Origin of the sequence: uncultured Methanobrevibacter sp., assembly GCF_902769175.1 — an archaeon.
GTDB lineage: Archaea > Methanobacteriota > Methanobacteria > Methanobacteriales > Methanobacteriaceae > Methanobrevibacter.
The window spans coordinates 1-57,671 of the sequence record NZ_CACXNW010000010.1 but is presented as its reverse complement, the minus strand read 5'-3'; the positions used below and the strand labels follow the sequence as shown (position 1 = coordinate 57,671).

Below are 57,671 nucleotides of genomic sequence, written 5' to 3'. Positions count from 1 at the left end.
GTCAAAGTCTCCTTCCACCTTAAGGATTCTTCCATCCCAGTGGGATAATGAAAGTTCTCCGTTTCTTCCTTCTCTAACTTGTTCATTAAGAATCTTGACAACATCCCCTTCCTTTAAGTCCAATGATTTAATCAATATCACATCACTGTTCCATAAGGTGTAGGATATTTTGCCTGTGCTGTCTTGAATTTCAAGAGAAGTGACTTTTCCCTTTTTGCCGTTGCTTTCATATGAATGTGGAGCAGGGACTCTAACCAATCTACCAAAAATGCTTGCTGTTTGATTAGCTTCAACATCGGAAATTGGAATGATGTTCTCTTCATAAACAGGGAAAGCATCTATGTTAGCAGGATAGTTTTCACTTCCTGGCTCAATTGGTCTGAGTAATGATCTTGGGCGTAATGAAAACTCTTTGCCGCCTCTAAATCCTTCCTTACAATCAATATCGCTTATCTCAACGATGTCTCCTTCAGATATGTTTTTGAGATGCTTAATGTTTTCAGTCCAAAGAACAAGTCTTACGCTACCTGTATTGTCAGCAATTTGCAAATTGCAAAGCTTACCGTCATCTCCTTTTCTTGTAGTGAATATTTTAGAATTGGAAATAGCCATAACTCTTGCAACAACAGAAAATCCATTGCGGCCAGGTTCAACTTCACCGATTGTTTTTGGAGTTTCAGTGTCAAAAACAGGAATAGGCTCATCCTCTCCAGATTTTCCAGTGAAAGGATTTACCACTAGATCTACAAAATATTTGTCATCAAAAAATGAGATATCCTTATTTTCTTCTTTAATTTCATTAAATTTATTTATGAATTCTTCTAAAGATAAGTCGTCTTTGACTTTTTCCCAACTTTCTGTAATGTATTGGAAATTTTCTTCACTTATATCTTCATCCAAATTCATTCCATTGAAAAATTCTTTATCCATACCAAACCCTCGTTTATTTTAAATTATAAATTTAGTAAAAATAATCTAATAAAATAATTCAAAAAAACAAGTGTAATTTTAATTTATTTACACAGCTTTCAATAATTTTATTAACAATTTTTTCAAGTAAATTATAATTTAATTTTATCTATATATAAAAATTAAGACAGAGCATTTGAAAACTAATAGCATCATTTCAAGTGTAAAAAATATTAGCTTTCAAAGCCATTATTTTAAAAATATTAACCATATAAGACATTTTTAATAATGAAATGATAATGAAATAACAATGAAAAAATTATAAATTCCTATGATTTCATAATTTCAAAAATTCATAAAATTGAATATGAGTTCATCACAAATTCATTATAATTATATATTTATAATCTATATTATTTAACATTTTTAATGAATGATTCCTCTCTAAAAATTTTTTACTTTTTTACAATCTTTGCAGGGATCATTTTCTACAATACATTAAACATTGCTGCTTATAAAACTTTAGATTATGAAATTTTTATCTTAAAAAATGGCTAATATTTTTAAAAATTAAGTCTGTAATAATCAATTATACCACTAAATATATAAATATATGCTTTTTTTCATTATAATAATCAAATAATACGAATTTGTTAATTTAAAGATAATTTTACAAGTTAATTGAAAAATAACAAGATTATATTAATTTTCTAATTAGAGTAAAAAATTAAATCAAACCGAAAAATTTCCATCCGTGGAAAACTCATTTGAAAATAAGAAAAAATGAATTGAACAATAAAAAAAAAATAGAATGTATTAGAATTTAATTAATTATTAAAAAATAAAAATTATTGAAAAAAGGTAAAACAAAAATAAAAAAAAGAAACTATTTTAGAGAATAATCTCATAAGCAGTGAAAAAGTTTTTGGTCAAGGTTTTGCGCCCCGAAGGGGCGGAAAAGCTTGGGAGGTAAAACTTGGGGGTTGAAGCTTGGAAAAGCTTGGATTAGTATGCATTATTCCCTCTTCTGAAAGCAGTTCTGAACATGATATTTATGTCTAATGCTAAGCTCCAGTTTTCTACATAGCGAATATCGTATTCAATACGCTTATCAATTGAAGTGTTTCCCCTATAACCATTTACTTGAGCAAGCCCTGTAAGACCTGGCCTTACCTGATGCTTTACCATATATTTAGGAATTTCCTTCTTGAATTGCTCTACGAAATATGGCCTTTCAGGACGAGGTCCAACAACACTCATCTCCCTTTTTAAGACATTGAAGAACTGAGGCAGTTCATCTATGCTCCTTCTTCTGATGAATGAACCTACTTTTGTCTTTCTTGGATCATCCTCAGTGGTCCATTGGGACTTTTCCTCCTCTTCATCCTGAACCCTCATGCTTCTAAACTTATACATCATAAATGGCTTTCCATTATACCCTATCCTTTCCTGCTTAAAAATAATAGGTCCTGGAGATTCCAGCTTAATGGCAATAGCTGTTATCAGCATGATTGGAGAAGTTATGACAATAGCAACAATAGCTACAAAGTAATCTTCAATGACCTTTTTGAACTTATTGAATGCATCATCCAAAGGAACATAACGAATATTGATGATTGGAATATCATCAAGCATATCAACAGAAGGCTTTGCTGGAAGGTACTTATAATAATCCGGAACAATTTCCGCCTTGATTCCCTCTTCCTCACAAGCGTCTACAATTTCATTCAAGTGATAATAATACTTTAATGGAATGGCAATGACAACCCTATCAAACTTATGGGTTTTCAGAACTTGAGGCAAATCATCAAAGGAACCTATGAATGGAGTTCCCTCATAAGTCATCCCCACATGCTCCTTCCTTCCTAAAAATCCTGCAATATTGTATCCTAAATAGGTTTTTGATTTGATCTTATGTGCAAAGCTTAAGGCCAACTCATTGTCTCCGATAATTAGCATATGCTTTAGATTGCGATTGTTGACCCTCATGAATCTTAAAACCAATACTACAAGAGCTCTTTCAAGAACTGCAAAAAGCATTCCAAATATGCTTAAGAGGAACAGCATGATTCTTGAAAAGTTAGGCTGGTAAATTATGAATAATATAGCTACCAAAATGATGAAAGCCATTATATCAGCCTTAACAATATCCTCTGCACCAGAAAAAATGGAGCGTTTATTCCTGAAGGGCTTATACAATCCAAAGAAGTAGTATAGGAGAATATATGTTGGCACGATGCACAGTATTGTAAATATAAAATAATGCATAAATGGCAAAGATCCTCCTAAAGGACCAAACAAAGTGGTTTTAAATCTAACAAAATAAGCAAGACCTAATGAAAATAGAATTACAAGAACATCTAATATGACAAGTATTGCATTCAAAATTCTTTGATTTTCCTTAATCATCTAAACCACTCTACACAGAACTTAATAAAATTCATCAACAACTGATTTAACTAAAAAATGCCAAATGGCATGAATAATATTATTTATACTATATATAGATTTATAGACTATTATTAATAAAATTACCTATTATTATTTATGTTTTTTAAAAAAACCAATAGCAACAATAATAAAAAAAGAAATAAGGAAAAATTGATAAAAAATGAAAAAATAAAAAAAATATTTGAAAAAAAAAAATAAAAAAAGTTAATTTTCTTAAATAAAATTAAAATCTTAATGATTATTCAAGAAAAAGGCATATACCTTCCAGGATTAAACATACACCAGCAAGAATTGCAATGTATGTTGGGTTTGCAATTGCATAAACCGCAAGGAAAACAGTTATTATACCCATGATTAAAATTAATGCAGAAGCTATCTTTGATACTTTTGTTCCATTTACAAGACCTAAAATACCAATGAAGATAAATACAAATGCAATCAAATATAATTGGAATGATGCGAGGAAAGACAATGGTCCTAAATCATTGAAGAACAATAAACCACATAAGATTGCTAAAATACCTAATAGGAATCTGATTCCTGAAATATGGGCCATTACACTCCATAAATTAAATGCATTGAATATTTCAGCACAACCGAGTACAATTAAAGATACACCTACGAAAATTGAAATCGCTCCAAGACTTAACATTGGGTAAGCGATAAATATAATACCTAATATTATAAATAAAATTCCTAGTATTTTTTCTAAATCCATATTAACACCAGTTAATAATATATAATTTTATATATATAAAATTTTCAAAATTAATTTATTAAAAAGGATTTAGAAATGAAGATAATACAACAATAAGAAAATAGGAATAATTTAAAAAAGTCAAAGAATGAAACAAAAAAGGAATATTTAAATGAATTAATCGTGAAAAAAATATCAAAAGGATAAAATAAAAAAATGACTTTTGAAAAAACATTACAAAAAATAGAAAAGAAAAAATTAAAAAATTATCATTTGAAAAACATTACAAAAAATAGAAAAGAAAAAATTAAAAAATTATCATTTGAAAAAACATTACAAAAAATAGAAAAGTAAAAATTAAATTAATGTCTAAAAACGTTTTTCACTAAATTGACAACTAGCAAAAGGGCTATTCCTATATAAACTGCAATGTTTACAAATATATTGTATTTTTTAGTGTAATGCTTTTTATAGAAAATGTACATTGCCCTATAGAATTCATAAATTATCTTTGGATTTCTCTTTTTGGTCTCTTGATTTTCACTGCTTGCTCCCTTATAATGGATGATTTCAGCTTCACCAAAGTAAACGATTCTCCAGCCAGCCTGCTTGATTCTATAGCACCAGTCAATATCCTCACCATACATGAAGAAAGTGTCATCCAAAAGGCCGATATCATCAATTGTAGTTCTTCTTACAAGCATAAATGCTCCAACTAAACAGTCGATTTCATAAACTCCATTGTCATCTAAGTCATCAAGGTTATAATCATCCTTACCACTGCTTGTCTTGACATTAAACAACTTATAAAAAGAGTTAGCAGGATTTGGAAAACTGCGTTTGCATGCCTTATCAAGAGATCCATCTGCTAAACTGACTTTGCATCCTAAGGCACCGATATCTGCATTGGTTGCCTTTGTCATATAGTCCATGCATTTGTCAATTGTTCCTTCCTTAATAAGTGTATCTGAATTTAAAAGGAGAACATATTCTGCTTTAGATTTTTCAATAGCTAAGTTATTTGCCTTAGCAAAACCATCATTGTGGGAATTGGCTATAACCTTGATTATTCCTCGTGAAATCTCCTTTTCAAAGTATTTCTCTAATTTTTCCAAGCTGTCATCAGTTGATTGATTGTCTACAAGGAATATTTCATATGTATAATGAGTTGGTTCAGCCAAACAGGAATCGATTGTTTCCTTTGTTAATTTGAAGGTATTGTAATTAACAATGATGATTGACAAATCTAAATTTTCTCTCATTTTGACACCTATTAAAACTTGAAATTAATCTCTAATACAATTAAACTAAATGATTTCATTAATATAAATAAATTGAAATGATTTTTCATTCTCTGCTTTCAACTGGCTACAACTTGTAACCAATTCATTTAACAAATCAACAACTATTTTTTAAGATAAGCAAATGTATTTTTAATAAGCTTCCATTCTATTTTAAAGTAATTTTTCCAATTCTTTCCTAAAAATGGAGTTTTTGCTAATTTCTTTCTATTTTTTAATCCTTCCTTTACTCCTTCCAAGTATAAGGAACCAAATCCTTTCCTTAGGAAGAAGAGATATTTTATTAAAAATCCAATGAATAAAAATATGAAATTGATTATCTTTTGAATAAGAGGGAAGTTTTTATAAATCAGAAATACATTATTTCGAGCAGCTAATTTGATTTTAAACTCATTGTACCTGCTTCCACTAGTTGCACTGCCATAATGGTAAACAATTGAATTTGGACAATAATAATTCCTATATCCATATATCTGAGCCCTGTAAGCAAGATCCACATCTTCAACATAGGCAAAGAAATTCTCATCAAATGGTCCTATTTCCTCTAATACAGACTTTCTATACAATGCTGCACCTGCACAGGAAGAGAAGATTTCCCTTTTTTCATTGTATTTCTCTATAGGCTGGCCATCTCCTGTCTTCTTTGTCCAAGAAAGTATAGTGTATTCATCTCCTGCATCATCAATCAAAGCCCTATTGTAATGTTGAATCATCTTTGACTGTATTGAAAATGGATTTTCACCTAAATCGATAGAGTCCTCCATTGCATTTATAATTTCATCCAATGCATTCCATTCCAATTCAACATCATTGTTGAGGGAATAGATATATTCGCACTTTGCCAAAGCAATTCCCTGATTGACTGCTGGAGCAAATCCTAAATTTTCCTCATTTTTTATGAGCCTTATGTCAATCGGATAGTTAGGGCTTTTAATGAATTCCTCTATGAACTCTATGCTGCCATCAGTAGAAGCATTATCAATTATAATGATTTCTTCAATAAACCTGCTTTGAATCAATAAGGTTTCAAAATAGTTATTCAAGAATTTAATCCCATTATAATTTGGTGTTACTACTGATACTTTCATATGATCACATTCCTATGAAAATAAATACTGATAAAAATTAATTATTTGATTATTAAATTATGGTTTTATAATTAAATTATGGCTTTATTATTAAATTAGGGTTTTAAAATTAATTATAAAATTACTAAATTTAAAATAATAAAAATATAAAATTACTTTTTAGAATACATCTTTTCATAATACTCTTGGTATTCTCCTGATTTTACCTTTTCCATCCAATCTTGATTATCCAAATACCAATTAATGGTTTCTATAATACCTGTTTCAAAGGTATATTTTGGTTTCCAACCTAATTCTTCAGTGATTTTAGTGGAATCAATTGCATATCTTCTATCATGACCTAATCTGTCTTTAACAAATTTAATCAATGATTCTGGCTTATTAAGTTCCTTTAATATGAGCTTTACGATTTCAATGTTTTCCTTCTCGTTATGTCCGCCGATATTATAGACCTCACCTAATTTTCCCTTATGGAGAACAAGATCAATAGCTGTACAATGGTCATAGACATGAAGCCAGTCCCTAACATTCTTTCCATCACCATAAATAGGCAATTCCTTATCATCCAAAGCATTTGAAATCATCAATGGAATCAATTTTTCTGGGAATTGATAAGGGCCGTAATTGTTTGAACATCGAGTTATGTTAATAGGAAGGTCGAATGTCTCTCCATAAGCTCTTACCATCAAATCAGCACCTGCTTTTGAAGCTGAATATGGACTGTTTGCTTGAATAGGAGTTTCTTCTGTGAAATATCCTTCCTTGCCAAGGCTTCCATAAACCTCATCAGTAGAGACCTGCAAATACTTCTTAATGTTGTGCTTTTTAGCTGCATCCAATAAGACTTGAGTTCCAATAATGTTTGTTTTAATGAATATCTGAGGATTTTCTATGCTTCTGTCCACATGGCTTTCAGCAGCAAAATGAACAATGTAATCAACATCCGCAACAATGGAATCCACTAATTCCTCATCTCGAATATCCCCTTTTACAAAGGTATAATTAGGATTATCTTCAATATCCTCTAAGTTTTCAAGATTTCCACAATATGTAAGGGCATCCAAATTAACTATTTCATAATCAGGATATTCTTCAAGCATATACTTTACAAAATTGCTGCCAATGAATCCTGCTCCACCTGTAATTAAAACTTTAGTCATAAAAATCACTTATAATACTAAATTCAGTTAAACAATATCAATCAATCATCTAATTTCTAAAATAATAATAACTTATAATTCAATTAAAAATTATAATTTAATTAAAAATTATAATTCAATTAAAAAATATATAATCCAATGAAAAATTTATAATTCCATTAAAACAATTAAAAGTCTGTTTCAGTTTCCTTCAACGGTTTCCATAATTGGTCCTTTTCAGACAATAGAATATTCTCTTCACCAATACCATCCAATGGCCAATCAATGGCTATTTCCGGATCATTCCAAATGATTCCACCTTCATCGTCTCCATTGTAAAAGTCTGTGCACTTATAAACAAATTCAGCTTCATCAGACAATACTAAAAATCCATGTGCAAATCCTTTTGGAACAAAAAGCTGTTTCTTGTTTTCTTCAGAGAGTATCTCTCCAACCCATTTGCCGTAAGTGGCTGATTTTTTTCTAAGGTCTACAGCTACATCAAAAACTTCTCCTTTGATGACACGGACTAATTTACCTTGAGGTTGAGTGTATTGGAAATGGAGACCTCTTAAAACTCCCTTTGATGATTTTGACTGATTGTCCTGAACAAAAGTCAAATCAATTCCTTCTTCCTTAAAATCATTTTCATTGTAAGTTTCCATGAAATATCCTCTTTCATCACCAAAAACAGTTGGTTCTACAGTGAATACACCTTCAATTTCACTTTTAATAATTTTAAATTTACCCATTTTTACACCAAAATTAAAGTTTTCTTTCAGCGAGTCCAATCAAATATTGACCATACTCGGTTTTCTTAAGTGGCTCAGCCAATCTCAATAAATCCTCTTTAGTTATGTATCCTTTTAAATAAGCTATCTCCTCTAAACAGGCAATGTATAAGCTTTGCCTTTTTTGAACAGTTTCAATAAAGTTACTTGCTTCAAGCAAACCGTCATGAGTACCAGTGTCTAGCCAAGCCATACCTCTACCAAGCAATTCTACCTTAAGCTTGCCACGATTAAGATACTCTTCATTAACAGAAGTTATTTCCAGTTCGCCCCTATCGGAAGGCTTTACATTTTTAGCAATTTCAATAACATCATTATCATAGAAGTAAAGACCTGGAACAACATAATTTGATTTAGGATGTTCTGGCTTTTCCTCAATGGATAAAACATTCCACTCATTATCAAACTCTACAACACCGAAATCTTCTGGTCGGTTTGTATAGTAACCGAAGATGATTGCACCTTCTTCAAGGTCATATGCCCTTTCCAATATTTCTGTGAATCTGTGTCCATGAAATACATTGTCTCCTAAAATGAGAGCAACATTATCATCCCCGATGAATTCCTCCCCTACAATGAAAGCCTCTGCCAATCCATTAGGATTTTCCTGTTCGGCATAAGAAAAGGAGATTCCCAAATCAGAGCCATCCCCTAACAATTCCTTATAAACAGGCAAATCACGAGGAGTTGAAATAATTAGAATATCTTTAATGTTCGCCAACATCAAAACAGATATGGGATAATAAATCATTGGTTTATCATATAAAGGCAATAACTGTTTAGATAGAGCTTTAGTGATTGGATACAATCTAGTTCCAGAGCCACCAGCTAATACGATTCCTTTCATATTATCACGACTTAATAAAAATTTAATTGCATTTTCAAATAATATAATTTTAAAATATGATTAATTCTCAAATAAACATCAAAATCATTAATGTATACTATTTAAAATAATGATTGATTCTCAAATAAACAAAATTCATTAATCTAAACTTTTTAAAAATTATATTTTTTTCATTGTCTTAAAAAAGTTATATAATGATAAAAATCCACCTAAAGCCTCTTTATAATCTTTCATAGGAACAAATCCTGATGCATTCCATTTTTTATTGTCTAAAACAGAATAGTGAGGCCTTGGAGCAGGTCTTGGAAACTCTTCAGTGCTGACTGGAATGACTTTTACATCAATATTGGAAAATTCAAATATCAATTTTGCAAATTCATACCATGAGCATTCACCTTCATTAGTTACATGATAAATTCCATATTTATCGCTGTTTAAAAGATTGGTGATTGCTACAGCCAAATCCAATGAATATGTTGGAGAGCCGATCTGGTCATTGACTACAGTAATCTCATCATGGCTTTCTGCAAGCTCAAGCATTGTTTTCACAAAATTGCCTCCATGAAGACCATAAAGCCATGCAGTACGAAGAATGAAATACTTTTCAGCATTCTCTTGTATGAACTGCTCACCTGCAAGCTTAGTCTTTCCATAAGCACTTTGAGGACCTAATTTATCAGTTTCAACAAGAGGAGTTTTTTTGCTTCCATCGAAAACATAATCTGTGCTGATATGGACTAAAGGAACATCAATCTTTTTGCATGCAATGGCTAAATTTTTAGGACCTATTGCATTTACTGCATATGCCTCATCATAATGGGTTTCGCAATCATCAACAGCAGTATAGGCTGCAGCATTAATGACAAAATCAGGCATTTTTTCACTGATGAAATCAATTACAGCATCTTCATCAGTTATATCCAAATCCTTAGAGCCAGTACAAATCAATTCATAATTCTTAAGAACTTCCCTTAAGTCAGATCCTAACATTCCATAAGCACCAGTGATTAATATTTTCATGTTAAACTCCTTAATTAATAAATTATTATAATATAATTTTTCATTTTATAAAATATAAATATATTTAATCAAACTTTAAAAAATTTTAAAAAAAAATAGAGGATGAAACAAAAGACTGAAAAAAATGAAAAAATAAGAATTATCTATCATATGGTTTTAATAAATATTTATAATATATTAATAATAAATATATATATAAAATATTTATGATAATTTAGAATAGTTATTGATACTATGGAATAATTATTGATAATTTAAAATAGTTATTGAAAATATGAACTAATTATTGATAATTTAGAATAAATATTGATAATTTAGAATAAATATTGATAATTTAAAATATTTATTGAAAATCTAAAATAATTATTGAAAAATTAGAATATTTATTGAAAATATGGAAAAATTATTGATGATATAAGATAATTTTTATTATTCAAAATTTAATTATCATAAAATGAGGAAATCTAAAATTAATTAATGTCAGGGCGATAATCATGAAAATTTGTATTGTAGGTCAAGGTTACATTGGATTGCCAACTGCAGCATTGTTTGCTAAAAAAGGATGTGAAGTTCTTGGAGTTGATGTGAATAAGGAAATTGTAAAAAAATTAAATCAAGGAATAGCTCATATAGAAGAACCGGGCATCTCAGATGCCATAAAAAATGCTGTTGAAGAAGGACACTATAGCGCATCAGAACCCCCAGAAGAGGCAGATACCTTTATCATCACAGTTCCTACACCTTATGTAAAGGAAGACCTAAGCTGTGACTTAAGCTATGTAATTTCTGCATGCAATTCAATTTTGCCTGTTTTAAGGAAAGGAAATGTTGTAATCATCGAATCAACAATAGCTCCTATGTCAACTGATGAAGTCATAAAGCCAATATTTGAAAATGCAGGCTTTGTCGTTGGAGAAGATTTGTTCCTTGCTCATTGCCCTGAAAGAGTTCTACCTGGACAGATCATGAATGAATTGGTTAACAACAACAGAATCGTTGGTGGAATAACTGAAGAGTGCAGCAGAAAAGCTGCAGATGTTTACAGAACCTTTGTGAAAGGGGAAATAATTGAAACTGAAGCTAAAACAGCAGAATTATCCAAATGTATGGAAAACACCTTTAGAGATGTAAACATTGCACTTGCAAATGAACTTGCAAAAATAGGTGCTGAAATTGGCGTTAACGCCCTTGATGTAATTGAAATGGCAAACAAGCACCCAAGAGTAAACATACATAGCCCAGGTCCTGGAGTTGGAGGACATTGCTTGGCAATTGACCCATACTTCATTTATGCAAAGGCTCCTGAAACTGCCAAAATAATTAAATTGGCAAGGGATACAAACAACAGCATGCCAGGATTTGTAATAGAGAATACAGGAAAGATACTTTCCAATCTCGATAAGGATGCTGAAAAGATCAGCGTTTTAGGTGTGGCATATAAGGGAAATACTGATGATGCAAGAGAAAGCCCAGCATTTGAAATAATCAGTGGATTAAAGGCAGCAGGATATGAAATAGTTATCCATGACCCTCATTTCGATAATCCAGATTATTTTGATTTAGATGAGGCTACAAAAGATTCATCAATGGTTTTAATATTGACTGACCATAATGAATTCAAGGAATTGGACTATGATTTGCTATCCAAAAACATGAAATCAAAAATTATCTTTGACACTAAAAACATCATTAAGGAAACTCCAGAGGATATTGTGTTGATAAACTTTGGAAACCTATACAAATACAATAAATAATCATGAATGATTAAAAAATTAAAGGATTAGTATACAAATACAATAAATAATCATAAATGATGTGAAAATTAAAGGATTGGAATTTAGAATCAAGTAATAAAGAAAATAAAAAAATAAGAATAGAAAAATTACCTAAGATCCAGATTAGAAGATATATTGATTCAAAATATTTTGAATTGAAATCTATTGAAAATAATACAGAAAAAATCAAAATGAACAAAATTTAAAATGATACAAATATTTAATAGATATTTATACAAATATATAAAACTGGTTAATTAAATAATACAAACGAATAATTATCAACTTATTAATAAATACTTAACTCTTTTTGAGGTGAAAATATGTCTACAATGGCTGAAAAAATATTCGCTAGAGCTCCCGGTAAAGGGGAAGTTGTAGCAGGTGATATTGTCATGGCAGATATTGATATAGCTATGATGCATGATTTGACTGGCCCTTTGGCAGTTGAATCCTTTAATAAAATAGGAACTGAAAAGGTTTGGGATCCTTCAAGGATTGTAATCCCATTTGACCACCAAGTACCAGCAGACTCACTTGACTCTGCAAATAATCATATACTAATGAGAAAATTTGTTGAAGAGCAACAAATAGAAAACTTTTATGACGTTAAGGAAGGTGTTTGTCACCAAGTCTTGCCTGAAAAGGGCCATGTGATTCCAGGAACTGTTATAGTAGGTGCAGATTCACATACATGTACCTATGGCGCTCTTGGAGCATTTGCAACTGGAATAGGCTCAACAGATATGGCAATGGTATTGTCAACTGGACAATTATGGTTTAAGGTTCCTGAAACAATAAGATTTAACATTGATGGAAAATTAAAGGAAAACACTTCTGCAAAGGATATCATCCTAAATATCATAGGACAGGTTGGAGCTGATGGAGCAACCTACAAATCCTGTGAATTTGCTGGTGAAACCATTTCCCAAATGAATATTTCAGATAGAATGGTATTGTCAAATATGGCTATTGAAATGGGTGGAAAGACAGGATTGATTGAGGCAGATGCAAAAACATACGATTACCTCAAGGATAGAGTTAGCGGAGAAAATAGGAACAGATTAAAGGCATTTATAGAAAAATCCAATCTTAATACTGACCTTGACTCTGAAGGTCTTGAAATGATTGACATTGATGTAAGCGACCTTGAACCCCAAATAGCATGTCCACATAATGTGGATAATGTAAAGCCTGCAAGCGAATGCAGTGACATTGAAATAGACCAGGTTTTCATAGGTTCCTGTACAAATGGAAGAATTGAAGACTTGAGAGATGCCGCTAAAATATTAAAGGGCAATGAAATAGCAAATGACCTAAGACTGTTGGTTATTCCAGCATCTAAAGAGACTTACCTTAAGGCATTAGATGAAGGTCTTATCAAAATATTCGTTGAAGCAGGGGCTCTTGTATCTGCTCCATGTTGCGGTCCATGTCTTGGAGGGCATACTGGCCTTATCGGTCCTGGAGAGGTAAGCCTTTCAACATCTAACAGAAACTTTAAGGGAAGACAAGGAAGTCCTGAAGGACAAGTGTATTTATCTTCTGCAAAGGTAGCTGCAGCATCAGCGATTGAAGGAAGAATTGCAGTGCCAAAATAAGGGATTTTATCGATGGAGTGATTATATGAAAGGAAAAGTTTGGAAATTCGGTAATGACATTGATACTGACATCATTCTTCCAGGAAGATATTTGATTTATACTGATGAAGAAAGATTATCAGAGCATTGTATGGAAGGATTGGTTCCTGATTTTAAGTCAAAGGCAAATGAAGGAGACTTCATTCTTGGAGGAACTAATTTTGGCTGCGGATCAAGCAGAGAGCATGCTCCAATAGCTATCAAAGGATGTGGAATATCTGCTGTAATAGCTGAATCATTTGCAAGAATCTTTTATAGAAATGCTACAAATGTAGGAGTTCTCCTTTTAGAGGCACCTGTAATCTCTAAGGTCATTGAAGATGGTGAAGAGATTGAAGTGGATATGGAAAAGGGAATCATCATATCTGAAAGCGGAAAGGAATATGAATTTAAGAAATTGCCCCCATTCATGTTGGAAATACTTGAAGCCGGCGGTTTAATCAATTATCTTAGGGAAAAGAATGAATAGAATTAAAATTTTAAAAAAAAACAATATTATAATTTTCATTAATTAAATTAGGAGACATCTTATGTACAATATTGCAGTAATTCCAGGAGATGGAATCGGTAAGGAAGTAATGGAAGCAACCATAAATGTTTTAGAATCATTGGATATTGACTTTAATTTCACCTATGGTGAAGCAGGTGACGAATGCAAGGAAAACAATGGAGAAGCTTTACCTGATGAAACCATAGAGCTTGCAAAAAATTCTGATGCATGTCTCTTTGGTGCTGCTGGAGAAACTGCTGCAGATGTTATAGTAAGGCTAAGACAAGAGCTAAAGCTGTTTACAAATCTAAGACCTGTTAAAACTTACCCAAATACAAATGCTCTCTTTGAAGATATTGACTTTATGATTGTAAGGGAAAATACAGAAGGAATGTATATTGCAAAAGAGGAAGAGTATACAGAAGAGGGAGCAATAGCTAGAAGAATCATAACTGATAAGGCAGAAAGACGGATTATAGATTATGCTTTCCAATATGCAAAAAACAACAATAAGTCAAAAGTCACTGGAGTCCATAAGGCAAATGTATTGAAAATCACTGATGGGTTGTTTAAGGAAATCTTTTATGAAGTGGCTGAAGAGTATAAGGATGAGATAGATGCTGAAGACTTCTATGTAGATGCAACTGCAATTTACCTCATTACAAGACCAAAAAGCTTTGAAGTCATTGTAACTACAAATCTCTTTGGAGACATTTTATCTGATGAAGGAGCAGGGCTTGTAGGAGGATTAGGAATGATTCCATCTGGAAACATTGGAGAAGACAATGCATTGTTTGAGCCTGTTCACGGATCAGCCCCAGACATTGCAGGGCAAGGAATAGCTAATCCATTTGCAATGATGCTTTCAGCATGTATGATGTTGAATTATTTAGGGGAATATGAAGCGGAAGAAAGATTAAACTCTGCAATATTGAATGTTTTGAATGAGGCAAAAACATTGACACCTGATTTAGGTGGAAGTTCCTCTACAATGGAAGTTACAGAAGCTGTTAAAAAGGCTTTATAAGTAATTTTCAACTAAATTAATTAAAAAAAAAGTTTACAAACAATTTTAAACTAAATTGTTAAAAAAATAAAAATTAACTCTATTTAAAGGAATTATAATGATCTCCTTTTAAAAAATTCAATTCTGTTAAAACCTAAAAATGATGATTTAAATGAATGATAAAGAATTTGATAAAAATGAAGTGTTTACATTATGGATTAGCGAAGAGGATGGAGCCATTCCACCATTGGTATACCTATCCCTAAAATCCATGGTTTTAGCAGGACATGAAGTTATAATCTACACATACACCAATTTAAGCAATATTCCTGATGGCGTAAAGGTAATAGATGCCAATACCATCATGGACAAATCAAAAATATTCAGATATAAGGATACACAGTCATTTTCAGGATTTGCAAATCTATTCAGATTGAAAAGGCTCTACGAGCTTGGAGGAACTTGGCTAGACTTGGATATCCTTCTTATCAAAAACATTTCAAGATTGGATGACATCATCATATGCTCTGAACCTCAAAAGGAATTCTATTTGCATACAAACAATGCATTCATTAGATTCCCAAAAGAGGATCCTTGCGTTAAGGCAATGCTTGATTATGCAGAAATGAGAGGTTCCGATGTAAGCCATGGTGAAACTGGACCTAAATTAGTTTCCAAAATGCTAAAAAATGATTTTAAGGATTACAATAAATACCTAAAAAGCTTTTCATTAAATAATCTATTAAGATGGCAAGACTTGGAAGACTATGACAAAATCCCAGATGAGCTTTTAAACAAAGTAAACAGGGAAGAAGTCTATGGATTCCACTTTGTCAACACATTTTTCAATCAGATTTCAATGGACAATCCTAAAGGATTGTTTAAACTGCTTGAAAAAGCCATATTGAATTCAGAAACTCCAGAAGAATATGAATTCAGCTTAAGGAAATATGGAATTCTTAAAGATAATCACAATGACAATCCAATTAAGGAATTGGATTTGAAATACGTTTCAACCTTCAAGGACAATGAAGAGATAAGGGACAGCAAGGAATTGACTCCTTTTACAATACTCATTGATGTCAAAAACCTTAGAAAGGTTGAAATCTATAATCTAATATTTTCAATTGGCTATAATCCAACTGAAGAGAACCAATACATACTATTTGGAAAAACAGACATCAGCACAGATAAGATAAAGCTTAGAAACAAATTAAGCATATTGAATTCAAGCTTTGAGGATATCTTAAATGAATTGGAAGACTTCATTTTAGGTGAAAGAATCATAGCAATATCAAAGCCAACCATTTTTAAGGAAGGTTTCCTAAGCAACAAATATCTTAAAGGAGATATGGAACACATCATTGAAAATGAGGATTATGTGAATATCTTTGGAAAGTCTGTTTTCAAATCCTTGGCAAAAACCTATAAGGAAAAGATCTTTGATTTGGATTTAGATGAATTGGAGAAGTTTAACTATTCCATTGACATTAAAAAAGATGAAGGATTAGCATACTTCTATCTAAATCAAGATGAAAATATAAAAAAATTAATTGAAAAAATAGATGAAATTGATGATATTGGAGATGATGATGAAGGAGAGAGCTTATTCCTTAAGATCAAATCTGAAATCATTGAAATGGAATCTGATTTGGATTTAGAGCATTTATATGATAGAATAAGCTATTCATATTACTTGGATTATAAGAATGTCATTGGTTCAAACAGTCTTATGGAATATAAACTAAAGCAAATGAATGATGCATTGAATTCACAAGCAACATTCTATTTGAATAAGTTAAATCAGGAAAAATACACTGCCAGATAATAAATAGGCAAAAAAACCAAGCCCAACATACCATTTCATTAAATTCAAGATAAGAAATGGGCAAAAAACCACACCCAACATATCATTTCCTTAAATTCAAGATAAGAAAAGGGCAAAAATCAACCCACATATCATTTCTTTTTAGGTTTCAAATCTCTGAGAGGTTTTGTAATCCTCCAACTTTTAGATGATAATATTTCAGTATTTTTCTTGGATAATTTATTATTTTCTGTTTTTAACTTATCCTTCTCTTTTTTTAACTTATTATTGTCTTTTTTAAGTTTCTTAAGTTCTTTTTTCAATTTTTTAACTTCTTCTAAATTGGAATTTTTCCTTTTATGCTCAATTTCAAGAAGCTTATTCAATGAAGTGAAACGGTCAGCATAATACTCGTTTTCATTTTTAAACCCTGCATCATCATTAAAGCCATTGTCTTCAAGAATCCTTAGCAAGACATCTCTGGTGGAATTATAGTCCTGCAAATATGACTTATACTTATGGTCAAAACTATCTAAAACGCTTCCTTCCTCACAAATTGCCCAAATATCGGTATTGGAGCCTAAATAATCTGCATATTTGGAAGGCAAATATGGATTTATTTCAAAAACATCACTTGTAACTGAATCATTAAGCAATAAGATGTCAAATTTAGTGGTTACATTCAAGAATTCCAGAAAGGACAATTTATCCTTTACAATGAGATTATCGGATATTTCCAAATCTTTAGAGAGATCCTTTAAAAATCTTGCATCTGAAACATATAGGTAAAACTTAAGCTTATCCTTATATTTATGGTTCAATGTTTCAAACCCATAGAAAATGGATTCAAAATGTCTTTTCCCAATGTAAGTGCCGAAATAACCGATGCTTATGGAATCTGAATCCAAATCAATCTCTGCTTCCTTGACATGATAGAATCTTTCATCTAAAGTCGGATGCCTTCTAAAATTTGACTTTTCCATAACAAAATCATAAACGTCATATGGAAACTGCTTCAACATGATTTCCCTTTGATTTGGATTTGTAAAGAGAATTTCATCAGCAAATAAAAATGGAAGGTATTCAGAAAGGAAAAATGCATTTGCTCCAAGTTCCAATTCTGGAAAATCATGATTTCCCTCTTCATTTAGTTTTCTAATCTCTGCATTGACCTTATCAATATATTCCTGATCCTTTATATCCCTATCTACAAAGTCCCTTTTTTCATTGTAGATGTTGAAAAGCAAAGGATCTGAAAATTCAGCTCTCCAGTATACTTTAGGATTTCTTAATTTATATTCAAAAGACAAAAAGTGAGTGGCAAGTGGCCATGATCTGTTTTTAATGGTTTTATAGTCTTTATCAAACTCTTCAATAGCTTTTAATCCTTTTTCCACATACTCCTTGATTCCATTTAGGAAATTTGGGTCATGCTCCATTTCAATGGATTTCTTTTCACATATAAACTCATTAACCAGATTTTCAAAGGCATGGTCTGATTCATCCCCTGCAGACACATTAAGAAGATCAACCTTTTTCCCATCTTCAATGACCCGTTTAGCCAATATGATTCCTGAAACATCATCTGAAGGAGGGAACCTATAGGATATTACCAAATCTTCAACATTTTCATCTTTGCTCATTTCAATCTCCTTAACAATTAGTAATTAATTAAAATAAATGAAATAATCTCATATCTTAAATCATTAAATAAATATTATTAAAATAAATGAAATAATCTCTTATTATCTTGAAATCATAATACAAACATTATTAAAATAAATGAAATATTCTCATATCTTAAATCATTAATTAAATATTATTAAAATCAATAAAAAGTTTATCTAAACTCATTAATAAATCTTTTAATTAAATATATATTTTTAAAGTTTATAAATAATTCAATTTAATAATAAGAAACTTATAATATATTATATATCAATTCATATACAAATTAAATTCAAATTTATTATCTAAATAAGAATCAAAAAACAAAATAATTAATTTTAATCAAATTATCATCTAAGGTGCATTTCATGAAAAACTTGGTTTCCATAATTATTCCAATTACTGATTTAGAAAATTATACAAAGAGTATAAGCAATCTGAATCTTCAAAGCTATAGCGAAATGGAAATAGTCTGCATAATCAATAATTCAAAAATAGAAAGTAAAGATATTGATTCAATTATTGAAAATAAATCAGACAATACATTAATATTGGAAAACGAATTTGAAGAGGAAGAAACCGCTTGGAATTATGGTTTAAAAAACTCAAATGGAAAATATATTCTATTTTTAACCGAAAACAGCATTATTGAAAAGGAAGATTTTATTAAAGATGCAATGGAAGCCTTAGATGGCAGTGATTTAGACCTTGTCTTTTATCCTATTCAAGCTGAAGAGAAAAGGGAAAATGATAATGAAAAATCCAATGCCAAATATGATAAAATATATTTAAACAATGACAATAAACTTTCATCCATAAATAACGTTTTAAACAATTTTATTTTTAATCATGAAGATATTTTAGAAGTTATTTTTGAAATTCCTTCAATTTGCATTAATAAGATTTTCAAAAAAAGCTTTTTAGAGGAAAACAATATCTCATTTAATGAAGACTCTGAATTTTCATCAATCTTGTTTTATTATGAAACTGTTTTAAAAGCTAAAAGAATGGCTTATTTAAAGAAAAATTCAATCAAATTACTAAAAGATCAATCAAAAGACTTGAATTCAAAAGACAATTGCCTTTCAAGTGAATATTTTGAAACCATTTTAGAGATTAAGGAAAATCTAAAGGAATTATCCATATTCAATCAATATAAAAAGCATTTCTATAAAAAGTTCATTCCACACATCTTTTATCAATTCTATTTAATCGATGAAGACAAGAAGGAAGAAGGCTTTAATTTAATAAAGAAATATTTGCCAAGGATAATTAATGAGGATGAAGAGAACCAATTGGACTTTAATGCTCAAAATGTTTTAAATGACTTTAAAGCTGACAAATATTATGGAAATCTGATGAATGAAGACCTGAAGGCTCTTTTTGAATCTGATGAAATCAAATCATTTACAATAAGGCATTATAAGAAATTGGAAAGGCTATATGATGTTGAGGAAGAGATTAATCTTTCCGTTGTCATGCCTGTCTTCAACTCTGAAGAATACTTGAATGAATGTTTGGACAGCATTCTAAATCAGACCTTAGATAATATAGAAATAATCTGCATTGATGACAGGTCAACTGACAATTCCCTTGATATCCTTAAAGGATATGCAGAGAAATATGACAACATAAAGGTCTTTAGGAATGATGAAAATAAGGGTGCAGGATTTACCAGAAACAGAGGATTGTCATACATAAATGGTAAATACTTTGCATTTATGGACAGCGATGACTTTTTAGATGAAACTGCCTATGAAAAGGTACTTGACCTTGTCAAATCAAATGATTTGGATTTTGCAATGTTCCAATTAATCAACTATAATGATGACACTGGCGAAGTCTATACCGAGTCATACTATGACATCAAATGCCTTGGTGACGATTACACAGAAAAGGTCTTCAACCATAAGGATACAATCGATGTAGATGGAATGTTCAAGATTTCAGTCAGCCCATGCAATAAGATCTACAAAAGGTCATTTATTGAAGAAATCGATGCCAGATTCAAGGAAGGAATTACATTTGAAGACAATATTTTCTTCTTTAAGATATTCCTAAAGGCAGAAAGAGTGTCATTTTATAAGGAACACTTATACTATAGAAGAAGACGAAATGACTCTGTAATGGGATCATATAATAAAAATAATGTTAATGTGATTTTAATAAGTTCTATGGCGGTGGATTTATTCCAGGAAGAAGGATATTATGATTTATACAAGGAAAATCTTTTGAATTTCAAGATTAATGCCTGCAGAAACAGACTTAATCAGACAGACGATGAACACAAGCCATATTTCTACAAGATAATGCATGAAGACTTTGTAAAGCAGATTGATTATACCTTTGAAAGAAGACTAAATGAGATTTATTATAAAAGGGACTTTAAGAAAGTCTTAACAAAGAAAAATTTCACTTTCTACAGAGATGTTTTAAAGTATTCAGAATATGATGAATTCAATGAGGTTCAAAAGCTAAGAAACAAGAGCAATAAATTGAATAAGGAAAATAAGGCTCTTAAAAAGGACAGCAAAAAGCTAAAGAATGATGCTGAAAAAGCTAAAAAGGATAATAAAAAGCTTAAAAATGAGATGAAAACCGTTAAATCAACTAAAGGTTGGATTAAATATAAAAACAAGAATATTTACAATAGATTATTTAAAAAATAATTGGTCTAATAGACTAAATCAAAACATTTTACTAAATTATTTAAAAAAAAATTAATCCAATAGACTAAATCAAACTTTTACAATAGATTATTAGAAAAGTTATTGGTCTAATAAACCAAATCAAACTTTTACAATAGATTATTAGAAAAGCAATTATCTAATAGACAAGAAAAAAATGATATGAAAATATCAAATATAAAAAAAGGTTCTAAAATGAATGACATAAAGATATCAGTTATTCTATCAGCGTATAATGAGGAAAAATTCATTGAAAAGGCTATTGAAAGCGTTGTAGGTCAAACCCTTAAAGATATAGAAATCATCATAATAAACGATGGCTCAACAGACAATACCTTAAATATCATCAATAGCTATGCAGAGGATGATTCAAGGATCAAAGTCATTGACCAGGAAAACATTGGCCTTGGAGCAAGCCGAAATAAGGGCATGAAAATAGCTAATGGAGAATACATAACATTTCTTGATGGAGATGACTGGTTTAGAGAAGATGCATTTGAAATATCATACAATGAAGCTAAAGCAAAGGATACAGACATTACAATGTATCAAATGATAAATTATGATGATGAAACAGGTCGCATTTATGAAAATGACTGGTTTAACCTAAATAATCTTGATGAAAGTTTTGATGGTATCGTATTTTCTCCAGAAAAGACTAAAGACTTTTTATTTGATTTGTCAGTAAGCAGCTGTCAGAAAATCTATAGAAAAAGCTTTTTGGATTCTATTGATGCAAGCTTTCCAGAGGGAATATACTTTGAGGACATGCCTTTCTTTTTCTATGTTTACCTTAAGGCAGAAAGAATATCAATTATCAGAGAACATTTCTATTACAGAAGAAAGCATAATGCTTCAATAACACATGTTGTAGATGCAAACTATTTGGATACTGTAGAAGCAGGATGCGAACTCATGAGAAGATTTGTAGACAATGGATTCTATGAGGATTACAAGTTTGATTTGATAGCATACAAGATCAATGGTCCAAGAATGGCATTGATGGACATTACAGAAGATGCAAAGGAACCTTTGTTTAATCTAATCAAGGAAGATTATGAAAAGATAAAAAAGACTGAATATTACCAAGACTATTTAGACAATTTAGGACCTAAAAAGAAGAAATTCCTCTTGGATGTATTGAAATATGATACATACGATGAATTTAAAAAGGAAAATCCTGAATATTGAATGATTAATTTTAAGAAAACTCCAGAAGAGTGAATAATTAAATTAAAAAAATATTGAATGATTAATTTTAAGAAAACTCCAGAAGACTAAAAAATCAATTAAAAAGAAATCAGGATATAAAAATATTGAATTTTGGAAAATAAAGATTTTAAAACTAAAGAAAATTCATCAAATAAATTTCTACATAAAATCAATTAATTCATAAAAAACATTAAATAAAATAAAACATTTATAAATAATTACATTAATATATAAAAATGTTATAAGATTAAACTTATCAATTTATTAATATATAAAAAAGGAGAATTAAAATGGAACCAATAAAAATCGCAGCATTATTCATTATCTTTATTATGGTTTTCAGTGCAGTAGCTAGTTTTATCGTAATGGTGATGTAAGCTAGTTTTTAAAATAAAGGAAATGAAGATAAGAATATTTAAAAATAAAATTAACATTTAAAAAAATAATTATAAACCAATTATAGTTTTTATTCGGAGGATTAAATAATGGTAAAATATAATATAGGCGCAGTAGTCGCTGAATTTAATTATGATATTACTCATATGATGTTAGAGCTTGCAAAATCAGAAGCAAAAGTTCGTGATTGTGAAATTACTAAAATTGTAATGGTCCCTGGAGTATTTGATATGCCACTTGCAATCAAAAAATTAATGGAAGCAGACAACGAAGGAAAAATTGACATTGACTGCATTATCACTCTCGGTACTGTTATTGAAGGTGCAACTGATCACGACCAAATCGTAGCTCAACATGCATCCCGTAAAATTGCTGACTTATCCTTAGAATGGGGCAAACCAATTTCCCTTGGAATCAGCGGTCCAGGAATGACCAGATTAGATGCACACAGAAGAGTTAGCTATGGTAAAAACGCTGTTGAAGCAGCTGTCAAAATGTGTGACCGATTACAAGAGATTTAAATTTATTGAGAATAACAAAAAAGAAAATATTTAAATTTAAAATTTGAATTTATTAAAAACAACAAAAAGAATTCTATATGAATTCTTTAATACTTTTTTTATGCTGAATTTAAATAGCAAATATGTTTAAAACAATTTTTAAAAATTTATCTTTATAGATGGTAATATGGAAATTTTAAAACCTGATGAGTTAAAAGAAAAATTTGATGACCCATGGATTGCTCCATATGAAAAAGTCATTACAATGGCTGATGGAGATACAGTAGAACTTATTGAATACCACCCATGCCCAAGCGGTTCCAACTGGTTGCTTTACCAATACCAACACAGCAGTGAACTGATCATCGATGCTAAAAGAGATGGAAACAAACACACTTACATCTGCAAAGCTGGTAAAAAGCCAATAGATCTTAAAGCGAGCATCAATGCAGCAGGAATCGAAGAAGTGGTGATTGACGAAGAGAAAAATGAAGTGAAAGTCACTCACGGAGGTCTTGCAGGTGCTGGTGTAGGAGCTGGAATGTGCAGAGGAATGGGAGAAGGAATTAAATATGTCGAACTTCTTGAAGTCGGAGGAGGCAGCAAAGAAGGAAAAGCTACTGTAGTAACTCCAAAATATGAAAAATTAGTTATCGGAATCGATGATACAGACGTTAAGGATGCAGGAGCAACCTGGACTATGGCTCATAACATAGGCCTTCAATTGAAAGAGGAAGGATATGAATATCTTGACCATATTATCGTTCAACTATTCCCACATAATCCTCATAAAACTCAAAACTGTGTTTCCATAGCACTTACATTTGCAGTTATGGAAGAGGATAAGGAAAAATTGATTGCAAGGCTTATTGAAATCCTTGAGCATGATACATTATCTGATAAGACGGCAATAGCTATTCTTGAAGGAATAGGAATTCCTGAAAAGCTTAGAGAATATGCAATGGCTACTAAAACAGGCATGAGGGATGTTGAAACTGCAGAAAAATTAGCAGAAGAACTTGATATCCCTCTTATAGCTGTTACAGGAGACCAAGGTAAAGTAGGTGCACTTGCAGCACTTGGTTTACATGATGATGTTGATGAGGCTGTAAAAGTCTATTATTAAAAACAGCATGTTTTGAATGCTTTTCAAAACATTAACTTTTTTATTTTTTATCTATTTTCAAAAGAAAAAATAATACAAACCATTCTTGGATTTTGGTGAAAAACTATATATTTTTTAATTTTTTAATATATTTTTTATATTCTACTTTAAGATTTTGATGCTAAATTATTATTTTTTTAAAATCTATCTTACAAAAACTATTTTTATCATATAGGTATAATTATCTTAACTCCTCATCCATTATTTCTACATAATTATCCAATAGATTAAACAAATCATCTCTTGTATTCATTTTAAATATCTGCTGCTTAAGCTCTATTGTCTTCGGCAGCTTCTTAACATAATATGCAGCTTGAGTTCTCATTTTAGGAATTGCAAATTCTTCCCCCTTTCTTTGAAGAAGAAGATTTATATGCTTTTTTAGGATTTCCATTCTCTCTTCAATGCTTACCTCCTTTGGGAGGGTCCCATCTTCAAGATAATTTATGCAATCCCTAATGAGCCATGGATTGCCTAGTGTAGCCCTTCCAAGCATAACTGCATCGCAAGTGGTTTCTTCCAGCATTCTCTTTGCATCAAAACAGGACCTGATATCTCCATTTCCTATAACAGGAACAGAGACATTTTCCTTAACTTCCCTTATAATAGACCAATCCGCCTTCCCAGAATATCCTTGATCCTTTGTACGGGGATGGACAGTGATTGCTGATGCACCAGCATCCTCAGCGATTTGTGCTATCTCTACAGCATTTATGTTATCCCTATCCCAACCGCTTCTAATCTTTACAGTAATTGGAATCGGCACAATATCTACAATAGATTCTACAATAGATTTGACTTTATCAGGGTCCTTCATTAAAGCACAGCCTGATTTTGACCTGTTAGTGACTTTAACTACAGGACAGCCCATGTTAATGTCAATGATATCGGCATTCGTATTTTCATAAATGAATTTGGAAGCAAAGGTCAAGGACTCTATATCAGAACCTACAATTTGCTGTGAAATTGGACGTTCATAATCAGTCATGTACAGCTTTTCCATGGTTTTCCAATTGCCGTACATAATAGCCTTGTCTGAAACCATTTCAGTTTCAATAAGCCCACAGCCCATTGACTTTACAATGGTTCTAAAGCTGAAGTCACATACGCCAGCCATAGGAGCCAAAGCTATCTGATTATCTATTTCAACATTTCCAATTTTCCATTTCATATGAATCAGCTTAAGATTGTTTATAGGAATATATTTAATTTAAAAATATTTAATTATTCACAAAAAATCAAAAAATAAGGGAATATCTCAACAAAACAAACTTATTAAATTTAAAAAAAAAGCTTTTAATTAAAAAAATAATAAAAAATAGGCATTATAGAAAAAGTTTTTAAATAAAAAATAATAAAAAATTGACAATTATAAAAAAAAAATATATGAGAAAATAATAGGATTTATTTTAATCCATGTTCCTCTTTTTTATGTTGAATTCTTTCATCCAGTTTATTTTCTCCATTTAACATGTTTCTTACTAAGACATAATACATAATGGCAAATATTACTTCAGTCAGGAAGATTCCAACTAAAACACATACTCCTTGAGTTAAAACCGGTGCCAATAATGTAATTAATATCATTTCAACAATTACCATACCATTTGTTAATATTAGGGAATGGTAACTTTTTCCCAATCCATCTAACATTTTACTTGACAATTTCGATACATCAGCAGATACTATGAAAATACCAAATAAGGCAATGTAAAATACTGATGTTTCAACACCTGTAACAGAGAATAAAGCAAATCCATAATCTCTTATAAAGAAGAACACTACAGTGCAAATAAGAGATAGGGATAAAGAAACTTTAAGTGCGTAATGGAAAATTCCTTTTAATTCATCGATTTCATTTGCACCAAACAACTGTCCGCAAATAGTTACTAATGCTTTATTGAATGCTGATTGAGGAGATGAAATCAACCGTTCAATTTGTGATGCTGTTGAATATAGCAATACACCAATTTGACCAAGCTGTGTGATTAAAATACTGTTGACATAGATCTTAAATACACTCCATAATACGCTCATAAATAAATTTGGAATGGACACTAAAAATATTTCATAAACAATGCCTGGTTTAAAGTATTTGAAGTTTAAAACAACTTCGGTTTTTCCACTTAAATATAAGTATAAGAAAATAACAACAGCGATTAATGTAGATACTATTGTTGCATAAGCCACTCCTTTAATTCCCAAATCAAATACAAAAATAAAAAGTGGAACTAAAATCACATTTACAATATTAGTAAAAATAATTACCATAGTAGGTGTTCTTGAATTTCCTTCTGCTTGAAGAGTATTTAAGAATAAACTTGAAAGAAGCAATAAAAATGAAAATGTTAACATTGGAGTTAAATAATCTATTGCTAAATCAACAGAAGTGGTAACATTCATTAAACTCAAAATATCCTTTAAAAAGAATGAAAGCAATGCCAATATTACTCCGACTATAAGGCATGTTATGATACCATGTAAAATTGAGTTATACGATCCTTTTAAATCGTGTTCACCAATTTCCCTTGAAATCAATGAATTGGTTCCAACACCTACAGCATCCCCAAATCCAATTATCAAGTCAACTATAGGTTGTGCAATACCAAATGCAAAAAATGCATCTGGACTCAATTGAGATACCCAAAACAAGTTGACTATTGTATAACATGAATTAAAAAGGAAAAGGAAATAAATTGGTGTGGAAATTTTCCAAAATGCACCTTTCGGATTATTTAATATATCTACATTAGCATTCATATAAATAATTATATCAAATGTTTAAAATAAACATTTCTATTTTGTTAATTTTAAGAAATTTAAGAGTTAATTTTTAAATATGTTTATTATCATTAATGTTATCATTCACTTTTCAAATTCTTTATCAAATCTCAAAACTACCCTAATAGAAATATCCTACCAATCCACATTAAATCTCAAAAATACCCTAATAGAAATATCCTACCAATCCTCATCAAATCTCAAAACTACCCTGATAGAAATATCCTACCAATCCTCGTTAAATCTCAAAAATACCCTAATAGAAATATCCTACCAATCCACATTAAATCTCAAAAATACCCTAATAGAAATATCCTACCAATCCACATTAAATCTCAAAAATACCCTAATAGAAATATCCTACCAATCCTCATCAAATCTCAAAAATACCCTAATAGAAATATCCTACCAATCCACATTAAATCTCAAAACTACCCTAATAGAAATATCCTACTAATCCTCGTTAAATCTCAAAACTGCCTTGGTATAAATGTCCTTTCAATTTTTTAGGATTGTCTTTAATGTAGAATTTAAAAGTATCTGAATTTGCTACATAAAGATGTGCTAAAGCTATTCCAACATCTATCTGATTCCATTTGCCATATATCTTATTTTTAAGCAACCATCCTTTTTCCCTATATAAATCATAGCTGCCATCTTCATTGTGAGTGAAATACCATGGTTGGGTATTGGAGGCAGATGGTGCAAATTGTGCAGGAACTAATCTCTCATCAGTTTTATCAGATATCTGTTCAAGCTTTTTTCGTCTAAACTGATTAATTTCCCTATATAGATTTCCCTTAGGCAAGCCAAGTGAAATTATGATGATGAATTTTTGATTCCCATCGGGATTTTCATAATTTTTAGGACTTCCCATTCCGATCCAACAGGTCCCGATTCCTTTGCTTTGCAAGAATAAGTCAACTTGCTGGAAGATAAAGCCGACATTTTGATAGTAATTATCCTTCTCTTCGGAAAAAATAGCTATATAATGTGGAGCTTTCCATCTCATCATAGTGCTTATGTTTTCAGTTGGAAGAATTTCATAGCTCCATTTTATATCAGGATTCAACTCTTTTGCATTGTCTATGAACTCCCTTACTTCATCTAAGGTCTCACTATCAAGTGGAGTTTCTTCATAAGATCGAATAGATTGCCTTTTGTATATTGTATCTTCAAGGTTCATTTTATCACAATATCCATTTTTTTCAATAAATAAGCATGAAACATATAATTATTTTTAAGAAATTATAATTTAAATCTATTGTTAAAATAGTTAATTAGATTTTAAAATTATAATTTAAATCTATTGTTAAAATAGTTAATTAGATTTTAAAATTATAATTTAAATCTATTGTTAAAGTGTTAATTAGATTTTAAAATTAAAAAGAAATGTAAAATTGATTATAATAACCAATGATTAAGCATATAATAGCCAATATCAAACAAATTATGCCTAAGAAAGTGTATTTCTCAAATTTCCTTTCCTTTTTATAATTATAATTGATTGCCAATAAGACACAAACAATAATAGCAATTTCTGAAATTATGTGCATTAAATCCATTTTTGCCCCTCCAATAATTATTTATATAAAATAATGACATACTAATATTACCTAAAGAGGAAGGGAAATTCCCTCCCTCACCTACTTCCTATAATACATCAAAACAACATAGATCGTATTGATAAAATTTAGGAACATAGTGATAATATCAGACATGTCCATAGACCCACCACCTCCCACGACTTTTTTATGATTTTCTAACCAATTATTGCAGTATATATTTTTTTGTTTTAAGCGAGCAAATAATTATTTAAAGAGCATATGATTAGTATTTTCTAATTTTAAACATAGTTTACTATTTATTTACGATTTAAAAAATTTTATTATTTTTAATAAATAGTTAACCTCCATAGAATACTTTTTAAAATAGATTTTTTTTGAAAATATGTGAACTGTTTAGAAAAATTATAATAAATTAGAAAAAAACTAGATTCCCTTTAGAAAAATAATGAAAAATTAGAACAAAAACAATAGATTCCCTTTAGAAAAATAATGAAAAATTAAAAGGCTTTGTTGAAATCCTATAAATTTGTATAAAAATTTTTAAAAATAACTGTTAAAAAGATTAAAAATAAAATTTTAAAAGGGTTTAAACAAACCCCTATAATAAAAATTTAAAACTTAAAATCATATTTGCCATCAATATCCTTATCGATTTTAAAGTGAATACCTTTATAATCGCAAGTACCACTATTAGATTTAGTGTCTTTAGTAATATAATTAAAATAAAAATCATTTGAAGGCTCATGGAAATGAGTAGTATCAGCAGAAATTGCTCCCCCATGCCTTGCAACATTATGACTAAATGTATTATTGGCCAATAGGACAACATCATCTTTTGCAAATATTGCTCCACCTTCACAATTTGAAATTATTGCTCCAGATGCAGTATTATTTTTAAAGCAACAATTGTCTAACATTATATTCTTACAGCATATTGCACCTCCATCTTCATAGGCAGTATTATTTTCAAATTCTGCATAAGACAGTCTAGTGTAATTTTCAGCGTACAAAGCACCGCCATCATTATCCCTTGCAAAATTGTTATAGAAATGAGAAACAGTAGTTAGATTTTGAATCAGATCAAAGGATTGGATTACATAAATATTCTTAGCATATACTGCTCCACCATAATCCTCAGCCCTATTTAAATCAAAGGTTGAATTATAAATCCATACAGTTTCTTTAGAACGTATAGCACCACCATAAGATTGGGGCGTAAATGCAAAATCTGCCCTATTGAACTTGAACATACAACGGGTCACATTCACATCATTTTCACAGAATATCCCTCCACCATCAACATTAGCAATATTGTAATCAAATGTGCTGTTTTCAACATACAATTTACCTTTTGAATAAATGGCACCACCACTATCATCACTAACATTATTATATCCAAAAAAACAATTGATTATAACTAAAGGTTTAGATGGATCATTATAAATTGCCCCACCATAATCCTCAGCCCAATTGTCAGTTAAGTTACAGTTTATGAGAGTGTATGAAGCAGATCCGCCAATAAAGATTGCACCACCCTTCTAAGGTCATTGTTATGGCCGTTTATAATATGAAGATTCTTCAATACAATATTGCCTTTTGTGGAATAGAATGCAAAACACTTATCAACATTTTTACAGTCTAAGGTATGGCCCTGACCGTCAATGGTTAAATTCTTGTTCACAGTAACCTTAGAATTTTTCCCACCATAATAATCGGAATACAAATATAAAGTTGAACCATCCTTAGCAATATCCACTAAAGATTGAAGGTACTTAAAAGTACCATCCTTTGGTAAAACACCAACATCAACAGAAAAGGTTCCATTCTTCAATTCAATACCGATTCCATCAGAAGAAGGAGGAGCTTTTCTTACAGCATCATTACTCTCAACAGAAGAAGAATCATTTTTAAGGGTAACACCAGTCTCAACAGAAAAGGAATCGATTTCATCATTTGATTCATCACAACCCTCTAATATTTTAGATTCATAAGCTCTTGGAATCTCCACCACAGATCTTTTGATATCAACATTGTCAGAACTGGACATAGAAACAGCATCTTCAACATCTAAATACCCATCTGAATCAGACAAATAAGTTACACCACTATCATTCATGTCAGCTGCTGAAACACAGCTAACAGCTACAATAGAAACAAATAAACATAATAAAATAAAATAAGTTTTTCTCATTTAAATTTTCCTCTAAAATCTTTTAACATCCCATATTTAATATAAAAAAGAAAATATATAAATATAATGGAATGTAAGTACTTACTTACACCTTAAATGAAAAAATAAAGACAAATAATGTTTAATAAGTAAAATAGATTAAAATAAGTGAAAAATAAAAAATATTTAAAAATAGATAAAAAATAAAAAGAAATAGTTTAAAAATTAATCTAAATTAATAAACTATTCTTCAGCTTCAGCTTCTGCTTCCGCTTCTTTTTCAGCTTCAATAACTTCTATTTGATTTTCAAACCATGGAAGAATGTCTTCATCTTCAGCATGATATTCAGCTTTAGCCTTTTCGAATTCTTCTTTAGGATCTTCAACAGTACCTTCTTCGGCTTTTACCAATATAGAAGCTAAAACAAGATTTAAATCATTTGGAGCTTCTGCTTTCCATTCTTCAATAATTTCTTTTAATTTAGCAATGTCCTCTTCGATTAAACCTCTGTTAGCCTTTAAGTCTTCAAAAAGTTTCATGAAAACTATTGCTTTTCCTACTTTTTTTGCTGCACTTCTAATGCCCATATTAAACCTCCTTTATAGAAAATTATTAATTAATGAATATTAACTTATTTATCAAATATGACATATTTGAAAACTATATAAAATCCAAGAATTGCACTTAATAGGAATCCAAATAGACCTATTGCAGGAGTTCCCCACATTTTTGGTCCGCTGTTTGATAAGATTGCTAAGGATGAACCTATGATAAGTGCAGATACGACTAATGATGCTGAAAGCTGATTTTTAAGTTCAGTCAATCCATCAAGGTCTAAATTAACTTTAATTTCGCCTTTTTCCACTTTTGTAAGAGTGGAGTTAATCCTATCAGGCAAATCCTTCATTAAGTGTTCAACATCCAATAGATAATCATAGCTTCCTCTTGCTACCTTAACTGGATTAAACTTATCAACAACTAATCTTTTAGAGAATATTTGAAGCGCCTCTCCAATATTGAAGTCCTTGTCTAAATTATATCCTATATCTTCAACAAGTGCTACACCTCTTCCAATCATAACGAATTCTCTTGGAATTGTGACTCCATGCTTGATCATGGTGTTGATTAATTTTTCCAAAACACCATCCATTTGATCCAAGTCAGCACCGATATAACGATTTACCAAGTCATTGATATCCATTCTCAACTCTTCACTGTCTTGCTCAGGAGTGATGATTTTCATATAAAGCAATTGCTTGACAAGACTGTTTGCATTTCCACCTAAAAGCAGCAAAATCAATTGTGCCAAATCGCTACGGAAATTTTCATCTAATATTCCCATCATACCTAAATCAAGATAACAGAGCTTTTTATCTTCCTTATCTATTTTCATGTTACCTGGGTGAGGGTCTGCATGGAAAAATCCATCAAGCATCAATTGCTTGAAATAGGATTCAACTATATCATTTGCAATCTTTTTGCCTGATATACCTTCCACTTCCTTGTCATACAATTCAGTAACATCATATCCTTCAACAAGCTCCATATTGATAAGTCTAGAGGTACATAATTTTGGATATACCTTAGGATATTTTACATAATCATGACCTTCAAAGTTTTTGGTGATCCTTTGAATGTTCATGACCTCTTCCATATAATCAAGTTCCTTGAAAATGGATCTTTCAAATTCCTTTATGATTGCAGGCAAATTGAAGGTTCTTGTTTTTGTAATGTACTTATCTGCCTTTTCAGCTAAGGAAAGCATAATCTTTAAATCAGATGCAACAAGTTCATATGAACCTGGCTTTTGAACCTTTACAGCTACCTTTTCACCACTATCCTTTAAGGTAGCCTTATAAACCTGACCGATTGATGCTGAACCAAGTGGATCTTCATCAAAGTCTGAGTAAACCTCATCTAATGGCTGGTCAAGCTCAGTTTCAATTACTTCCTTGATTTCCTCAAATGGGGTGACAGGAGTGTTGTCCCTAAGCTTTGTAAGTTCATCAGCAACTTCATTACCTACAAGGTCTGGCCTTGTACATAATAGCTGACCTAATTTGACGTAAGCAGGACCTAATTCCTCTAAAGCCATTCTGACTCCAGAAGCATCCAATTCCTCATCATATTCCCCTTGAGCTGGGTCTTTAGGTTTTCTTGATTCAGAAATTAACTCTGAGACATTATACTTTTTAGCAACACTATAGATTTCCTTTATCCTTTGACGGCTTTCCTTTCTTTCATCTCTTGATGCCATAATATCAAAACCAAAATCTTAAATAATATCATTGTCTTTTTTAAAAAAGCATACAATATTATATGTAGATTAATAATAATTATTAAATCATAAATAATATAAGTTATATGTTTTTTTATATAAATAAATGATTACTTAAATAGAAATAGTAATATACAATTATGAACATATAATAATATAGGTGGAAAAATGTTGGAACAATATGTGCCTTTTATAGGCTTAATAATATTCGGTAATATAGAAAACCTTATACTTGCATCACAAGGTGTTGTAGAAGGTGTTGATCCAAAAATATTAGGTGGATTAAGTATACTTGTTGTAATCGTATGGCTAATCATTGGTACTGTAGCTACCGATTTCGCAATGCAATATGCAAATATAATTACATTCATTGGGGGATTTGCAATATTTGTATTAGGTATTAAGGCAGTTTACGATGCTGTGAAAAATATCAGAGCCCAAAAGGGAGGTGCATAAGATGGTAGATTTAAAAGCCTTTGCTCCATTTACAGGATTGTTAATATTCGGAAACATAGAAAACCTGATTTTAGCATCCCAAGGTGCTGTAGCACATGTAGACCCATATATTTTAGGCGGATTAAGTATACTTGCAGTAATCGCATGGCTATTGCTTGGTACCTATGGAACAAAAGTAGCTATCAAATATGCTGACTACATTGAAATATTCGGTGGAGTGGCTATTATTATTTTAGGTATTCAATCCATGCTTGAAGCATTTGGAATATTATAAGAAAGGGAATTTTTTATTAATAAAATTGTAATTTTGTAAAAAAAATTGCAAAATTTATTAATAAAATCCCAATTTGTAAAAAAATTATAAAAATTTATCAATAAAATCCTAATTTATAAAATAATTATAAAAATTTATTATAAAATTAACATTATTTCTAAAAATAACAAATAATATTATTTTTTTATATAAAAAAGTATTTTAATTACTTACTATATATTTAAATATACAATTCTCAGGGCGGAGTGAAATTCTCCACCGGTGGTGATTCATTAAATGAGAAAATTTATTTTGAAAATGATAAGTCCACGAGCACAATTGTGTTGATTTGGTGAAAGTCCAAAACCGACGGTGACAGTCCGGATGGAAGAGAATATAAATTTAAAGTAAATAAATCAAAGAATTAATCTATCGATTATTATATCTTAGATAACTTTATGCAAGATTTATTTACTAAAGATAAATATCCTTTTTTTGCCCTGATTCTAGTAATTAGAATTAGAAAACTTTTAATAAACAACTAAGGAGCTTTACTATGAATCATGAAGAAAGTTTAAAAGGAAGTCCTCAAGAAAGAGTAGAAATAGCATTAGATGCAATAAGATCAGGAAATGGAGTCATTGTAACTGATGATGAAGACAGAGAAAATGAAGGAGACATGATCTTTTCATCAGAATACTTGACCGAAGAGCAAATGGCACTTCTTATTCGTGAAGGAAGTGGAATCGTATGCTTATGCTTAACTCCTGACAAGGCGGATGAATTGGAACTTCCTTTAATGGTGGAAAACAATACAAGTACTTATGGTACTGGATTTACAATAACAATTGAAGCAGCAGAAGGTGTAACCACTGGCGTATCTGCAGCAGACAGAGTAAAAACAGTTAAGGCAGCATCAAATCCAGATGCAAAACCAAGTGATTTAAATCACCCAGGTCATGTATTCCCTCTTAGAGCTAAAGAAGGAGGAGTACTTGAAAGAGATGGACATACTGAAGCAACCATCGACTTAATGAGACTTGCTGGCCTTAATCCTGCTGGAGTATTATGTGAAATCACATTGCCAAATGGAACAATGGCAAGAATGCCTGATGTAATTGAATTCTCAAAAGAGCATGACATGCCTGTTGTAACAATTGAAGATATTATAAAATATCGTGAAGACAATCTTTTATAGGCTTCGCCTATAAAACCTTGACCAAAATATTCTTACAATTATAAAAAAATTAGCTATAGATTAAAAAAAAAAAAACTAAAGAAAGAAATTACAGACAAGCTTTTGAGTCTACGGTTCAAAGCCTGACAAAATATTCTTACAATTACGAAAAAAATTAGCTATAGATTAAAAAAAAACTAAAGAAGGGAAATTATGGAGATTAAAACTATCACAACTGATGTATTGATTATAGGTTCTGGTGGTGCAGGCTGTAGAGCAGCAATAGAAGTATCCAATCAAGGAAAAGAAGCATTAATCGTTTCAAAAGGCCTTTCATTCAGATCTGGTTGTACTGGAATGGCTGAAGGTGGATATAATGCTGCACTTGGACTTGTTGATCCAGAAGATAGTGTAGAAGCGCATATTAAAGACACATTAAAAGGTGGTAGCTACCTTAATGACCCTAAATTAGTAGATATTCTAATCAATGAATCACCTGATAGGCTCCACGACTTGGAAGAGTATGGAGCACTCTTTGACAGACAGGAATCAGGTGAATTGAATCAAAGACCATTTGGTGGTCAAACTTATAGAAGAACCTGTTTCCAAGGAGACAGAACAGGCCATGAAATAATGACTGCCCTTAAGGAAGAAATCATCAAGCGTGACATAAAGACCGTTGATGAAGTAATGATTACAGCACTTATCAAAGATGACTCTAACAACCTCTTGTCAAAGGTCATTGGTGCCGTTGGACTTGACCTCAAAAACAATGACATCATTTATTTCCAAGCTAAGGTTGTTGTTCTTGCAACTGGAGGATCCGGACAGCTTTTCCCTGTAACCTCCAATACAACCCAAAAGAATGGGGATGGATTTGCACTTGCATGGAATATCGGTGCAGACCTGATTGATATGGAAGAGATACAGTTCCACCCAACAGGTATGGTCTATCCAGACTCAAGAAAAGGAGTTCTTGTAACTGAAGCTGTAAGGGCTGAAGGTGGAAGGCTCATAAACAGCGAAGGGGAAAGATTCATGGGTCGCTATGATGACCGTATGGAACTTGCTACCCGTGACGTTGTTGCAAGGTCAATCTATAATGAAATCATGGAAGGAAGAGGAACAGAGCATGGAGGAGTTTACCTTGATGTAAGCCACCTTGACCCTGACTTGATTGATGAAAAGCTTGAAACAATGGTGCTTCAGTTTGAAGACATTGGTGTAGACATTAAAACCGAACCAATGGAAGTTGCACCTATAGCACACCACCATATGGGCGGTGTCAGAATCAATGAAGATGGTCAAACTACTGTTGAAAACCTCTTTGCCTGTGGTGAAGTCTGTGGAGGAGTCCATGGAGCAAACCGTCTCGGTGGAAACGCATTGGCAGACACTCAAGTATTCGGTAAAAGAGCAGGATTTGCAGCTGCTCTTGCATGTGACATGCCTACAATGCAGTACAATTTCACTGCTGTTGATGAGGAAAAGGATAGAATTGAGTCATTGATGAAGGAAGGTTCCATTGATCCAATAGCTATGAAGAAGGAAATCCAGCAATTGATGTGGGAGAAAGTGTCAATTGTGAGAAATGAGCAAAATCTTAAATCAGCATTAGAAAGACTTCTTGAAATGAAAGAAGAATTAAAGGATCTTAACGTTGATGAAAGAACCCAATTCAATGAATCATTGCTCACTGCTCTTGAAGTTACCAATATGGTTGAAATCTGTATCTTAATCGTGAAATCAGCTATCTTAAGAAGAGAAAGCAGAGGAGCACACTTCAGAGAAGATTTCCCTGAAACCAATGACGAAATTTGGAAAAAGAGCATTGTCATGGGACCAAATAAGATCAGATTTGCTAAACGCTGATAATTACTAAAATTTTATCAAACGTTTTGATAAATTAGCCCAAATATTTACTATAATTTTATGGAGTTTAACTCCATTTCTTATATGGTAAAAAATTTTATTATAATTTTATGGAGTTTAACTCCATTTCTTTATCTGATAAAAAATAGTTCGTATAAGAGAAAATTATTTATTGAAAAGATATCCCTTGGAAAATGATAATTATGAGTGAAGTTATTTTTGGATTTGAAACCATGAGACTGGATTTGGAAAAGGAAAATGATATCAGTTCCATAAATAACGATGATGTGATGGAGATGATCGATTATTATATGGATCAAGGTTTCAACTACTTTGACACAGGCTATACTTATCACAATGGAGCAGCTCAAGAGGTATTGAAAATTGGGCTTGTAGGAAGATATCCGAGAGAATCCTTTAGAATAGCTAATAAGTTACCTATTTGGTTAGTTAAAAGTGAAGCAGACAATGAAAAATATGCAAGCGAAATGCTCAAAAACCTTGGAATAGATTATTTTGATGTCTTTCTTATTCATGACTTAAATGAAGCATTCCTGCCTTTTGTTGAAAAATTCAAGTCCTTTGAATACCTTCAAAAAATGAAAGATGAAGGAAAGGCACGAAAAATTGGATTCAGCTATCATGACAAATCAGAATTGCTTGAAAAAATCCTTGAAAAATATGGGGAAATGATTGATGTGGTACAGCTTCAGATAAACTATCTTGATTGGGAAAGCAAACTTACAGAAGCAAGAAAGAATTATGAAGTCTGCGAAAAGTACGGCAAGGAAGTGATTGTAATGGAACCTTTGAAAGGAGGAACATTATTCGATTTGCCAGCCCATATCAAGGAAAAATTCAATGAAAATGGAATGAGCCTAGTTGAAGCTGCCTTAAGATTTGCAGGAAGTCCTAAAAACGTCACAGTGGTTTTAAGTGGAGTGGGCAATATTGAAATGATGAAAGAGAATTGTAAAGTGTTCAATCCATTCAATCCAATAGATGAAGAAGAGAAAGACTTTATGCTAAGCATGGCTGATGAAATCAAAAAGCTTATTGCAATCGACTGCAGCTACTGCGGATACTGTTTAGATGAATGTCCTATTGGCATGCCTATACCTGATTACTTTGAACTATACAATAGTGAAAAGATGTATTCACTTCATTCATTCTATTCAATATATGGAGCACTTCTTGCAACATGCCCTCCAGCATCAGCATGCACCGAATGTGGTAGATGCAAGAATATCTGCACACAAAAGCTAAACATACCAGAATTATTGAAGGATGTTGCTGATTGCTTTGAAGGAAGTTATAAAAGAAAAATTAAAAGAGCAATTGAGAAATTTATTAAAAAATATTGCCTTAGATAAATACTCTAATTCTAAAAAAAAATAGGAAAAAAATCACCTTAAAATAAAATACTCTAATTCTAAAAAAAAATAGGAAAAAAATCACCTTAAAATAAAATACTCTAATTCTAAAAAAAATAGGAAAAAAATCACCTTAGAGAAAAAAATATCCCAAGATAATTTAAAAAAATAAAAAATAGATTAAAGTTTTTCAGTATTTAAAACAAGCTTCAATAAAGCCTTTTTTAAAACTTTAACCTCATCATCATCTAGTCCATCTAAAGCTGTTTCTTCCCAATAGTCAATGTACTTCAATATCTTATCAGTTCTTTTTATACATTTATCAGTTAATTTTACTAATTTTCTACGCCTATTAGAAGGGTCTTCGATTCTTTCAATAAGACCTGCCACTTCAAAGCGTCTTAAAAGCTTTGCTGTATATCCCTCACTGACTTGAAATAAATTTACCAATTCTTTTTGGGTTCCTTCATTTGAAAATCTTATTCTAAGTAAAAAAGGAAGTTCTACAATAGTTATATCCTCATCTTCAAAATCATTGACAATGAAATTTTTAAAGCTTCCCACCAATTCCTCTACGAAATGATAAATTCTTATATCTTCAGGATTTTCTTCAATAAACTGACTAGGCAATGGCAAATAAATCACCTTATTTTTAACTTAAACTTTAAACTTGAACTTATTAATACTATATTTTTAAGATATATAAACATTTTCATAAAGTAACTGTTTCCTTAGGAAAGATTTATATATTATGTTTTATAAAATATTTTTAAATATATTAATCTTAAATTATATTTTAAATTATAATTAAAAAAATGATTTGAAAATGATTTGAAAAACATTTAGATTAATTAAAATTAACTTTAGGTGACAACTATGAGCGATGATGTTATGTTTGGATTTGGAGCTATGAGATTGGATTTGGAAGATGAAAATGATCAAAGTTCCATAAATTATGATGATGTTACAGAGATGATTGACTATTACATGGATCAAGGTTTCAACTATTTTGACACCTCTTATGCATACCACAATGGTGCTTCAGAAGCTGCCTTAAAGATTGGACTTGTAGAAAGATACCCAAGAGAGTCATTTAAAATAGCTGACAAAATACCTACATGGGCCTTAAGAAGCGAAGAGGATAACCAAAAATTTGTAGACATCATGCTTGAAAGATTAGGAACAGATTTCTTTGATGTATTGCTGATTCATAATATCAACGAAACATTCCTTCAAATAGCTGAAAACTGCAACAGTTTTGATTACATCAAAAAAATGAAGGAAAATGGAATAGCTAAGAAAATCGGCATCAGCTACCATGACAGAGCAGATTTGCTTGAAGAGATTCTTGAAAAATATGGTGATGCAATCGATGTTGTACAGCTTCAATTAAACTATCTCGATTGGGAAAGCAAGCTTACCGAATCAAGAAAGAATTATGAAATCTGTGAAAAATACGGCAAGGAAGTAATTGTTATGGAACCTATTAAAGGTGGAACCTTATTCAACCTTCCAGATAACATCAAGGAAAAGTTCCAAGATAAAGGAATGACTTTAGTTGAAGCTGCTTAAGATTTGCAGCAAGCCATAAAAACGTTAAGGTGGTTTTAAGCGGTGTAGGAAACATCGAGCAGATGAAAGAGAACTGCCAAGTATTCAAACCATTTGAACCTATGAGCAAAGAGGAAAATGAATTCGTCCTTAAAATGGCAGATGAAATCAAGCAGCTTATTGCAATAGACTGCAGCTACTGCGGATATTGCCTTAAGGAATGTCCTGCAGGAATCCCTATACCTGATTTCTTTGAATTATACAACAGTGAAAAGATGTATTCACTTCCTTCATTGCATGCAATCTATGGAACCACTGCAGCTGCAAATGCACCAGCATCTGCATGTACAGAATGTGAATCCTGCATAGCAATATGTACACAAAAGCTGGATATTCCAACACTTCTAAAAGATGTTGTAAATACCTTTGAATAAGCAGTAGCTTCGAATAAAAAAACCTAAGAAAAAATTTTTATTATTGAAAAAAAATCCAAAAAGACATTTAAAAAAAAAACTATTATAAAGGTGATAAAATGACAACTTTAGTAACTTATTTCTCAGCAAGCGGAGTAACCAAAGGAGTGGCAGAAAAAGTGGCAAATGCACTTGATGCAGACATTTTTGAAATAGCTCCTGAAACCCCATACACAACAGCAGACTTAGATTATATGGATAAAACCAGCAGATCCACAATTGAAATGAAAAGAATTAAAAAAATAAATAAAATCAAAGCATATTATTGCTTTTAATGATTTCAGAAACTTTAATATGAGGATTAGAATATCTCTCCTCACTATTTTTCTCATTGTTTATAGTAAATACATTCTCCTTGCAGTGGTGAACACATCCAAGACAAAACAAGCAATCATCACCAATAGCTGGTTTTTCACCGCTTAAATCTATATTTCCTTTAGGGCAAATCCTTGCACATATCCTACAATTTGAACATCCATCACCAACAATTATATGGAATCTTTTAGTCATTGTTGATTCCAATACCTTTTCTATGAATGGAATGTCAGAAACGGATCTTTTCTTAAGGTGGAACTCCTTTCTTGACTCAAATCACTTTTAATAACCTTTATTTGATTGTCGATTTCAGAATCATCCTTGATTTCCTTTTCCTCTTTCATGTCAAACATTGGCAAGTAATTGTCAACCATTAAAACCGAATTGGTATAATTTACCTCCAATCCCTTTTTCTTGAAAGTCTTCTTTAAAATTTTAAATGCATTCTGATCTCCATCAGAGCCATAGGAAGCTATCAAGAAGAAATAATCTGTTTTGAAATTTGCCTTTTCAATAAATTCCCTAACAATCTTAGGGGCATTAACATAAAAGACAGGAAATATTATCCCAATAGAATCGTCTTCAAAATCGTAGATGTTTTCCTTAATCAATTGTGGAATGCTCAATAATTCTCCACCTAATTGTTTAGCAATATATAAGTTGTTCCCTGTTGAAGTAAAATATAAGATTTTCATGCTTAAACCTTTTAAAAAAAGAAAAATAGATTGCTCTAAAAGAGAAATCTATTTTTAAATAGTCTAAATAGCTTTAAATTATGCCTTATTGAATTTGTCCTTATCCTGTCTGCATCTTGCACATTTCCAGTCATCAGGCAATTCCTCAAATGGAGTTCCTGCTGGAATTCCATGCTCTTCATCACCAATTTCAGGATCATAAACATAGCCGCAAACAGAACAGACATACTTTCCAGTAGCTTCCTTTTCCTCGATTTCATAATCAATGGCTATTGTTTCAGGAGGATTATCCAAATCCATAACCCTTTTTGCCTCAAGGTTTTCATATCCAAGAGGAGTGTGGGTAGAGATGTAAACTGTTGGATGATTCCTAATGAATTCCCTAATCTTATCCATTGTTTCACGAGCAAGGGCAAGGTCTTCAAAAACAACTGACAATTTGTTTGCATAGATTGCCTCATCAGTATATGTAATGTCTCCATGAATCATATAAAAGAGACCATCATCCTCAACAATGACAATGCTGTTTCCAAGAGTGTGTCCCTTTGCTGGAAGGAAATAAATTCCATCAGCAATCTTATCAGATGCTTCAAAGTTATAGTATGCTCCATCCTTGTATTCTGCACGGACTACATTGTCTCCTTCAAGCCCCATAGCATCAGCATCTTCTGGAGAGATGTAGATTTTTGCATTTGGGAAAGAGCGAAGCTCGCCAGTGTGGTCTTCATGCTTATGGGTAACCAATATTTTAGAAACCTGATCAGGTGAGTATCCTAAGTCTTCCAATGCAGAGACATAATCTGTAATCTTTCTTCCAGTATAAATTCCAAAATCATAATTAGGTGCAGTTTCCGGTGTTTCCTTAGGTACACCCGTATCGACAAGAATTATTTCATCACCAGTGTCAATAACATAGTTCTGCAAAGATGAATGATAAAGAACAGAACTATCAAAGTTTTCAGGACCTTCTTCACCACCAAAAGCAAAGCTTTGATTGGCAAAACCTTTTTCATAAAATTTTACAGCTTGAATTTTAATAATACCCTCTCCAATATTCAATTAAAATAATAAAAAATAGACAAATATAAACTAAATAAATTTAACTTAAGCAATATAGATTTAATTAAAATAAAGAAAAAGAAAAAATAATTTAAAAGATAAATCTCCATTCTCAAATCTTGCTTATTCAGAGTCAGCTTCTCTAAGCTCTTTCATTTCTGCAATAGCTCTTTTTGCTTCAGATAAGATATGGCCTTCATCTACTGTAAGCAATTTTCGACCTTCCATAAGAACCTTACCATTACAAATGGTAGTGTCAACATTAGATCCATTTGCAGAATATACAAGATTAGATGAAATGGCATTGCTCATTGGAGTCATGTTAGGAGCATTGGTGTCAACAAGAATAAGGTCTGCCTTTTTCCCTACTTCAACAGCTCCTGCATCAATGCCTAAAGCCTTTGCACCATTATAAGTTGCCATGTTTATCACTTCATCTGCATTAGCCAATTTAGGATTAAGTGTGGAAAGCTTTTGAAGAAGTGCTGCAAATTTCATCTCATCAAACATGTCAAGATTGTTGTTGCTTGATGCACCATCAGTACCTAATCCAACACATACACTTTGACTTAAAAGTTCACCTACAGGTGATGCACCTGAAGCAAGTTTCATGTTACTGCATGGGTTGTGTGAAAGCTTGACATCATACTTTTTTATCAAATCTATCTCATTTTGGTCTAACCATACAGCGTGAGCAGCTACAATATCACTACCTAATATGCCAAGTTCATCTAAATACTCGAAGGGTCTTTTATTTTGATGGTTTTCCTTACAGTCATTAATTTCCTTCATGGTTTCATTCATATGAATGTGGATACCAACTTGGTACTTAGCCGCTTCCTTTCTGACCCTTTCAAGAAGCTCAGCTGAAGTGGTGTATATTGAGTGTGGACCAAACATTGTAGTGATTCTGCCATCAGCAGTATTGTGGTGATCTTTGACAAGGGCAATGTTTTCCTTAAACTCGTTTTCACGTTTTTCCTCAATGCCGAAATCAATCATACCATATGAGAGCACTGCCCTCATGCCTATTTCCTCAACTGCTTGAGCAACTCCATCCATATAGAAGTACATGTCTGAAAATGTGGTTGTACCTGACTTGATCATTTCAGCAGCACCAAGAAGTGCACCTATGTAGCAGTACTCTCTGTTGAGGTGTGCTTCCATAGGCCAAATATGATCGTTTAGCCAAGTGTCCAATTCCAAGTCATCAGCTATTCCACGTAAAAGGGACATTGAAATATGGGTGTGAGTGTTGACGAGACCTGGCATCAATATCTTATCAGTAGCGTCAATTATCTTTTCTGCATTTGATTCATCTATTGTTTGGTTGATTTCAGCAATCTTATCTTCAACAATCAATACATCTGCATTTTTCTCTTCTGTTTTTCCATTTCCTAATGGATTTACTATGGTAGCATTCTTAATTAATATGTTTTGACTTTCCATTAACTCACCTTAAAGTCTAAAATAATTATAAAATTTGAAATTTTTAAAAAATATTCATGATAATTTAAAGATTATTTCGAATAAACTATTCATGATTCTATTTTAATATCTAATTTTTTTAATATTTATAGTATAATAAAAAAAGAAATTTGATTTGTAATTAAAGATTAAAAAAATAAAAAACTTATAACAAAAAATTGAAAAAAAAAAAAACAAAATAATAAAAAACAAATATCCAGAAATTCTTAAAAAATAAAAAACTAACAACAAAAAAATCTGAAAAAAAAACAAAATAATAAAAAACAAATACCCGGAAATTCTTAAAAAATAAAAAACTAACAACAAAAAAATCTGAAAAATAAAGGAAATAAAGAAAAAACCAACAATATCAGAAATTCTTAAAAAATAAAGAAAAAATAGAATAGCTCTTAAAATAATAAAAATAAAGAAAAAATAGAATAGCTCTTAAAATAATAAAAATAAAGAAAAAATAGGATAGCTCTTAACTATTCTATTCATAAAAACTATTTTATTGTTAGCTTTGCTGTTTTGCTAATAGCTGAATATGTACTGTCTCCTGCATACTTTGCAGTGAAATTATAAGTTCCCTTTTTATTTAAGCTTACATTGACACTTGCAAGACCTTTAGCATTGGTTTTTGCCTTATATGTTTTTCCAGCTACTGTGAAAGTGACCCACTTATCTGCAACTGGGTTTCCTTTTGCAGACTTGAAGCTTGCAGTTAATGTTTTGGTCTTAGCACTTGCTGCATAGGATTTATTAGGAACTTCTAAAGTGCCGTTTTGTGTGTTTACAGTGATTTTAGCAACTACAAATGACGCCTTATAGTAATCATCTCCCAAGTAGCATACAGCAAATGTGTAAACGCCCTTGTAACCAAGATTGATTTGCAATTTAGCAAATCCATTCTCATCAGTGCAGATTCCATCCTTTTCATAGGTATATACCACACCATTGAATCCTATTTGCATAGGAGTGTTTGCAATTGGATTGCCTTCTCCATCCAACAATTGCCAAATGAAGTACTCTCCAGTTTTTGCTCCATCAGATTTAGCGTCAACAGCTGTGGTAACCATATCAATAAAGCTTATCTGAGTATCCTTTCTAATAACTGAGAAACTGTCAATTAATGCAGCATCCTCATAAACGTCATCATTTTCAAAGCTTGCATTAATACTGTAAGATCCTGCATAGAGATTAATCAATTCAACGATTCCATTCTCATCAGTTTCAGTCAATAAAGAGCGTGGATCATCTTTGCTCCTAGTGATTATGAGCTTAAGGGTCTTATTAGCCAATCCATCTCCATTTACATCTTTCAAACTTATCTTAAGGTTATCATAAACATCCAATATCTTCTTTTCAATGGAAATGGTAGGAGCTTCTCTCCTTATGACATTTACATTGAAGCTTAACTCTGATTGTTTGTAAACATCATCTCCCATGAAATCCAAATTAAAGCCATAAGTTCCATAAATTAAGTCTATGTTAAACTTAAAGTATCCATCCTCATCACTGATTAGCTCATATTCTTGACTTGATTCTTGACTTGACCCTTGACTTAAATCCATTATAGCCAAACTGATTGTCTTGTCCTTAATGATGTTTGAGTCATCATCAATCAAATAGAAGATTATCTCATCATTTGATTTGGCATATGTAGTGAGATTGCTTAAGTCAATATCGCCAAAGACCTTGATTTCACTAAGGATTTGATTAACTGTTACATTAAAGCTCATGTTTGATGGATCATAATAATCCATTCCTTCAAATGAGGCTAAAAACTTGTAATTGCCAGAAACCAAATCCAATATGAATCTTGCATTTCCCTCTTCATCAGTAACTAATGAAACAGGACTGAAATCATCACCACCACTCAATAAGCTGATTAAAATGTTCTTATTAACTAATGGGCTTGAATTCCAATCCAATAATCTTATTATCACTTCATCCTGGGATTTTGCAATGGTAATGATGTTTTCCACTTGAACAAAACTTGTAAGTCCACCATAATAAATGTCTAAGCTTACAGAAGAGCTGATATTAGAAGGAATGTATCCAGGATAATTAAAGTCAAATGATGTTGTAACAATGTCCTTGATGTGATGGACTGTTATCTTAAGCTTTAAGGTCACTGTTTCCCCTTGGCTTAATCTGTCTAAATGCCATACCTTAGAGCTGTAATCAAAGCTTCCCTTGTAATATGTTACAGACTTGATTGAAGTGCCTCTGTCTAAGATTGCACTTACATTGACATTTTCAATTGCATCTCCCTCATTGCTTATTGTCAAGGTGAATTCTACAATATCTCCATCATAATATACAGTGGAATTTGACTTTAGATTCATGAACATATCTGCAGAACCAACTGCATATGCCTTAAGGCATACATTGGCCTTCTCTAAAGTATGCTCTTCAGCATATTGGTAAAACTTGATTGGCTGATTGTATTCTGCCAAATCATACCAATTGATGCCATCAGGACTGATGAATGATTGACCTTCCTCTGCATCTGCCCCACTGCTGTAGTCTGCCCTTTGAGACTCTATTGCAACTGGGAAGAGAGTGATTGGAGTTGTCAATTTTACAGCAACCCTAAAGATGTCGTTCTTTGTCAATTCTACAAGCTCATCCAATTTAACTGTATGGTATCCTGCACCTTTGACAAATCCTTCCTGAACATATTTTTCAACATCGTTTACAGTGATGTTTACAAAATAGCTTGAGTCTCCATAGCTATAGAATCCAAATGCTGCCAATGGATTATTGTTTTTTGCCTTGAATTGGTTTGCAAACCATGCTGTGCTGCATGTGAATCCTATTGATTCAAAGGTGTTTCCTAAAATGTCATATTGATAGTTTGTCTTATAGTTTGTAACGTTTTCAACATTTGTAAATGCCATTGCAGCTAAAACGTCTAATCCATAGCTTACAAAGGCCTTGTCATAATATGAGATATACCAATAGCCTTCATATCCATTGTCTTTGCCCCAACTGTTTTTGATTATGAATGCACCATCCCCATGAGGCCTAACGGCAAAATTGTCTGCTGAATAATTGTCATCCCATCCAACCAATGTTACTGCATGGTTGGAAACGCTTATTACATCACGATAATAATCAATAGTGTATCGGAATGAGTCATCTGCATGCATTGTAGTGTATAATGCACCATAGGTCATCAATGCATATTTGACTTGATTCAAATCCATATAATTCAAACGGACAGGAATATACAATACATCCTGAACATGCTTAGTCAAATTCAAATTGGATTTTGAGCTATGGTCTGAGTCGTTGTATGGGTCTTGGGTCTCATTTACAGGTCCGCTCCAGCGCAAGAGATAAGCAAGTGACATGTAATGGTTTCCTCCATCTGACCAGTCAGTGCCGTTCAAGCCATAGTATCCCATAAGATTCTTCATATTGTTTTCTGAAAAGTCATAGCTGGCGTTTTCATATTTCAAAAGGTAGGATTCCAAAGCTTCCAATGTTGAAAATGCCCAGCAGGCTCCTGCTCCAGCTTGGTCCTTGACAAGGGGATTGACCAATCCATAATCTCTGAAGTCATATTTTGATGGCAAATCAAGCAATAGATCATCACTGAATGGCCTTTCAAGAATAAGCTGATCTTCAAGGCACATAAATAAGTTGCTTTGGGGATTTTTTAGGATATTGTTTTCAAATACAAGATTTGAAAAGTTAAGAATGCCGTTTAAATTGAATATTGTGCCGTTTATGTCGCTTGTTCCATTTGCCAAGTTATTGGAGATTGTAGTGTTGGCCATGATAAAGTAATTGGCCTTGTTGATTATTGCAGAGCCAAAAGTATAGTTTCCATAAAGCTTGTTGCTGTCGATGGTTGAATTGAATACGTATATATTATGGGATTGCCAATTGGAAATTCCCCCGCCCATTGAAACTGTGGAATTTACGATGTTGTTATAGACTGTGGAATTGAACAGGACGGTTATACCGCTATAATCATAAAGGGCACCGCCAGCTCCATTTAAGGCAATGACAGAATTGTTTTCGAAATTGCAGCTGATTATTGTGATTTCACCCATATCATTAAGAAGCGCTCCACCATAGGCATCTGTTTTTCCTAAGGCCTTGTTGTCAATGAAGGAAGTATTGTAGAATTTTACAAATCCCTTGTCAATGTATACAGCACCGCCGCTTCCAGGATATGTTTTTGAATAGGAGTATGTAGTGTTGACAGCAGTGTTATTTATGAAATTGACATTTACTATGCTTGAACCGCTTTCATTTACATAAAGAGCCCCTCCATAATATGAGGTACCTTTTGTAAAAGTTAAATTAAATATGTTGACAAATGGACTTACTGCACCGTATGCCATAGGAGGACTAATGTAAAATATTTGGTATATATTGTCACCACTAATTATGGTATTTGATGTACTTTCACCGACAATATTTACGCTTTTTGATAAGGTCATACGTCTTGAAGCAGTGTATAGTCCATTTGCCAAAAAGATGTTTGTTTTCGTATTGGAGCTGCTGATGAATTGATTGTATGCGGCATTTATTGTTTTGAATGGATTTTCCCTTGTTCCTGATTCAAGATCACCAGTGTATGAAGCGTTTACAAATATTGTATTGCCATCTGTAAATGTTACATTCAGTTTAGTGAAGTTTATGTCAAGGTTAGGGGAATCATAATCCTTCGTATCAGCATTTCCAAGACTATGTTGAGCTTGATTATAATCCTTCAAGTTATTTTCATCTTCGATGTTCTGATTAATTAAATTAGAATCATCTGAATTAGAATTTGAATCAGACAATCCATTAGTTAAGGAATCATCAGAATTATCATCTGAAACAGAATCTGAATCAGATAATGAATTATCTGAATAAAGCTTTAAATTATTGTCTGAACTTATATCACCTTGATTAATGCTTTCAAATCCTGAATTTGAATCGCCTATTTGATCTATGTTTAAATCGCTTGCAAAGCTTATAGGCAAACAAATTAAGGCAAATATGATTAAAGCAATAATCAATAATTTATTTATTTTCATAAAATCCCCATTTTATTTATTAATATTAAAATTACTTTAAAATGCTATAACTTATTATATTTATTTGATTTACTGAATATACTGAAATTATTATTAAATTTATTTAATTTTCTGAATATACTGAAATCAATTATTAAATGATTTACTGCAATTAATTTTATTATTGAGCTAATTGAAGCTATTAAATTAATCAAATTATTTAATAGTTAATTTAGCTGTTTTGCTAATTGCTGTGTATGTGCTGTCTCCTGCATACTTTGCTGTAAAACTATAGGTTCCTTTCTTGTTTATGCTTACGTTAACGCTTGCTACACCATTTGAATTGGTTTTTGCCTTATAAGTTTTGCCGTTAACTGTGAAGCTGATCCACTTATCTGCAATTGGGTTTCCTTTTGCAGACTTGAAGCTTGCAGTCAATGTTTTGGTCTTGGCGCTTGCTGCATATGATTTGCTTGGAACTGTTAAGCTTCCTTTTTGAGTGTCTACAGTAATCTTAGCTACAACAAATGAAGCGTTGTATTGGTCGTTTCCAAGGAAACATATTGCAAATGTGTACACTCCCTTGTATCCAAGGTTAATCTGCAATTTGGCGTAGCCGTCATCATCAGTTATTATTCCATCTTTTTCATAGGTGTAGACAACACCGTTGAAACCGATTTCCATAGGAGTGTTTGCTAATGGCTTTCCATCAGCATCTGTTAGTCTCCATACAAAGTATTCTCCTGTTTTTCCTCCATCAGCTTGAGAGACAGCAGTTGTATTCATGTTTTCAAAAACAATGACAGTTGCATTTCTCTCTGGAGTGATGTTCATGTTAGTTATGTTTGCATCAGCTCCTGAAACAACTGAATTCACTTCGAATTTAAGAGGATTGATTCCTGCACTTATTGTATTGTCTGAAATTATGATTTCATTTGTAGGAACAAGGACTCCCCTTTCTGATTCAAGATATAGGATATTAATGGATTCTGCTACAATGCTGTCATTTAGAGTTTCAAAAGTGTTTCCTGTAATGCTGATTGCTTGAGTGTCAATTGATAAGTTGTTTTCTGTGTCGTTTTGAGCAAATGCCTTAAAGACAATGTCTCCATTATTTAGCTTAAAGTCAATTCCAGAGACATTCACTTCTTCAGGACCATTTTCATCTTTTGAAACAATATTGAATATAGGTCCTTTGTCTCCTTTGCTGGATACAGTTGTTTTCTCATTTCCGACAATAGACAAATCCTTAGTGATATTTACATCAGAAACGTTTGCATAATCGTAGCTTCCCAATTGAATAGTGTCTCCAGGATTTGCAGCATCGATTGCAGCTTGAATATCCAATGCATCTCCTGCATCAGTATGCTTTACTGTGACATTTCCAGGACCATATACTGTTAATGTGGATTCACAGGATGTGTTTCCTTCATATTCCTCACTTTCAAGGCTTGCAAGAACAGTGTAGTTTCCTATCTCATTGATTGGATCTATATCGACAGAACCTTTTCCATCCTTGACTTCAATCTCATAATCCTTACTGTTGACACTTAATTTAACTGTAGCATTTAAAGGATTTCCAGACTCATCAAATAGGAATACCTTAACATTAGATGATTCTCCTGCCACTATATCATCAACCACCATATCTAAATTAACATTAGTGATTCTTACTTCAATCAAGCAGGAATTTTCTGATTCCAAATACTTTTCATGGCCTTTAAAGCTTACTGTAATATTGTTGATGCCTGCATCAAGGTCCTTGATTTCAACAGCTGCCTTTCCATCTTCAAGGCTGATTTCCTCTTCCTTTCCATTGACTGATAAGATGACAGTGCAATTAATGAGATTTGATTCATTATCCTTTAGGCTAATGTTTAAATCAGTGAATCTGGTAGTTATATTAGTGCTTTCAATCTCCAATTCAATGACAGTAGCAACATATAAATCAATTGTATTGAATTCCAAAGACTGATTGTCAATGGTTCCTGTGATTTTATTGTCCTTTAGCTTAGATTGGAAGATTGATTCTCCCCTATTGTTTTCTAAGATTGCAGATTCAGGATTAAATGAGCCTTCATTTGATGTTAGCTTGAATTGACGTTCAAATGGATAATCTGCATACTTTTCATAATTTGGATTGTCTTCAATAAGAGTGCCGTCATTGTACTTGTCCAAGGATAATTTTACAATATATTGGTTGCCATCATCGATTTCCTCATTTATCTCTGCTGATAGGTCCATGACAACCCATCTATTTATTGTTGCATTGGAAGCTAATGTAGAGAGATTCCTTAAGTCATTCACTCCCCACCAATTGTCTTCAAGGATTACCTTTCCTCCGTTTGGGTAGTAGACAGTAGTGTCCTTATAGATTTGAACATTCATTGAAGTGTCACTATTGTCAAGTATTATGGAATTGGATATGTTCAAGTCAACATTCCTATCAAGTATTGCCCCTCCTCCACGGGTGTTTTTAGCAGAGTTGTTAATGAATAGGCTGTTTGTAATTGTAATGTTTCCCACACTTCCATCGGTTGTTCCTATAAGGTTCAATGCTCCTCCACCATAGTAAGGATTAGAGCTGGAACTTCCTGTAGCCTTGTTTCCAATGAAGCTGACATTGTCCATATTGAAGTTTCCTATTGAATTCTGAAGGAATATCGCTCCACCATACAATGCCTGATTGTCAATGAATTGGGTGTTTTTGATTGATTTGAATCCATCTACATATTGCATATAGATGGCTCCACCACCAAAAGTGCTTCCTTTAGCAGCATTTGAAATGAACTGGGAGTCTGTAATGTTTATGCTTGGAGGATATTCCAAGTTGGTGTAATAGCCGTCACAGTAGATTGCGCCACCGCTTCCTCCATAAGCGCCATTGTCAACTAAATTGTTTTCAAAGGTGGAGTTTTTAATATTCAAATTGCCTACAGAATAGATTGCTCCTCCATTTCCGTTTTTAACTATGGAATTTGAGATTTTTACAGTATCCAATGTCAAATCACCCATATTTGTAATGGCTCCACCTGAAGCGACAGTGTTTGCTGCATTTGTCAAGGTGATGTTCTTTATAATCAATGTGGAATTGTAGTTTGAAATCATTCCACCAGTGAAGAAAGCACCATCCAATATGGATTTGTCTATTCCTTCCCCTTCTATGGTAAGATAGGTCTCGTCTACATTTACATCACAGAATTCATATGTTCCTTCAAGGAAGAATATGTGATGGGATCCGCCCTCCTCCATAGCTAATGAAAGTGCCTTTTCATAAGTCTTTACAGGAGATTCGATTGAACCGTTCCAGTCATCGTTACCATTGTTTGAAACATAAATCACTCCATAGTAGTTGTTTACAATAAAGTCAATGTGGACAAGGGCATTTTCAGTTCTTATGTCAAGAGAGGCGCCGCCGTCTTCCACTGTAAATATGCTGTTTGCAATCCTATCTCTTGTTACAATATAATATGGGTAAATACGGCCTGCTGTAGCATTCATTCTAATTGCAAATTCTCTTGAGATCTTTCCTCCTGCAAGCTCTTCAATCTCGCCAGAGCTTGTCATTACATGATTGAAGTCAATTGTGACATTTACAGAGTTTCCTACCTTCAAGACTCCAGTGTTGTTAAGATGGACATTTAATATGAGCCATTTGTCTATTGTTATTCGAGAACCGTTAATTACTTCAGTAGGGTCATTGGTTCCCCACCAGTTATTGTTTGCAATAGCTACACCTTCCACCCAGCCATCTTCATCTTTAGAGGTGGCAAGAGAGAAGTTGTTTACAATTGAGGAGTATGAAATGTCCAATTTTCCTCCATAGACATAAATTGCATAATTATTATCTTCTTCATCATCATTTCCATCACCTAAACCATTGCCGCTAATTCCACCATTTTGGCCATCATCATTTCCATCACCTAAACCATTGCCGCTAATTCCACCATTTTGGCCTAAAGCATTTTCTGCAATTCTACTGTTGTTTTCTATAATGGAATTCCTTATTGTTACAGTGTTATAATCATAGCCATCTACTAAAATTGCAGAAGCCTGATTTTTGGAAGAGCAGTTTATGATTGTAGAGTTTTCAACTATGGCATTTGAACTTAAAAATATAATAGCTCCCCCTGTATCCTTTGCACTGTTGTTTACAAAGTCACAGTTTCCAATGCTTATATTGCTTGCCTTAACGTTTAAGGCACCTGCATTTTCTGCAATATTATCTTTAAAAAGGGAATTTGTTATCTTTAAGTTAACTGGTTCTGATTCATATATATAAACAGCACCAGTATTGGAAATGATATTAAGGAATTTTGTATTGTTTATATTGATTTTACCACTTACATAATCGTATCGGATGGCTCCACCATCGCCTCCAATGAATAGATTATCAAATGTACAATTGTTTACTGTTAAATTAACAAATATAGGGTCAAGATCAGTTGAACCATCATCAGAAGCTATATTTAAAGCCCCTCCATTGATTGTGGCAGAATTCACATTTGTAAAGCGTATGTTTTTAAATGATACTGAACCATTCCTTATATTGAAAATACTTGCAGACTGGCCTTTTCCATCTATGACAACATTTCCATACCCTATAAATGCAAAGTGAGGGCTTTCCATGCCGCTGCCATAACTCCCTATAGTTAATCCGTTTTCCTCATAATTTCCTGAAGAAATATGGATTTTAGCATTTGCCTTTAATGATTTTGCCACTTCAAGGGCATGGGCAATGGTTTTGAATGCAGTTCTATTTGTCAAACCGTCGTTTTCATCGCTTCCAGATTTGGAAACATAATATTCATTATAAACAATCGCTTCAGTAAGTTCAATATTGTAAATAAACTCTTGATAGCCTGATTTGATTGAAATTACCTCTGACCCATCAGTTGCTGGAGCATAAATTAGACTTACAAAACCGTTTTTAGTGTAAACCTTAGCGATCTTTCCGCCGTCAGCTAAAATTCCCCCACCTATAGGAATTCCATTTACTATGATTCCTGAATTTACCTTAAAATTGCCGTTTTGGGAACTTAAAACAATTTCAGCACCGGTGATTCCTTCATCAAGATAATAGGATTCACCTTCCAAATTGGTTATTTGACCAATGCTTATGCTGATTGGATACTCTTCTCCTGCAATAAGGTCATTGGTTTCAAAGTCAACATTCATTACAAACCAGTTTTCAATGGTGACTCCATCTGAAACCAAATCCTTTGGATTGTCATTTCTTCCCCACCAGTTTAAGTTTGCGATTATTTCTGTATTGTTGTCGTTATTTATGATGAAATCAACATCATTGTTAATAAAGGAGGAATATTCTACTGTTACAGAGGATTTTGCTTGAATTATTGACCTGTTTATGACTACTGTAGTATCTATAGAGTTGTTGTAGAAGGAAGATGAGTTTATATAGGTTTTGGAATTGTTGTTGATTTTTTCAGAAGCCCAAATAATTCCTTCAGGACTATTGCCACTTAAGGCATTGTCATTGAATCTGCAATTGTCAATAATCATGGTTCCTCTGTTTTCCACAATTGCGTTTGCATTTCCGGAAATGCCATAAAAATGGGAGTTGTTCAAGCTAAGGTTAGCCAAATCATTGTTTACATAAACAACAACCCTTAAAAAGTCATTTGAAATGTTTGCAAATATACAATTGTTCACATTGACTTTAGCTTCACCAAGAATATAAAGATAGGATGAGGCTCCATTGCTTGTTCCATATAAGTCAACGAATCTGCAGTTTGTTATGGATCCTGTAGAATTGCCCATGTATCTGACCACACCGTTCCTGGTTGCAATGATGTTTGTGAAGCTACAGTTGTCACAGACAAGATTGGCATGACCTGCCATGCTTAAGATAGGATTTGTTGCATCTGATGATTCTGATATGAACACGATGTTTTTAAAGCTGACTGTTTTTATATTATCACTGGTATATGTAAATACAGCTAATTTTGCAGTCCTATTGATGATTGCACCATTTTCACCTACAAAGTATAGGTTTTTAGACAATTGAGTGTTCTTATCCTGATTATAAACACCAGGCAATAGATATATTGTAAATCCTTCATCTGCAAGGGAAGCTGCTTTTGAGAAATCCCTTACAGGAGTTTCCCTTGATAATCCATCATTGTCATCATTTCCATTAGGTGATACATAGATTGTATTTGTATCATCACCTAAAGCATTTGATTTAAGGTTTTCTTTAGAATTTGATTCCAGATTATTATCAGAATTATCTGTTAGATCATCTATTCCTAAAGAATCGCTATCATCTAAATTATTATCAGAATTATCTGTTAGATCATCTATTCCTAACGAATCGCTATCAACATAATTATCTCCTTGAGACTCATCTAAAATACTTGAATCAACATCTAAATTATTTAAAGAATCAGATAGAACTAAATTTTGGTCTGATTCCATATTAAAATTATCATTAGAATCTGCAGCACTTACTGCACTAAATCCTAAGGATATTATGAATAATAATGCTAAGCATAATAGCATAGCCTTTTTAACTTTCAAATCTTCCACCTCTATAAATAATAAATAATAAATAATAATTATTGAAAAAAAACTTTTTTATTGAATGATAATATCAATAATTTAAAGTTTGATAAGTCTAAAAATTAAAAAATAAAAAAAATCCAATAAAGAACTTATTTTAAAATTTAATAAAGTCTAAAAATTAAAAAATAAAAAAAATCCAATAAAGAACTTATTTTAAAATTTAATAATTTTTTATAAAAATTACAAAACATCTTTTTATAATGTTTATAAAAAATTACCAAACATCCTTAATTCCAAATAAGATTTTTGAAAATTAAAAAGCTAAAAATTCTACGCAAAAAAATAAAAGTTAAAAGAATAGCAAAAAGCTATTCTTTTTTGCTAAATATTTGTTTTTATTTTATAAAAAACCACAAAAAACCAAAATGAAAATATTTTGGTCAAGGTTTTGCGCCCCGAAGGGGCGGAAAAGCTTGGTTATTTTATGGTTAATTTTGCATTTTTGTTTACTGCAGTGTATGTGCTGTCTCCAGCGAATTTAGCTACGAAACTGTAGGTTCCTTTCTTGTTTAAACTTACATTAACGCTTGCAACACCGTTAGCATTGGTTTTTGCTTTGTAGGTTTTGCCGTTTACAGTGAATGTGACCCATTTGTCTGCAATTGGGCTTCCTTTTGCAGTCTTAAAGGTAGCAGTTAATGTTTTGGTCTTAGCAGAAGCTGCATAAGATTTGTTAGGAACAGTTAAGGTAGCTTTTTGTGTATCCACAGTAATCTTAGCTACTACGAATGAAGCGTTGTACTCATCATTGCCTAAGAAACAGATAGCAAATGTGTATACACCTTTGTATCCGAGGTTGATTTGCAATTTAGCGTAACCATCGTCATCGGTAATGATTCCGTCTTTTTCGTAAGTGTAAACAACACCGTTGAAACCGATTTCCATAGGAGTGTTTGCTAATGGTTTGCCGTCAGCGTCAGTTAATCTCCATACGAAGTATTCACCGGTTTTTCCTCCGTCAGCTGGGGAAACAGCTGTTGTATTCATGTTTTCAAATACAATCACAGTAGCTTTTCTTTCAGGAGTGAGGTTTTGTGGACCGACATTAATGTCTCCGCCAGTTTCAACAGTAGTTATTTCAAATTTAAATGGATTTACACCAGCAGCAATGGTATTGTCGCTGATTGCTATTTCGCCTGTAGGAGATAATACTCCTCTTTCAGAGTCAAGTTCTAAAATATTGATTGATTCTTGTAGGAGATAATACTCCTCTTTCAGAGTCAAGTTCTAAAATATTGATTGATTCTGGAACAGTGGTATCATTGACAAGGTCAAATAAGTTGTCAGTGATGTTTATATTTGGAGTTACAATGGATAATGAGTTAGTGTCATTATCAGCAGTTGCTTTTACAACTGTGTCTCCATTGGATAATTTAAAGTCTACTCCAGTAATTGTTACATTTTCAGGACCGTTTTCTGAAATTGCTGGGACATTGAATATAGGAGTTCCATCACCTGCAGAGGTGATTGAGGTTAAATCAGTACCAGCAAGGGTTATATTTTTGGTTACGTTTACATCTGCTACATCAGTGTAATCGTAATAGCCTAATTGCACTACATCACCAGGGTTTGCAGCATCAATAGTAGCTTGAATGTCTGCAGCATCTCCAGCGTCAGTGTGTTTGACAGTTACATTTCCAGGGCCGTAAATGGTAATTTCATTTTCGACTGTTGTTTTAGCATGAGTCTCATCTGCAAATTCAGCAACAACAGGAACTGTACCGGTTTCTTCAAATGGACCAACAGCAATAGATCCTTTTCCATCAGTGACAGTTACATTGTATTCGGTTCCGTTTACATTTAATGTTACGGTTCCGCTTACAACATTGCCTTTGGAATCGGTTAATCCGATTTGGATGTTGGATTCTTCTCCAACAACTGCATCATCAATCACTAAGCTCAATTCTGTGCTTAATGGGTAGTTCTCTTTGACAATGTTTTCTTTGCCTTCTTCAAATTGAACTGCTGCATCACCGGATTTTTC

Annotated in this window: 45 protein-coding genes and 1 riboswitch (1 of these 46 running past the window's edge); of the genes, 18 read left to right on the top strand and 27 right to left on the bottom strand. The window is 32.1% G+C overall.

Going from position 1 to position 57,671, the window contains the following annotated elements:
* The 3 genes from QZV12_RS04700 to QZV12_RS04690 all read right to left on the bottom strand — a co-directional run.
* A protein-coding gene (locus tag QZV12_RS04700) for an OB-fold nucleic acid binding domain-containing protein (RefSeq protein ID WP_295617980.1) crosses the window boundary here: on the bottom strand, nt 1-930 show its 5' portion. It extends 1,539 nt beyond the left edge of the window; the window shows 930 of its 2,469 coding nt (coding positions 1-930); the start codon lies at nt 928-930; its stop codon lies off the left edge, out of view.
* A 984-nt stretch (nt 931-1,914) separates the two neighbouring features.
* On the bottom strand, nt 1,915-3,318 hold the full coding sequence (locus QZV12_RS04695) for an undecaprenyl-phosphate glucose phosphotransferase (RefSeq protein WP_295617977.1): 1,404 nt from the start codon (nt 3,316-3,318) through the stop codon (nt 1,915-1,917).
* A 280-nt stretch (nt 3,319-3,598) separates the two neighbouring features.
* A complete protein-coding gene (locus QZV12_RS04690; protein WP_295617974.1) occupies nt 3,599-4,078 on the bottom strand; it encodes a DUF308 domain-containing protein in 480 nt (159 codons plus the stop codon).
* Between the two features lie 195 nt (nt 4,079-4,273).
* On the opposite strand from QZV12_RS04690, the gene QZV12_RS04685 reads away from it, so the two are divergent.
* Entirely contained in the window at nt 4,274-4,411 is a 138-nt protein-coding gene (locus QZV12_RS04685) for a hypothetical protein (RefSeq protein ID WP_295617971.1), read from the top strand.
* 8 nt (nt 4,412-4,419) lie between these two features.
* Here the strand turns inward: QZV12_RS04685 and QZV12_RS04680 are convergent, their stop codons facing one another.
* The 6 genes from QZV12_RS04680 to rfbD form a co-directional block, all read right to left on the bottom strand.
* Complete coding sequence (locus QZV12_RS04680; RefSeq protein WP_295617968.1) at nt 4,420-5,319, bottom strand: glycosyltransferase family 2 protein; 900 nt, start codon at nt 5,317-5,319, stop codon at nt 4,420-4,422.
* A 143-nt stretch (nt 5,320-5,462) separates the two neighbouring features.
* Entirely contained in the window at nt 5,463-6,446 is a 984-nt protein-coding gene (locus tag QZV12_RS04675; protein WP_295617966.1) for a glycosyltransferase family 2 protein, read from the bottom strand.
* Nucleotides 6,447-6,598: 152 nt separating this feature from the next.
* On the bottom strand, nt 6,599-7,606 hold the full coding sequence (rfbB, locus tag QZV12_RS04670; RefSeq protein WP_295617963.1) for a dTDP-glucose 4,6-dehydratase: 1,008 nt from the start codon (nt 7,604-7,606) through the stop codon (nt 6,599-6,601).
* 167 nt (nt 7,607-7,773) lie between these two features.
* Nucleotides 7,774-8,337 (bottom strand): dTDP-4-dehydrorhamnose 3,5-epimerase, encoded by a 564-nt coding sequence (rfbC, locus tag QZV12_RS04665; protein ID WP_295617960.1) that lies wholly within the window; start codon nt 8,335-8,337, stop codon nt 7,774-7,776.
* A gap of 13 nt (nt 8,338-8,350) precedes the next feature.
* A complete protein-coding gene (gene rfbA / locus QZV12_RS04660; protein ID WP_295617957.1) occupies nt 8,351-9,223 on the bottom strand; it encodes a glucose-1-phosphate thymidylyltransferase RfbA in 873 nt (290 codons plus the stop codon).
* Nucleotides 9,224-9,382: 159 nt separating this feature from the next.
* Entirely contained in the window at nt 9,383-10,243 is an 861-nt protein-coding gene (gene rfbD, locus QZV12_RS04655) for a dTDP-4-dehydrorhamnose reductase (protein WP_295617954.1), read from the bottom strand.
* A 494-nt stretch (nt 10,244-10,737) separates the two neighbouring features.
* Here rfbD and QZV12_RS04650 point away from each other — a divergent pair, with 494 nt between their 5' ends.
* The 5 genes from QZV12_RS04650 to QZV12_RS04630 all read left to right on the top strand — a co-directional run bounded on the left by QZV12_RS04650 (nt 10,738) and on the right by QZV12_RS04630 (nt 16,982).
* Nucleotides 10,738-11,997: a nucleotide sugar dehydrogenase gene (locus QZV12_RS04650; RefSeq protein ID WP_295617950.1), complete on the top strand. Its 1,260-nt coding sequence runs from the start codon at nt 10,738-10,740 to the stop codon at nt 11,995-11,997.
* A 344-nt stretch (nt 11,998-12,341) separates the two neighbouring features.
* Nucleotides 12,342-13,619 carry a homoaconitase large subunit gene (gene hacA, locus QZV12_RS04645; RefSeq protein WP_295617947.1) on the top strand — a complete coding sequence of 426 codons (1,278 nt, stop codon included), beginning with the start codon at nt 12,342-12,344 and terminating at the stop codon, nt 13,617-13,619.
* 25 nt (nt 13,620-13,644) lie between these two features.
* Nucleotides 13,645-14,127, top strand: coding sequence for a 3-isopropylmalate dehydratase small subunit (locus QZV12_RS04640; protein ID WP_295617944.1), 483 nt, complete (start codon nt 13,645-13,647; stop codon nt 14,125-14,127).
* Between the two features lie 61 nt (nt 14,128-14,188).
* Complete coding sequence (locus tag QZV12_RS04635) at nt 14,189-15,175, top strand: isocitrate/isopropylmalate family dehydrogenase (protein WP_295617941.1); 987 nt, start codon at nt 14,189-14,191, stop codon at nt 15,173-15,175.
* A 151-nt stretch (nt 15,176-15,326) separates the two neighbouring features.
* Complete coding sequence (locus QZV12_RS04630) at nt 15,327-16,982, top strand: glycosyltransferase (RefSeq protein ID WP_295617938.1); 1,656 nt, start codon at nt 15,327-15,329, stop codon at nt 16,980-16,982.
* A gap of 131 nt (nt 16,983-17,113) precedes the next feature.
* On the opposite strand, the gene QZV12_RS04625 is transcribed toward QZV12_RS04630, so the two are convergent.
* Nucleotides 17,114-18,604 carry a hypothetical protein gene (locus tag QZV12_RS04625; protein ID WP_295617935.1) on the bottom strand — a complete coding sequence of 497 codons (1,491 nt, stop codon included), beginning with the start codon at nt 18,602-18,604 and terminating at the stop codon, nt 17,114-17,116.
* Between the two features lie 393 nt (nt 18,605-18,997).
* On the opposite strand from QZV12_RS04625, the gene QZV12_RS04620 reads away from it, so the two are divergent.
* The 4 genes from QZV12_RS04620 (at nt 18,998) to mmp11 (ending at nt 24,550) form a co-directional block, all read left to right on the top strand.
* Complete coding sequence (locus QZV12_RS04620) at nt 18,998-21,298, top strand: glycosyltransferase (RefSeq protein ID WP_295617932.1); 2,301 nt, start codon at nt 18,998-19,000, stop codon at nt 21,296-21,298.
* A 213-nt stretch (nt 21,299-21,511) separates the two neighbouring features.
* Nucleotides 21,512-22,507, top strand: coding sequence for a glycosyltransferase family 2 protein (locus tag QZV12_RS04615; RefSeq protein ID WP_295617929.1), 996 nt, complete (start codon nt 21,512-21,514; stop codon nt 22,505-22,507).
* Between the two features lie 506 nt (nt 22,508-23,013).
* Nucleotides 23,014-23,445 (top strand): 6,7-dimethyl-8-ribityllumazine synthase, encoded by a 432-nt coding sequence (gene ribH / locus QZV12_RS04610; protein ID WP_295617926.1) that lies wholly within the window; start codon nt 23,014-23,016, stop codon nt 23,443-23,445.
* A 166-nt stretch (nt 23,446-23,611) separates the two neighbouring features.
* Nucleotides 23,612-24,550, top strand: coding sequence for a methanogenesis marker protein 11 (mmp11, locus tag QZV12_RS04605; protein ID WP_295617923.1), 939 nt, complete (start codon nt 23,612-23,614; stop codon nt 24,548-24,550).
* A gap of 220 nt (nt 24,551-24,770) precedes the next feature.
* Here mmp11 and dusB read toward each other — a convergent pair whose 3' ends face one another.
* The 8 genes from dusB to QZV12_RS04565 all read right to left on the bottom strand — a co-directional run bounded on the left by dusB (nt 24,771) and on the right by QZV12_RS04565 (nt 33,366).
* Nucleotides 24,771-25,760, bottom strand: coding sequence for a tRNA dihydrouridine synthase DusB (gene dusB, locus QZV12_RS04600; protein WP_295617920.1), 990 nt, complete (start codon nt 25,758-25,760; stop codon nt 24,771-24,773).
* A 233-nt stretch (nt 25,761-25,993) separates the two neighbouring features.
* Nucleotides 25,994-27,349: an MATE family efflux transporter gene (locus QZV12_RS04595; RefSeq protein ID WP_295617917.1), complete on the bottom strand. Its 1,356-nt coding sequence runs from the start codon at nt 27,347-27,349 to the stop codon at nt 25,994-25,996.
* Nucleotides 27,350-27,833: 484 nt separating this feature from the next.
* Nucleotides 27,834-28,556, bottom strand: a complete 723-nt coding sequence (locus QZV12_RS04590) for a nitroreductase family protein (RefSeq protein WP_295617914.1) — start codon at nt 28,554-28,556, stop codon at nt 27,834-27,836.
* A gap of 196 nt (nt 28,557-28,752) precedes the next feature.
* Nucleotides 28,753-28,935 (bottom strand): hypothetical protein, encoded by a 183-nt coding sequence (locus QZV12_RS04585; protein WP_295617911.1) that lies wholly within the window; start codon nt 28,933-28,935, stop codon nt 28,753-28,755.
* 614 nt (nt 28,936-29,549) lie between these two features.
* Nucleotides 29,550-30,350 carry a hypothetical protein gene (locus QZV12_RS04580; protein WP_295617991.1) on the bottom strand — a complete coding sequence of 267 codons (801 nt, stop codon included), beginning with the start codon at nt 30,348-30,350 and terminating at the stop codon, nt 29,550-29,552.
* A gap of 77 nt (nt 30,351-30,427) precedes the next feature.
* Nucleotides 30,428-31,129: a pectate lyase-like adhesive domain-containing protein gene (locus tag QZV12_RS04575; protein ID WP_295617908.1), complete on the bottom strand. Its 702-nt coding sequence runs from the start codon at nt 31,127-31,129 to the stop codon at nt 30,428-30,430.
* Nucleotides 31,130-31,351: 222 nt separating this feature from the next.
* Nucleotides 31,352-31,696 (bottom strand): hypothetical protein, encoded by a 345-nt coding sequence (locus QZV12_RS04570; RefSeq protein WP_295617905.1) that lies wholly within the window; start codon nt 31,694-31,696, stop codon nt 31,352-31,354.
* A 44-nt stretch (nt 31,697-31,740) separates the two neighbouring features.
* Nucleotides 31,741-33,366, bottom strand: a complete 1,626-nt coding sequence (locus QZV12_RS04565) for an AarF/ABC1/UbiB kinase family protein (RefSeq protein ID WP_295617902.1) — start codon at nt 33,364-33,366, stop codon at nt 31,741-31,743.
* A gap of 189 nt (nt 33,367-33,555) precedes the next feature.
* Between QZV12_RS04565 and QZV12_RS04560 the strand changes: the two genes are divergently transcribed.
* From QZV12_RS04560 to QZV12_RS04540, 5 genes are all read left to right on the top strand, one after another.
* Complete coding sequence (locus tag QZV12_RS04560) at nt 33,556-33,843, top strand: hypothetical protein (protein ID WP_295617899.1); 288 nt, start codon at nt 33,556-33,558, stop codon at nt 33,841-33,843.
* A 1-nt stretch (nt 33,844) separates the two neighbouring features.
* On the top strand, nt 33,845-34,117 hold the full coding sequence (locus tag QZV12_RS04555; protein ID WP_295617895.1) for a hypothetical protein: 273 nt from the start codon (nt 33,845-33,847) through the stop codon (nt 34,115-34,117).
* A 227-nt stretch (nt 34,118-34,344) separates the two neighbouring features.
* Nucleotides 34,345-34,496: riboswitch (FMN riboswitch) on the top strand.
* Between the two features lie 156 nt (nt 34,497-34,652).
* Nucleotides 34,653-35,294 carry a 3,4-dihydroxy-2-butanone-4-phosphate synthase gene (gene ribB / locus QZV12_RS04550; RefSeq protein ID WP_295617891.1) on the top strand — a complete coding sequence of 214 codons (642 nt, stop codon included), beginning with the start codon at nt 34,653-34,655 and terminating at the stop codon, nt 35,292-35,294.
* A gap of 192 nt (nt 35,295-35,486) precedes the next feature.
* Nucleotides 35,487-37,145 carry a fumarate reductase (CoM/CoB) subunit TfrA gene (gene tfrA, locus QZV12_RS04545; RefSeq protein WP_295617888.1) on the top strand — a complete coding sequence of 553 codons (1,659 nt, stop codon included), beginning with the start codon at nt 35,487-35,489 and terminating at the stop codon, nt 37,143-37,145.
* Between the two features lie 203 nt (nt 37,146-37,348).
* Nucleotides 37,349-38,518 carry an aldo/keto reductase gene (locus tag QZV12_RS04540; RefSeq protein ID WP_295617885.1) on the top strand — a complete coding sequence of 390 codons (1,170 nt, stop codon included), beginning with the start codon at nt 37,349-37,351 and terminating at the stop codon, nt 38,516-38,518.
* A 180-nt stretch (nt 38,519-38,698) separates the two neighbouring features.
* On the opposite strand, the gene QZV12_RS04535 is transcribed toward QZV12_RS04540, so the two are convergent.
* On the bottom strand, nt 38,699-39,163 hold the full coding sequence (locus tag QZV12_RS04535) for a MarR family winged helix-turn-helix transcriptional regulator (protein WP_295617882.1): 465 nt from the start codon (nt 39,161-39,163) through the stop codon (nt 38,699-38,701).
* Nucleotides 39,164-39,394: 231 nt separating this feature from the next.
* On the opposite strand from QZV12_RS04535, the gene QZV12_RS04530 reads away from it, so the two are divergent.
* The 3 genes from QZV12_RS04530 to QZV12_RS04520 all read left to right on the top strand — a co-directional run bounded on the left by QZV12_RS04530 (nt 39,395) and on the right by QZV12_RS04520 (nt 40,817).
* On the top strand, nt 39,395-40,090 hold the full coding sequence (locus QZV12_RS04530) for an aldo/keto reductase (RefSeq protein ID WP_295617879.1): 696 nt from the start codon (nt 39,395-39,397) through the stop codon (nt 40,088-40,090).
* A 29-nt stretch (nt 40,091-40,119) separates the two neighbouring features.
* A complete protein-coding gene (locus QZV12_RS04525; protein WP_295617876.1) occupies nt 40,120-40,503 on the top strand; it encodes a 4Fe-4S dicluster domain-containing protein in 384 nt (127 codons plus the stop codon).
* Between the two features lie 98 nt (nt 40,504-40,601).
* A complete protein-coding gene (locus QZV12_RS04520; protein WP_295617873.1) occupies nt 40,602-40,817 on the top strand; it encodes a flavodoxin in 216 nt (71 codons plus the stop codon).
* Here QZV12_RS04520 and QZV12_RS04515 read toward each other — a convergent pair.
* The 8 genes from QZV12_RS04515 to QZV12_RS04475 all read right to left on the bottom strand — a co-directional run.
* Complete coding sequence (locus tag QZV12_RS04515; RefSeq protein ID WP_295617870.1) at nt 40,795-41,064, bottom strand: 4Fe-4S dicluster domain-containing protein; 270 nt, start codon at nt 41,062-41,064, stop codon at nt 40,795-40,797. The genes QZV12_RS04520 and QZV12_RS04515 overlap by 23 nt on opposite strands.
* Nucleotides 41,065-41,072: 8 nt before the next feature.
* The gene (locus QZV12_RS04510; RefSeq protein WP_295617867.1) at nt 41,073-41,552 is read right to left on the bottom strand and encodes an EFR1 family ferrodoxin; all 480 of its coding nucleotides are present in this window, start codon (nt 41,550-41,552) and stop codon (nt 41,073-41,075) included.
* Nucleotides 41,553-41,630: 78 nt separating this feature from the next.
* The gene (locus QZV12_RS13790; protein ID WP_394350720.1) at nt 41,631-42,611 is read right to left on the bottom strand and encodes a rubredoxin; all 981 of its coding nucleotides are present in this window, start codon (nt 42,609-42,611) and stop codon (nt 41,631-41,633) included.
* Nucleotides 42,612-42,734: 123 nt separating this feature from the next.
* Nucleotides 42,735-44,060 carry an amidohydrolase family protein gene (locus QZV12_RS04495; protein ID WP_295617864.1) on the bottom strand — a complete coding sequence of 442 codons (1,326 nt, stop codon included), beginning with the start codon at nt 44,058-44,060 and terminating at the stop codon, nt 42,735-42,737.
* 524 nt (nt 44,061-44,584) lie between these two features.
* The gene (locus tag QZV12_RS04490; protein ID WP_295617861.1) at nt 44,585-49,123 is read right to left on the bottom strand and encodes a lectin like domain-containing protein; all 4,539 of its coding nucleotides are present in this window, start codon (nt 49,121-49,123) and stop codon (nt 44,585-44,587) included.
* Between the two features lie 195 nt (nt 49,124-49,318).
* Nucleotides 49,319-55,642 (bottom strand): Ig-like domain-containing protein, encoded by a 6,324-nt coding sequence (locus QZV12_RS04485; RefSeq protein ID WP_295617858.1) that lies wholly within the window; start codon nt 55,640-55,642, stop codon nt 49,319-49,321.
* 462 nt (nt 55,643-56,104) lie between these two features.
* Nucleotides 56,105-56,911 (bottom strand): Ig-like domain-containing protein, encoded by an 807-nt coding sequence (locus QZV12_RS04480; RefSeq protein ID WP_295617855.1) that lies wholly within the window; start codon nt 56,909-56,911, stop codon nt 56,105-56,107.
* Nucleotides 56,853-57,671, bottom strand: an 819-nt coding sequence (locus QZV12_RS04475) for a hypothetical protein (RefSeq protein WP_295617852.1), incomplete at its 5' end; no start/stop codon positions are given. The genes QZV12_RS04480 and QZV12_RS04475, both read right to left, overlap by 59 nt.

Coding starts and splice junctions, on each gene's coding strand:
- rfbD (WP_295617954.1), bottom strand. CDS start 10,243: ATGAAAATATTAATCACTGGTGCTTATGGAATGTTAGGATCTGACTTA.
- rfbB (WP_295617963.1), bottom strand. CDS start 7,606: ATGACTAAAGTTTTAATTACAGGTGGAGCAGGATTCATTGGCAGCAAT.
- rfbA (WP_295617957.1), bottom strand. CDS start 9,223: ATGAAAGGAATCGTATTAGCTGGTGGCTCTGGAACTAGATTGTATCCA.
- QZV12_RS04685 (WP_295617971.1), top strand. CDS start 4,274: ATGACTTTTGAAAAAACATTACAAAAAATAGAAAAGAAAAAATTAAAA.
- QZV12_RS04640 (WP_295617944.1), top strand. CDS start 13,645: ATGAAAGGAAAAGTTTGGAAATTCGGTAATGACATTGATACTGACATC.
- QZV12_RS04510 (WP_295617867.1), bottom strand. CDS start 41,552: ATGAAAATCTTATATTTTACTTCAACAGGGAACAACTTATATATTGCT.
- ribB (WP_295617891.1), top strand. CDS start 34,653: ATGAATCATGAAGAAAGTTTAAAAGGAAGTCCTCAAGAAAGAGTAGAA.
- QZV12_RS04490 (WP_295617861.1), bottom strand. CDS start 49,123: ATGAAAATAAATAAATTATTGATTATTGCTTTAATCATATTTGCCTTA.
- QZV12_RS04680 (WP_295617968.1), bottom strand. CDS start 5,319: ATGAGAGAAAATTTAGATTTGTCAATCATCATTGTTAATTACAATACC.
- dusB (WP_295617920.1), bottom strand. CDS start 25,760: ATGAAATGGAAAATTGGAAATGTTGAAATAGATAATCAGATAGCTTTG.
- QZV12_RS04595 (WP_295617917.1), bottom strand. CDS start 27,349: ATGAATGCTAATGTAGATATATTAAATAATCCGAAAGGTGCATTTTGG.
- QZV12_RS04560 (WP_295617899.1), top strand. CDS start 33,556: ATGTTGGAACAATATGTGCCTTTTATAGGCTTAATAATATTCGGTAAT.
- QZV12_RS04695 (WP_295617977.1), bottom strand. CDS start 3,318: ATGATTAAGGAAAATCAAAGAATTTTGAATGCAATACTTGTCATATTA.
- QZV12_RS04625 (WP_295617935.1), bottom strand. CDS start 18,604: ATGAGCAAAGATGAAAATGTTGAAGATTTGGTAATATCCTATAGGTTC.
- QZV12_RS04495 (WP_295617864.1), bottom strand. CDS start 44,060: ATGGAAAGTCAAAACATATTAATTAAGAATGCTACCATAGTAAATCCA.
- mmp11 (WP_295617923.1), top strand. CDS start 23,612: ATGGAAATTTTAAAACCTGATGAGTTAAAAGAAAAATTTGATGACCCA.
- QZV12_RS04590 (WP_295617914.1), bottom strand. CDS start 28,556: ATGAACCTTGAAGATACAATATACAAAAGGCAATCTATTCGATCTTAT.
- hacA (WP_295617947.1), top strand. CDS start 12,342: ATGTCTACAATGGCTGAAAAAATATTCGCTAGAGCTCCCGGTAAAGGG.
- QZV12_RS04675 (WP_295617966.1), bottom strand. CDS start 6,446: ATGAAAGTATCAGTAGTAACACCAAATTATAATGGGATTAAATTCTTG.
- QZV12_RS04690 (WP_295617974.1), bottom strand. CDS start 4,078: ATGGATTTAGAAAAAATACTAGGAATTTTATTTATAATATTAGGTATT.
- QZV12_RS04620 (WP_295617932.1), top strand. CDS start 18,998: ATGAAAAACTTGGTTTCCATAATTATTCCAATTACTGATTTAGAAAAT.
- QZV12_RS04540 (WP_295617885.1), top strand. CDS start 37,349: ATGAGTGAAGTTATTTTTGGATTTGAAACCATGAGACTGGATTTGGAA.
- QZV12_RS04555 (WP_295617895.1), top strand. CDS start 33,845: ATGGTAGATTTAAAAGCCTTTGCTCCATTTACAGGATTGTTAATATTC.
- QZV12_RS04635 (WP_295617941.1), top strand. CDS start 14,189: ATGTACAATATTGCAGTAATTCCAGGAGATGGAATCGGTAAGGAAGTA.
- rfbC (WP_295617960.1), bottom strand. CDS start 8,337: ATGGGTAAATTTAAAATTATTAAAAGTGAAATTGAAGGTGTATTCACT.
- QZV12_RS04615 (WP_295617929.1), top strand. CDS start 21,512: ATGAATGACATAAAGATATCAGTTATTCTATCAGCGTATAATGAGGAA.
- QZV12_RS04565 (WP_295617902.1), bottom strand. CDS start 33,366: ATGGCATCAAGAGATGAAAGAAAGGAAAGCCGTCAAAGGATAAAGGAA.
- QZV12_RS04630 (WP_295617938.1), top strand. CDS start 15,327: ATGAATGATAAAGAATTTGATAAAAATGAAGTGTTTACATTATGGATT.
- QZV12_RS04585 (WP_295617911.1), bottom strand. CDS start 28,935: ATGGATTTAATGCACATAATTTCAGAAATTGCTATTATTGTTTGTGTC.
- tfrA (WP_295617888.1), top strand. CDS start 35,487: ATGGAGATTAAAACTATCACAACTGATGTATTGATTATAGGTTCTGGT.
- QZV12_RS04530 (WP_295617879.1), top strand. CDS start 39,395: ATGAGCGATGATGTTATGTTTGGATTTGGAGCTATGAGATTGGATTTG.
- ribH (WP_295617926.1), top strand. CDS start 23,014: ATGGTAAAATATAATATAGGCGCAGTAGTCGCTGAATTTAATTATGAT.
- QZV12_RS04575 (WP_295617908.1), bottom strand. CDS start 31,129: ATGAGAAAAACTTATTTTATTTTATTATGTTTATTTGTTTCTATTGTA.
- QZV12_RS04520 (WP_295617873.1), top strand. CDS start 40,602: ATGACAACTTTAGTAACTTATTTCTCAGCAAGCGGAGTAACCAAAGGA.
- QZV12_RS04650 (WP_295617950.1), top strand. CDS start 10,738: ATGAAAATTTGTATTGTAGGTCAAGGTTACATTGGATTGCCAACTGCA.
- QZV12_RS04570 (WP_295617905.1), bottom strand. CDS start 31,696: ATGGGCATTAGAAGTGCAGCAAAAAAAGTAGGAAAAGCAATAGTTTTC.